The organism is Bartonella sp. AP58NXGY (assembly GCF_042195785.1).
Lineage (GTDB): Bacteria > Pseudomonadota > Alphaproteobacteria > Rhizobiales > Rhizobiaceae > Bartonella.
The window spans coordinates 173,015-230,685 of record NZ_JBHIOY010000003.1 but is presented as its reverse complement, the minus strand read 5'-3'; the positions used below and the strand labels follow the sequence as shown (position 1 = coordinate 230,685).

Genomic DNA, 57,671 nt, shown 5'->3' with positions numbered 1-57,671 from the left:
TCACTTTGCAGCCCAAAATGCTACACGTAAAAACAATCAAATAACAGTTTTTGAAAATGCAACTTATACAGCCTGTGAACCTTGCTCTTACAAACCAGATAGAGACGTCCTGTGGAAAATTAAAGCAAGAAAGATCATATGGAATAATAGCGTCAAAAAAATTCGGTTTGAAAATAGCAGTTTTGAAATTTTGGGCGTACCGATTATAAAATTTCCAAATTTTGAACTTTATGATCCAACGGTCAGACGTGCTAGCGGTCTGCTTACTCCTCATTTTTTTTATACCAATGATCTCGGCATGGGGATAAAGAATTCTTATTTCTGGAATCTCGCTCCTCATTACGATTTCACACTTTCTTCTACGGTTTATACCCAACAAGGGCTTTTAACCGAAGGGGAATGGCGTCAACGTTTTAAAACGGGCCGTTATAACATTCGCTTTGCTTATATATATCAAATGAAACCGCATAAATTTGATAATGATACAATTGATGCACAGTATAAAAATCGTTATATGCTGGCAACAAAAGGGGACTTTCGTATTAATTCACACTGGACTTATGGATGGGACGTTCTTGCACAATCAGATCGGCATTTTAGTCGTGCTTATAAACTTGAAAACTATAACAATCCTACACAACTTTCTCAGATCTATCTGAATGGTCTTGCAGGAAAAAACCATTTTGATATGCGTTTTTATCATTTTAAAGTTCAAGATTCGTTATTGAATGATTATCATTATGAACGTCACTCTCGGCAAGCATGGGTTCTACCACGCATCGATTATACTTTCACACCAGATGAACCCATTTATAATGGAGAACTGACCTTCCATAGTAATATGCAATCAATTTATCGTCGTCATGCTGACTTCAATTCACCCGACCAGAACGGAAATCCTCTCAACATAGTAAGACTTTCTGGTATGGCTGGAAATAGTTTGCGTTTCACAAACGAGCTTCAGTGGAAAAAGCGCTTCAACACACACAATGGACTCATCTTAACCCCTCTTCTCTCTCTACGGGCTGATATCATTACAACCAATGTACGTGAAAATCATGATTCTTCTATAAAAAACACTGTGTTATCCGAAGTTCGTGGTTCAGCAATTCGTGGCATGGCAACAGCAGGGTTAGAACTACGCTATCCTTTCCTCATTACAGCTGATCATTCTAAACATATTATAGAACCAACCGCACAAATTTTTATACGCAATAATGAACAATATATCGGACAAATTCCTAACGAAGATGCTCAAAGCTTTGTATTTGATGCAACCACTCTCTTTCAACGGGATAAATTTTCTGGTTATGATCGTGTAGAAGGTGGCACAAGAGCCAATATAGGTCTAAGATACTCTGGAAGCTTTAATGACAATTGGTCTCTTTATGGTCTCATTGGACAATCCTTTCATCTGGCAGGAAAGAATTCTTTTGCAGAAAAAGACTTTGTTAATGTAGGCACTCATTCTAGCTTAGAGGCAAAACGTTCAGACTATGTTGCAATGTTTGGTGCGACTCATAAAAGTGGTTTTTCCTTAGAAACGCGTGGGCGCTTTGACAAAAAAACAGGAAAAATCCGCCGTAGTGAAATCGAAGCATCACAAAAATGGCAAAATTTTTGGACTTCTATAGAATATGCTTATATCGCAAACCAACCATCTTATGAATATCCAAAAGAGCGCCAAGAAATTTCTTTTCAAACAGGACTTAAATTGGCAGATTATTGGTCCATTAATAGCAACGCCGGTTATGATTTAGTATCTGGTACATTTATAAAGCGAGGAATTAGCTTGAGTTATATGGATGAATGTTTCGGGCTAACATTTGGTTATCAACAGGTAACAGATCCAGGGAGAAAAACACCCTTGCAAAACTTCAATTTTTCTTTTTCACTGCGTACAATTGCAGATATCGGAAAAAAGATAGATTCAAATTTATAAAGAGAATGTATAAGCACTTTAACTTATCATTGTTTTTATGAAAGAAAACGTATATTTTAAGTTGTTGATGAGAATTAATAAACAATGCGAAAGCTTATTTATATGAATAAATTGAAAAAGCGTATTCTTGCTTTATTTTGTACTGCGTCTTTGAGCGCAAGCAGCCTGCTAATAAATGAATTTTTGATTCCAACGGTCTTTGCGCAGACTGCTATTGTTGTTACAGTTAATGGAAACCCCATCACAAATTATGACATACAAAGGCGCCTTGCTTTTCTGAGATTGCAACAAAAGCAAGGCAATTTGGTGGCACAAGCTAAAAAAGAGCTTATCGACGAAAAGCTGAAAGATATTGAAATAAAACGCCGCAATGTTGAAGTAAGCAATGATGAAGTTGATAAAGCTTTTGAAAATTTTGCAACACAAAATAATATGACTATTGATCAGCTCAACCAGATTCTGATCCAAAGTGATATCACTGTGCAACACTTTAAAGATTACATCCGTGGACAAATAGGATGGGGACGTCTTATTAACGCACGCTATCAATCTGAAACTGGTATGATTACTGAACAAGAAGCTGTACGCAGAATATTAAAAAATGGTGGTGTAAAACCTTCAACCAACGAATATACATTACAGAGAATTGTTTTTGTTATTCCTGCACATCGTCGTTCAGAAATCTTTGAAAGACGTCAAAGAGAAGCAAGCAATTTTCGCGCACATTTCCGTGGATGTGCAAATGCTCACAATCAAGCAAAAGGTATTTTAGACGTTACTATCCGTCACTTAGGAAAGTTTCTGGAGCCCCAACTCCCCAGTGCATGGGAACAAGCTATTCTTGCAACACCTGCTGGAAAAATGACAAAATTACAAGAAACATCTGATGGAATCGAAGCAATTGCTGTCTGCAAAATAAAGAGAGTTTCTGATGATTATGTCGCACGGCTGATCTTTGCTCTTCAAGATAGTAAAAAAAGAAGCCCGCAAAAACTTGAGGAATTAAGCGAGAAATATTTAGAAGAATTGCGGCGAGTGGCGCGTATTCAAAATTCATAATGGCTATTCTTGTTGTTAGCGGTGGTGATCCTGCCGGAATTGGTCCTGAAATAGCGCTAAAAGCATGGAATTTGCGTGTTAAGCGCCAAGTTCCGCCTTTTGTGCTTCTCGCTGATCCAGATGTGATTCGTTCGCGCGCTCGTTTTTTACAGATTGATGCTGAAATGGAATCTGTTTTAATCAGTAATCCCGTAAAAAACTTTCAAAACGCTCTTCCTATCATACCGTTAAAAAACAAACAAAGTAATCAATTAGGTATACCTTCATCGAATAATGCTGCTGGAATCATTGAAGCGATTAAACGCAGTGTTCAATTGATTCAAAGTGGCCATGCATGTGCACTGATCACTTGTCCTATTGCAAAAAAAAATCTTTATGATGCCGGTTTTCAATTTCCAGGTCATACAGAATTTTTAGCCGATTTGGCATATAAAGCTTTTCATAAATGTTATCATCCCGTTATGATGTTAGCAGGACCTCGATTAAAAACGGTACCAATTACTGTTCATATTCCATTCAAAGATGTTCCTTCACAGCTTACCCGTGATTTAATTATTCAAACGGTACTTACTACTGAATATGACTTAAAAACACGGTTTAAAATAACGTCACCCCGACTAGCTGTTGCTGGTCTTAATCCTCATGCTGGAGAAGAAGGAGCAATGGGAAAAGAAGATATTGAAGTTATCACTCCTGCTATTGAATATCTTAAAAAGAAAGGTCTCGATATTGCAGGCCCGCTGCCTGCCGACACAATGTTCCATGAATGCGCAAGAAAAGCATATGACGTTGCCATTTGTATGTATCATGATCAAGCCCTTATCCCTGTCAAAACATTAGACTTTGATACCACTGTTAATGTTACATTAGGTTTACCTTTTATTCGTACGTCTCCAGATCATGGGACTGCTTTTGACATTGCCGATAAAGGGATAGCCTCTCCCGAAAGCTTTATTGCTGCTCTTAAACTTGCAAATCAACTTGCAAAAAATAGTTTGAACCCATGCCAATAGATAATCTTCCTCCTCTGCGTGAGGTTATTGATATATATGGATTACAAGCACATAAATCTTTGGGGCAAAATTTCCTTTTTGATCTTAATTTAACCTCTAAAATTGCTCATCAAGCAGGAAATATAGAAGGAAAACCTGTTATTGAAATTGGGCCTGGTCCTGGAGGTCTCACACGTGCCTTGCTGGCAAAGGGTGCCATTGTAATAGCAATAGAACGTGATGAACGTTGTATACCGGCTCTCATAGAAATAGAAAAACACTATCCTCAAAAATTAAAAGTTATTTGTAATGATGCACTGAAGCAAGATTTCTCAAAACTCTTTGAAACAAGCCTAGAAAAACCACGCATTATTGCAAACCTTCCCTATAATATTGGGACACAACTCTTATTAAATTGGCTTTTGTCTGAACCATGGCCTCCTTTTTATGAGTCAATGACATTGATGTTCCAACGTGAAGTTGCCAAACGGATTACGGCTCAACCTCAATCTGCTCACTATGGACGCCTTAGTGTCTTAGCTGGTTGGCGTACCGTTGCTAAAATTGCTTTTGATGTTCCTCCTCAAGCCTTTATACCAGCGCCCAAAGTAACCTCTTCCGTTGTTCATATTATTCCGCGCCCCCGACCTCTTGCCTGCTCTGCACAAAAACTAAGCCTCGTTACAAAAACTGCTTTTGGACAAAGACGAAAAATGCTTCGTCAAAATCTCAAAACACTTGGAGGTGAAGAGCTGTTAGAAAAAGCTGGAATTGATGGAAGACGCCGTGCTGAAACACTCTCTGTTTCTGAATTTGTAACTTTAGCGCATCTAGTGCTCTAAAAAATGCACTTTTTGTTTTGCATTCTTTTTTAAGAAAGGCATTTATCGATCTTTTCAGCAATAAGCCCATCAACAAAAGAGGCAAGATAAGAACAGCGCTCGCGTTTTGTGGTTTCAGCTAAATAAATCGACTTAATAAAAGATAAAGATTGATCTAAATCTTCGTTAATCACAACATAATCATAAGAATGCCAATGCTTCAATTCCGTTCGTGCATTTTCCAATCGTAAATTGATGATATCTTGACTATCTTCGGCTCGACGATGTAAACGCGAAACAAGCTCTTTCATTGATGGTGGAAGAATAAAAACAGATACAGTGTCTCCTAGCATTTTTTTTTGCAGCTGCTTGGTACCCTGATAATCAATATCAAATAGCATATCACGGCCAGTATTCAATGCTTTTTCAACAGTTTCACGTAAAGTGCCATAATAATTCCCGTGAACTTCTGCCCATTCAATCAATTCATCTCTATCACGCTTATATTCAAACTCTTCCTTTGAAATAAAGTGATAATGGAGTCCATCCACTTCACTGGGACGCCTCTTCCTTGTAGTTACACTTACGGAAAGCTCTAATTGTCCATCTTTTAGAAGTAATCGAGAAATTGTTGATTTACCAGCGCCTGAAGGTGAAGAGAGAATAAATAAAAAACCGCGGCGTTGATTTGTTTTTATGGCACTGAATTTACTTTCAAAGGCTGTCATCACACCACTCTACTTTGTTCATAAATTTTTCTTCAAAATTCAAATAATACATTACCTCAATGTTTCTCCCAACCAATGGTATTTGCTTTAGCAGCTAGACCTCAATCTTATCCTGTTCTTCCATTAAAATAATTTATTAGCAGTATATTTACTTCTTTCTTAAATATTTTTATCCATATGCTAACCTCTCTTGTAGCATACAAGAAAATGATTTTTATAATTCTTATAAAAAATTTTACTATACTTTGGATTTTCATTTTACGATGCAAACAGATACATTATCATTATAAATTAATTTCTCGCCTTAAATTCTCGCCACTTACGAACATTCATATTATGTTCCTCTAAGGTTCGAGAAAAAACATGCCCACCTGAACCATCAGCAACAAAATAAAGTGCATCACTGCTTGGTGGATGTGCCACCGCTTTCAAAGAATCTCGACCTGGATTTGCAATAGCTGTTGGAGGCAAACCATTAATTTTATAAGTATTATAGGGTGTTTCCTTCTCAAGATCTGAACGATAAATTGCACGACCGGATGGTTTTCCTTTTCCTCCAAAGAGACCATAAATTACTGTTGGATCAGATTGAAGACGCATATGCTTTGTAAGGCGATTATAAAATACTGCAGCAACCATTGGTCTTTCTGCTGCAATTCCCGTTTCTTTCTCAACAATTGAGGCTAATATAACAAATTCATCAATCGATTTAATGGGTAAATCAGGTGAACGCGTAGCCCATATAGCATGAATTAATTTTGTCTGTCCTTCACGCAATCTGTTTACAATCTCTTTACGCGTTGTCCCCCGAATAAAGCGAACAGTATCCGTCATTAAATAGCCCTCTGGAGGCAAATTTTTTGGAAGGTCTCCAATCAAAATTTCATTCGCAGCTAATCGATCGAAAACTTGCTGAACCGTTAAACCTTCTGGTACGGTAAATGCATACTCAATGGATTTTCCTTTCACAAGAATATCCATAATATCCTGCATCGAAGCATGTGCCGGAATTAAATATTCTCCAGCCTTCAGGTGCGTTGTTTTTTGGTGATAACCGACCCCATAAACAAAAATATCCGATGATCGAATGAAACCACGTTTTTCTAACATTGAAGCAATTTCACGAATTCCTGTGCCCGGATGGATAAGAATGACTTGTTCTTCCTCAATTTTTCCCTTTTCTTCAAAAATACTTTTTCCAATATAAAGAGGAATACTTATGCCAAAAAGTATAACCACAATCAGCATGAGAAAAAAATGGCCGAGAACAACCAATGGATTACGTACGATAGATGATTTCTTTCGCTTTTTATGTGCTAACATGTCACGACTATCTGCTAAATGATTCGAAAAGGAATCACTTATGTCCTTTAGTGATTTTTCATTTTTCACGTCGGACATAAACCCTCAATAGCGATTAAATACAATATTATTACTTCTCATTCACCTTATAATAAAGTAAAAAACTCAGAATAAGAAATTAAATGAAAATACTTATTACCCTCTAAAACGTCGCATTACCAAAGATGCATTTGTTCCACCGAATCCAAAAGAATTGGAAAGAACCGTGTCAATCTTTCGTTCACGCGGTTTGTATGGGACAAGATCAATTTTCGTTTCAATCGATGGATTGTCAAGATTAAGTGTCGCTGGAGCTATATTATCTCGGATGGCTAAAACACAAAAAATAGCTTCAGCAGCACCGGCAGCACCAAGTAAATGCCCGATAGATGACTTCGTTGATGACATAGAAATTTGTGATGCATAATTCCCTAAAACACGTTCAACAGCTGCTAGCTCTATGGAATCTGCCATCGTTGATGTACCATGAGCATTAATATAATCAAGTTCATTCACATTCACTTGTGCACGCTTAAGAGCAGCCATCATACTACGCTGCGCACCTTCACCACTTTCTGAAGGCGCTGTAATGTGGTAAGCATCACCGGATAAACCATAGCCAATAACCTCAGCATAAATACGTGCCCCTCGTTTTTTTGCATGTTCCAGCTCCTCTAAAACAACAACCGCCGCACCTTCCCCCATCACAAAACCATCACGATCTGCATCATAAGGACGTGACGCTCGTTCAGGATCATCATTGCGACAAGTAGAAAGAGCTCTACAAGCAGAAAAACCTGCAAGGGATATCCGATTTATCGGAGATTCTGCTCCCCCTGCGACCATGACATCCGCATCACCGAACATAATCAAACGTGCTGCATCACCAATCGCATGGGCTCCTGTCGAACAAGCTGTTACAACTGAATGATTAGGACCACGTAAACCATATTGAATAGACACATAACCAGAAGCAAGATTAATCAAACGACCCGGAATAAAAAAAGGAGAAAGACGACGGGGACCTTTATCACGAAGCGTATAACCAGCTTCAACAATGCCCTCAATTCCCCCTATCCCCGAACCAATTAATACACCTGTACAAATCTGATCTTCATCACTCTTAGGAAACCATTCGGCATCCGTAAGCGCTTGGTTAGCAGCAGCCATTGCATAAACAATAAATGCATCAACCTTACGTTGCTCTTTAGGTTCCATATACAAATCAGCATTATAGGACCCCTCTTTTCCATCCCCTAAGGGGATACGCGCCGCAATCTGGCATGGCAAATCTGACACATCAAATTCAGTGATACGTCGAACACCACTTCTTCCTTCAAGAAGCCGTTTCCAACTATATTCAACATTACCGGCTAATGGAGATACCAATCCTAAACCAGTAACAACAACACGTCTCATAACTTCTAACCTTGCACTAAACTTCACCTCTTAAAGCTCTTTTTTCAAAAGAGCTTCGAAGAATACAGGCAAAAGCAATTTACGCCTTTGCCCTTTAGTCATCATGCAGAAGCTTTATCAATGAACTTGACTGCATCACCAACAGTGAAAATCGTTTCCGCAACTTCATCTGGGATTTCTACACCAAACTCTTCTTCAAAAGCCATAACGAGTTCAACCGTATCAAGGCTATCAGCCCCTAAATCATCGATAAAGCTTGCATTTTCTACGACTTTATCAGCATTAACCCCAAGATGTTCCACAATAATTTTCTTAACGCGCTCTACTGTATCACTCATGTTGAAATCCTCGAATTTATATTTTCCTATAATTTGGTTAACTATATCGGCTCATCTAATCAAGCAATAGATGCATTACTTTAAAAGATTTTAGCAATAATTTAAAACATCCTGTGGATATCCCCTACAAAATGAACCAATCTGACATTCCGACATCAATTGATCAACGACCATTTTAAAGAAATCGATATATCTTTCCATTTCAATCGCTACTATCTAAAATAATATAGCTTATAAATCAATGTGGAATACAAGAAAATACTTAAATCATTGCCATTCCACCATTGATATGGAGTGTTTGACCTGTCATATAGGCCGCTTCATCGCTCGCTAAATAAATAGCTGCAGCGGCTATTTCTTGTCCACTCCCCATACGCTTCATTGGAATCGCAGCCATGATATGTTCTTTTTGCTTTTCGTTAAGCTTATCTGTCATTGCAGATTTAATAAATCCTGGAGCAATACAATTGACAGTGATGTTTCGTGAAGCAATTTCTTGTGCTAATGCTTTAGTAAAACCTATCAAGCCTGCTTTTGCAGCACAATAATTTGTTTGTCCAGGATTTCCCACAACACCAACAATAGATGTGATGTTAATAATCCTGCCATAACGGCGACGCATCATAGAATGTGTTAATTCACGCGTCAAAAGAGAAGCAGCTGTTAGGTTAACTTCTAAAACATTATCCCAGTCTTTATCTTGCATACGCACAAAAAGACCATCTCTGGTGATTCCCGCATTGTTAACCAAAATATCGACACCATTCATTTCTCTTTCTGCAACTTCAGCCAACTGTTTAATCGATTGGCGTTCAGAAAGATTAGCGGGAAAGACAAAAACATTCTGTCCTAATTCTGCCGCCACTTCTCTAAGCTTCTCTTCACGTGTTCCATGAAGTCCAACAATGGCTCCTTGTGCATGGAAGCAACGTGCTATGGCCTCACCAATTCCTCCTGATGCCCCCGTTACAAGAGCCTTACGTCCTGTTAATTTAAACATTTTTAACTCCTACAGATTAAACGCCAAGCATTCCTAGCGCTGATTCTATTTCATCAACTGTTCCAATTGTTACCCCCTTTATATTTCTGTTAATACGACGCGTTAAACCTGTTAATACTTTTCCAGAACCAACTTCAAAAAGCGTATCAATCCCATTAGCAGCAATCCATTCTATTGTTTCACGCCATCGCACCCTCCCAGTCACTTGTTCAACAAGAAGAGTAGCAATACGTTCTGGATCACTTTCTGGGGCAACAGAAACATTGGCAATCAAGGGAACAATAGGGGGCATTTTGTTAACAGTCAAAAGCGCTTTCTTCATGGCATCAGCCGCAGGCTGCATTAAAGACGAATGAAAAGGTGCAGAAACCGGAAGAAGAAGTGCACGTTTTGCACCTTTTGTTGATGCAATCTTTACCGCTGTCTCAATTGCTTTTGCTTGACCTGAAATAACAATTTGCCCACCACCATTATCATTGGCAATCTGGCATAGCCCTTCTCCAGAAACATTCTGGCAAATTTCTTCCACAACTTGCTCTTCCAAACCGATAAGTGCTGCCATAGAACCTTCACCAACCGCAACAGCAGCCTGCATGGCATTGCCACGAATACGCAAAAGCCTTGCCGTATCTGTGAGACTAAACGTACCAACAGCACAAAGCGCTGAATATTCGCCTAAAGAATGACCGGCAACAAACTTTACTTTTTTTTCTATATGAAGCCCTAATTGTTCCATTACACGAATGACAGCTATGGATACAGCCATTAATGCTGGTTGTGCATTTGCTGTTAAGGTTAAAACATCTGCTGGTCCTTCAAAAATGATCTCTGATAATTTCTCACCCAGCGCATCATCAACTTCCTCGAAAACCATCCGCGCCGCAACAAATTGCTCTGTAAGCGCTTTCCCCATACCAACGATTTGGCTCCCCTGCCCTGGAAAAATAAAAGCTGCACCCATTAATCAACTCCTAAATTGTGCAATTAAATTATTTTCTTTTGACCTTATTCATCTGCACAAATCAAGACAAAGTCCTTTATTTAGAACGAATATCTCTCTTAAAATTATATTTTAAGGGCGGAATTTGATATAAAAACTTAGGAAAATAGGGTGCTATAAACTGAATAACACTCAAACTTATAAGACTTCCTAAAACTATACCTGCTAAAATATCAAAAGGATAATGTACACCCACAAAGATGCGCGCCCAACAGATTAAGAATAAAAACACCACAGCAAATCTAAAAGCCACTTTGTATCGGTAAAAATAAAAGTTAGCTGTATAAGATGCAATGGTCAAGGCATGATTACTAGGAAAAGAAGCTGTTGCACGATGTTGAATCAAGGGTGTTGTCAGCCCTACAACGAATGGGCGTGGATGAAAGTAAAAAAGAGAAATAAGATAGCCTATGAAAAGAGAAGTACAAATGCTCATGCAAATGCTTAGCACGACACATCGTTCCCTTTCTCTACCACAAAACCACAACGCAAAAAGATGAATAGGAATGATGTAAATTAAAAACTTTGCACAAAAAATACTAAACAAAACTAAAATCGACCAAGATTGATGATTGCCAACAAACATTTCAAAGAGTGAAACATCAATCTGGTTTAAAAAGTCCATTTTTCTCTCCTTATTTTTATAGTGTTACAGAACTATCTCTTTGTAGAAGAGGGAAATATATTGAAAATATATCAAGATTTAATAAATCAATTTTTTTATGTGCGTAAACTTGCTATTTTTAAAGATAACCTGTAGATATGGAGTGTTCGTTGCCGGACCTTTAGCTGGAGGTTGAACGGAGGGCTGTGAAATCAGTAGGAAATACAATGTTTCCGACCTCCCGTGTCTCTGCTCTGAGATGTCTCGAATTGTAAACGCGTCCTTTCTTCTTTGGATTTCCAAAAAAGACAAGTCGCAGAGGCTTTGCGCTAAAACCGGTGAAATTTAATTGAAGAAAGGCAAAACAATGGCTCTTTATGAACATATGTTCCTTGCCCGACAAGACATTGCACCGCAACAAGTTGATGAACTTTTGAGTCTCTACAAAGGTGTCATTGAAGCGCAGGGTGGAAAAGTTGGGCGTGTAGAAAATTGGGGACTTCGTCCTCTTGCTTACCGTATTCGAAAAAACCGTAAGGCTTATTATGTATTGGTTAATATTGATGCACCAGCTACAGCAATTGCTGAAATGGAGCGTCAGATGCGCATCAATGAGGATGTTTTGCGTTACATGACCATTCGTGTAGAAAAACATGAAAAAGAAAAATCTGCTATGCTCTCACATCTTGATCGCAATAGCCACATTGGTCATGATGAGGAGCGTTCTCGTTCCCCGCGTCGTCAACGTGAAAATGCTATAGAAGGGGTAGAATGATGACTGATACTAATCAAAACTCTGCACGTCGCCCCTTTCATCGCCGTCGCAAAACATGTCCTTTTTCAGGAATTAATGCACCAAAAATTGATTATAAAGATATCAAATTGTTACAACGTTATATCTCTGAACGTGGAAAAATTGTTCCTTCACGGATTACAGCTGTTAGTCAAAAAAGACAGCGTGAATTAGCTAACGCTATCAAACGCGCTCGTTTTTTGGGCTTGCTTCCATATGTTATAAAGTAAACTATCAATACATTCTAGCAACTGGAGAATCTCTCCGGTTGCTCTTCTTGTATGATTTAGAAAAATGGCTTATTGTGTATTAGATTGAGCTGTAAAATATCAAAGTTGGGGTATTGATATACCTCTAACTGCAGAAAGCAGGACAGCAATAAATGAAAAAAAATCGTACTTATAAGATATTAACCGGCGTTTTGGCGGGATTATTTGCTGTTGTTGTAGGAATGTCCATCATCAGCGTTGCAAATATCGCGCCCTCTTTTTCTCTTTTTCTTGGCTGCTTTCTCTCATTGCCAATTTTTATTGTTGCGTTCGGTCAAGGAACATTTGCCAGCTTTGTTGCCTTAATAAGTGCTACTGTTGTTCTTGTCGTAACCGCTGATATCTATATTGCTCTTGGTCTTATGTTGTTATCTTTTCTTCCTGCTGTTTATGCCTCTTGGCTTCTTGGACTTGCACGACCAGCGCAAAAAGAAAACACACTGATATGGTACCCATTATCATCCGTTATTTTTCATTTAACCAACTTTATTGCTCTGATAGTAACCTTCATTGGACTCTATGTAAAATCCCGTCCAGACACCCCTCTCATTGCAAAAACAATCACTGAAAATATCGTACAAACCCTACAACAATCGCAGTCATTAAAAGAAGTTAATATCCTTACTGTTAGTGATTTTTTAATGGCGCATGCTGCAACCTTAGCAGCTATCGCTCTGACAGTTTATAGTTTGATTTTTCTCATTGGTAATCTTTATTTTTCAATGATAATAGCCCAATATATGAAGTGGCTGAAAAGACCTCGCGATGATTGGAGCAAAATGCTTCGCCTTCCAATTTCTGGAATTGTCATTTTCATTGTTGTTTCCATCGCGTCAATGGTTGAATTAAGCACTTCTCTTAATTTGGGTACACGTGTCTTTAGCTCTGCTTATACTGTCATTATATCAATTAGCGGTCTAGCATATCTTCACAATATTACAAAAGGGGTAAACGGTCGTATTATTATACTTTCTCTTGTTTATATTGCTATTTTAACTGTTGTTTTTTCTCCACCTATTTCTTTCATGATGCTTTTGATGGGTATTTGGGCTGCTATTCAATACAACATTCAATCACGTAAAAAACTTCATTAAATTTATTTGTTCGAAAGGAAAAACTATGGATATTATTCTACTTGAGCGCATTCCTCGTCTTGGTCAGATGGGTGATATTGTCTCAGTGAAAGATGGTTATGCACGTAATTTTCTCTTGCCTCAAGGGAAAGCTTTACGCGCAAATGAAGCCAATAAAAAACATTTTGAGATACAACGTGCACAACTTGAAGCACGTAATCTTGAACGCAAAAGCGAAGCGCAAAAAATTGCTGAAAAACTTGATGGACAATCATTCATTGTTGTTCGTTCTGCTGGTGAAACAGGACAACTTTATGGTTCTGTGTCAACACGTGATATTGCTGAAATCATAACAGATGAAGGCTTTTCTATTGGAAGAAATCAAATAGAACTTAATCATCCAATAAAAATGATCGGTCTTCACACTATCACTCTTAGCTTACATCCAGAGGTTCAAATTTCTGTGATTATTAACGTTGCGCGTTCCACCAGTGAAGCACAACGCCAAGCAGAAGGTGAAACTCTCACTTCGGCTAAAGAAATATATAATATTCAAGAAGAATTATTAGAAGAAAGTCAGGAAGAATTATTGGCAGAGGAAATTAATGACAACGATATAAATAATCCTCATCAAGAAGCTTAATTACTATTTTTGCTCTCTGTTTTGTGTTTTTATTCCATTTAATATTGATCATAAAATACTCACTTCTTAAAACTGAGTATTTTATGACTGTTATACATAAAGAATCTAATTTTTATGAAAAAATTATAGGCATGTTATATAAAGACATTGCATGCTAGAAATGATTATATCAATCAGAGTAAATGCTCCTTATTTTCCAATATAGAAGCAAAAATGATTTAAAGTTCTACCCTTAAGGATAAAATTTACATGAGTGGTAAGTTGATTATATCCTTACATTATCTGAAATAATTTCAATTATAGAAAAGTCATTCTACTTACACCTATATTGGAGTTTTAAGATTACGTAGCTTAAAAATACTTAAATTGAGAATATCAAAACGACCACTTAAAGAATCACATATTAAAAATTAAAACATAAGAAATAGATATTACTCATGCACTCATGATAAATGAGCCATTCAAAGGGAGTTTCAAAAATTATATGCTTTTAACTTAAAATGAAGATTTGTAGCTCTATTCTTTTACTATACGGCTTTCAATTTATCGCCTAAAGTAGCTAAACTTGGAATTTTAGTGGAAAAATATTATGGAAGAAACTAGTGTTGTTAATGTCAGCTCTTCAAAAAAAGAAGATTCCCCTTCTTTTCGACAACTTCCGCATAATATTGAAGCTGAACAAGCATTGCTTGGTGCCATCTTTATCAACAATGATTCTCTTGACCGCGTTTCAGATTTTCTAAAACCAGAACATTTTTTTGAACCATTGCATCAAAAAATTTATCATGTTTTATCTCACCTTATTAAAACAGGAAAACTTGTAGATCCAGTTACAATCAAGCCCTATATTCAAATGGAAGAAAAAATTGGAGATATTACCGTATACCAATATGTTGTTCGCTTAGCCACTGAGGCAGTCACTATTATTAACGCTGAAGATTATGGACGCGTCATTTACGATCTTTTTATCCGCCGGTCTTTGATTAACCTTGGAACTCAAGTTGTCAATACAGCCTTTGATGCTCCTGTAGAACTTACGCCTACCCAACAAATTGAAACTGTTGAAAATCAGTTATTTGAGCTAGCAGAAAAAGGGAAATATGGAGGTGGATTTGAAAATTTTAATGAGGCTATTAAAAAAGCACTCGATATGGCAAGTGCTGCAAAAAAGCGCTCTTCACAATTATCAGGGATAGCCACCCATATTAAAACACTTGATGAAAAAATGGGAGGATTACAACCATCCGACTTAATTATCCTTGCGGGCCGACCTGGTATGGGTAAAACCTCACTGGCTACCAATATTGCCTTTAATATTGCCAATGCTTATAATCATAATGGCAATATCCAAGAAAATGAAGGCGGCATTGTAGGATTCTTCTCACTTGAAATGTCCTCTGAACAGCTTGCAACACGTATTATTTCTGAACAAACAGAAGTCTCTTCTTCTGATATTCGACGTGGTAATATTTCAGATGAACAATTTTCAAAAATTATTCGTGCGGTGAACCAGCTCCAAAAGGCACCGCTTTATATCGATCAAACTGGGGGAATATCAATTACGCAATTAGCTGCCCGTGCACGGCGTCTCAAGCGGCAACATGGTTTGGATATTTTAATTATCGATTATATCCAACTCATGACAAGTAAATCAAAACGTTCATCTGAAAACCGTGTTCAAGAGATTACAGAAATTACGACAGGACTCAAAGCCTTAGCTAAAGAATTGAATATTCCTATTATTGCTCTGTCACAACTTTCACGCCAAGTCGAAAATAGAACAGATAAACGTCCACAACTTTCAGATTTACGTGAATCTGGTTCTATTGAGCAAGATGCCGATATCGTTCTGTTTGTCTATCGTGAAGAATATTATTTCAAAAATGAAGAGCCCAAATTAGGCACTTTGGAACATCAAAAATGGCAAGATGAAATGGATAAAATTATGGGAAAAGCTGATGTTATTGTTGCAAAACAACGTCATGGACCAACAGGAATCGTGTCTCTTGCCTTTCAATCTGACTTCACACGCTTTAGTGATTTGGCTGATAGCAATTATCTTCCAGAGCAAATTGGCTAAACCACCATGGCACGCAACCGTATTCAATTTATCTGTCAAATTGCGGAACCATCCATTCTCGTTGGGCAGGAAAATGGATGATTTTGGCCGTCATTATTTGCTATCTAAAAAGCTCTTGAAAAATATTAATCTTAATAATATGAGAAGATCATACATCTTTTAGCGTTGCAAGTAGGATACATATATCCAAAATCTATAGCTAATCTAAATCTTTCTATATTGTTCCTTCTTTTAAAAAACTCCTTCTCACAAGACACTCATTTTCTTGTTTTTAAATTCAAAAATAATTGCTGATGTTGCGCAAGACTGGCTATTATGTAAAATATCAGAAAATTTCCTCTTTATAGGACAATCTCTAACCTTTTAACAAAAATATTTTCTAATCTATCTGAAAAATTACCCTAATTACCGCAATATAAAAAAACAAGCAGTGTTTTAAATACTACAGCACAGAGAAAATTCTATAACATGCAAAATATTCTTGATATAAAACTGCATAAAAACTGATATATAACAAAAGGAAAATGTATAATTATGCTAGAAAAAAAAGAAGACTGCGATAGTGGATTTGACAGTCTTGATGAAGCTATTAAAAGAGTTATTGATATAGCAGATGCTGCAAAAAAGCGCTCTTCGCAAATATCAGGGATAGCGACTCATATTCAAACACTTGATGAAAAAATGGGAGGATTACAACCATCCGATTTAATTATCCTTGCGGGGCGCCCTGGTATGGGTAAAACTTCACTTGCTACCAATATTGCCTTTAATATTGCCAATGCTTATAATCATAATGGTAATATCCAAGAAAATGAAGGCGGCGTTGTAGGGTTCTTCTCACTTGAAATGTCCTCAGAGCAGCTTGCAACACGTATTATTTCTGAACAAACGGAAGTCTCTTCTTCTGATATTCGACGTGGTAATATTTCAGATGAACAATTTTCAAAAATTATTCGTACGGTAAATCAGCTCCAAAAGGCACCCCTTTATATTGATCAAACTGGAGGAATATCAGTTTCACAACTGGCTGCCCGTGCTCGGCGTTTCAAGCAAAAACATGGTTTGGATGTCTTAATTATTGATTATATCCAACTCATGACAAGTGATTTAAAATACACATCTGAATACCGTATTCAAGAGATCACTGCAAAATTAAAAGCATTAGCTAAAGAATTAAATATCCCTATTATTGCTCTTTCACAACTTTCACATCAAGTTGAAAACAGAATAGATAAACGCCCAAAACTTTTAGATTTAGGTGGATTTGGTTCTATTGAGCAAGATGCCGACATCGTTTTATTTGTCTATCGTGAAGAATATTATCTCAAAAATGAAGAACCCCAATTAGGCACTTTGGAACATCAAAAATGGCAAGATGAAATGGAGAAAATTATGGGAAAAGCTGATGTTATTTTTGCAAAACAACGTCATGGACCGACAGGAATCGTATCTCTTGCCTTTCAGTCTTCTTTCACACGATTCAGTGACCTAGAAGATATTGATTATCTTCCAGAGAAAATTGGCTAAACCATCATGGCACGCAACCGTATTCAATTTATCTGTCAAAATTGCGGAACCATCCATTCTCGTTGGGCAGGGAAATGTAGCGCCTGTGGGGAATGGAATTCTCTTGTTGAAGAAAATATAAATGGCGGCATAGGAAGTGGTCCTAAGCAGAATACGCGTAAAGGACGCATCGTTTCCCTTACATCTCTTTCTGGAGATATCCAAGATGCTCCACGTATTCATTCTGGTATTGCAGAACTTGATCGTGTTACCGGTGGGGGCTTTGTCCGTGGATCAGCACTCCTTGTTGGTGGTGATCCAGGTATTGGAAAATCAACATTACTAACACAAACAGCTGCTGCTTTATCCCGCAAAGGACATCATGTCATCTATGTCTCAGGTGAAGAGGCTATTGCGCAAATTTGTCTGCGTGCACAGAGGCTTGGAGCGAACAATACAGAAGTAAAACTTGCTGCTGAAACCAACGTAGAAGATATTCTGGCAACCTTAAGCGAACATAAAAACCTTGATATGGTGATTATCGATTCGATTCAAACTCTATGGTCAGATACAGCAGATTCAGCACCTGGCACTGTCACACAAGTGCGTATTGGCGCTCAAGCAATGATCCGCTTTGCCAAGAAAACAGGAGCTGCTGTTGTTCTTGTTGGTCATGTTACAAAAGATGGGCAAATTGCTGGTCCTCGAGTCGTTGAACATATGGTTGATGGCGTTCTCTATTTTGAGGGTGAAGGTGGACATCATTATCGCATTCTTAGAACTGTAAAAAATCGCTTCGGGCCAACAGATGAAATTGGTGTCTTTGAAATGTCTGATAAAGGATTACGCGAAGTGATAAATCCATCCGAATTGTTCTTAGGAGAACGTAATGAAAAAGCACCAGGCGCTGCTGTTTTCGCCGGCATGGAAGGAACACGCCCGATACTCGTAGAAATTCAAGCGCTTGTTGCTCCTTCTTCCCTTGGGACACCAAGACGTGCAGTTGTCGGATGGGATGGAAATCGTCTTTCTATGATTCTTGCTGTTTTAGAAGCCCATTGTGGCATTCGTTTTGGACAGCATGATGTCTATCTGAACGTGGCAGGTGGATATCGCATATCAGAACCCGCTGCTGATTTAGCTGTAGCCGCCGCTTTGGTATCCTCTCTTGCCAATATTCCTTTGCCAACAAATTATGTATATTTTGGTGAAGTCAGTCTTTCAGGAGCTACCCGCGCTGTTGCACATTCAGCACAACGCATCAATGAAGCAAAAAAACTTGGCTTTCAGGGAGCATTTCATCCCACAACAACAACCGAAATGATGAAGTCGCTCAATTTTCAACAAAAAACTTTCTCCGACCTGCCCGAACTTGTTGCCGCCCTTACCGCAAGTAAAAACGGCCTGCACCACAGGCAAAGTAATATAGAAAAAAATATATAAAATACAAAATATCCTTGCTATAAGAACAAAAAATGGCATAACAAAAAATATATTTGCATACTGACTTAAAAGAACACAACTTTATTTATAAGGAACAAACAAATGATCATAACAATCCTTGATGGAATTGTCGTAATAATCATCCTGTTGTCCGCTTTTCTTGCTATGCTTCGAGGATTTTCACGTGAAGTGTTATCATTGATTTCTTGGGCAGTTGCAGCTGTTACGACACTTTTTTTATACAAGCCTGTCTTACCTTTCTTTGAACAATATCTCTCTAATAAAATGATTGCATTGGTCACAACATTGATCACAATTTTTATTATTGTTCTTATTATTACGTCAATTATTACAATGAAAATCTCCGATTTTATTATTGATAGTCGAATTGGTATCCTTGACCGTGCTATTGGTTTTATTTTTGGAGCACTTCGTGGTTTACTTATCATGGTTATCGGTATGTTGCTGGTTAATGCACTGATTAAACCCGAGCACCAAGCGAACTGGTTAAAAAATGCGAAAACAAGACCTATTTTAGATTCACTAGGACAAAAAGTTTGGGAAATACTCCCAAAAGATATTGGATCTATTCTCGAAAAGGCAGAAAATTTATTTGAAGACAGGGATAAATATACGCATGAGAAACAATCTCATGAAAAGATGATTTTAAAAAATAAAGAATAGCTTTTCATGAAGAAAGAAAACTAAATGATATAAAATGTGATATTAATGATTCCTCTATATCACAGCTGAAAGAATATGATGATAAAAAGCGATATTTCCTGTCAGAAATTTTCATTAGACGATGATACTCTTCATGAAGAATGTGGGGTTTTTGGTATTCTTGGGCATGAAGATGCAGCAACATTAACGGCTCTTGGACTCCATGCACTGCAGCACCGCGGGCAGGAAGCAGCCGGTATTGTTTCCTACCATAATAAAATGTTTCACCAAGAAAAGCATTTAGGTCTTATTGGTGATCACTATACAAACCCTGCAACACTTGCACGTTTACCAGGAAATCGTGCTATTGGACATACCCGTTATTCAACAACTGGAGAAGTAGCATTACGCAATGTTCAACCGCTTTTTGCTGAATTAAAAGCGGGAGGTATTGCTATTGCTCATAATGGTAACCTTACCAATGGTCTTACATTGCGCCGTGAACTCATCGCTTCTGGTGCCATCTGTCAATCAACATCAGATTCAGAAGTTTTTCTCCATCTTATTGCCCGCTCACGTTATGAATCATCCTCTGATCGTTTTGTTGATGCGATTCGGCAAGTAGAAGGTGGCTATGCTATGTTAGCGCTCACACGTACAAAGCTTATCGCTGCACGCGATCCAACAGGAATTAGACCCCTCGTGATGGGGGAACTTGATGGTAAGCCTATCTTTTGTTCTGAAACTTGTGCACTGGATATTATTGGAGCAAAATATGTCCGTGATGTTAAAAATGGTGAAATTATCATATGTGAAATACAAAAAAATGGCGAAATTACTAAAAAAATTATAAAACCAGAAAATGAAAAACCAGAAAAACTTTGCTTGTTTGAATATGTTTATTTTGCCCGTCCTGACTCAATCGTTGGAGGGCGTAGTGTTTACACAACACGCAAAAATATGGGGATTCGTTTAGCACAGGAAGCTCCTTGTAAGGGTGATGTTGTGGTCCCTGTTCCTGATGGAGGAACACCCGCTGCAATCGGCTATGCACAAGAAATTGGAATTCCCTTTGAGCTTGGTATTATTCGTAATCATTATGTTGGCCGTACTTTTATCGAACCAACACAACAAATTCGCGCTTTTGGCGTCAAGTTAAAGCATTCTGCAAACCGTCCTGTTATTGAGGGAAAACGCGTTATTTTGGTTGATGACTCTATTGTCCGTGGAACAACGTCCCTCAAAATTGTGCGAATGCTCCGCGATGCCGGAGCAAAAGAAGTGCATATGCGCATTTCTAGTCCTATGATTTTCTATCCGGATTTTTATGGCATTGATACACCTAAAGTTGAAAGTCTTTTAGCAAATCAATATCCAGATTTAAAATCTATGTGTGATTTTATTGGAGCAGATTCATTAGAATTTCTTTCAACGGATGGATTGTATCTTGCTGTAGCAGGGGAAAAACGAAATAACACTGATCCACAATTTACTGATCATTATTTTACTGGATATTACCCTACTCATCTGGTTGATCAAGAAAACCTCTCCAAAATTCATCAATCATCTGTTCTTAAAACAAAAGATTAATGATAGCAAAATATGACTTTAGTCTCCATGGGCGTGTTGCACTTGTTACGGGTGCCTCAAGAGGGATTGGCTATTATTTGGCACTTGAGCTTGCTGCACGCGGCGCTCATATTATTGCTCTTGCACGAACAGTCAGTGGACTTACTGAATTGGATAATCAAATCCGAGAAAAAGGTGCCCATGCAACCCTTGTTCCACTTGACTTGCATCATATGGAAAACATCGATGCTCTTGCTATCTCAATTGCCAAACGCTGGAAAAAACTCGATATTATCGTTGCTAATGCAGGAATCCTTGGAACACTTTCACCAATAGCGCATATAGAAAATACGGTATTTGAAGATGTTTTTCAAATAAACCTTATCAGCCAATGGCGCTTAATGAAAGCCGTTGAGCCTTTATTACGTGAATCTGATGCTGGACGAGCCATCCTATTATCCTCAAGCGTTGCACACGTTGCACGCCCTTTCTGGGGAGCTTATGCCGCTTCTAAAGCTGCTTTAGAGATGATTGCCCGCTGTTGGGCAGAAGAACTTAAACAAACTCCTATTAAGATTAATTGTGTCAACCCTGGTGCCACACGAACTGCCATGCGCGCTGAAGCTATGCCTGGTGAAGATCCACAAACCCTTCCTTCACCACAAGAGGTTGCAAAAAAAATAATCCATTTGCTGTCGCCTGATTTAAAGGAAACTGGAAAACTCTTTAATGTCCGTAAAAATCGGTTTGTAGATTATCATATACCTGATTGATCACATCTGAGAGGTAAATAGTTTGGATCTCTCTTTTCTTTGCTACTCAAAAAAAATGTAACATTTTATGATTCTTGGATAGCTTTAGCGTCAGCCTCTTTCTCTTCTAAAGCCGCGCGTTTATTATAAGCAACAAAACTACAGGGGAGAAAGATCATATAGCTAATAGCCGTAATCAATAAAGTTTTCCACGTGTAAGTTGCAAGAAAACCGACATAAATAACAATGACCAACATGCACGGTATAACGATATCACGCCTTAAATTTTGATCAATTGTTTTTGCATTCCATACCGGTAAACGACTAATCAAAAGAAAAGCAATAATTACAGTATAAAGACTAAAAAATAATGCCCACCCCCAATTAGGTACCAAACCAAGAGCACCTAAATACGTAGGCAATAAAAGTAATAACGCTCCTGCTGGTGCTGGAACACCAACAAAATAACTTTTCTGCCACTTAGGTATATTGGGATTATCTAACATCACATTAAAACGTGCTAATCGCAAACAACAAGCAACACAATAAACAAGGGCTGCAACCCAACCAATGTGATACGCTTGATTTAAGATAAAGGAATAAACAATAAGGGCAGGAGTAACACCAAAATTTATAACATCAGCAAGGGAATCCATCTGTGCCCCAAAAGATGAACTACCATCTATTAAACGCGCAATGCGACCATCAGCACCATCTAAAATTGCAGCCAAAAGCACCATTAAAATAGCAGCCTCATAGCGATGCTCAAAAGCCAAACGAATACTGTTCATCCCTGCGCAAATTGCTAAAATAGTAATAATATTGGGAATAACATACCGCATTGGGATAGGTGAACGCCGACGATTTGCAACATCATCATGTTGCCCCTCAGGATTGAATGAAGAAAACGGCGAAAAATTTTTCATTGTGTGTCCTAATCATATCTGAAATCCGTTGTGGCATTCTTATCATCAAAAGAACCCAAAACCGTCTCTCCAGCAATTGCTGTCTGTCCAACTGCAACACGCAATTTCATTTCAGTTGGTATATAAATATCAAGGCGAGAACCAAAACGAATTAATCCAAATCGCTCACCCGTGATAACGGAAGCGTTTTCTTTTGACCAACAAACAATCCGACGAGCAACCATCCCCGCTATTTGTACGATACCAATTTTACCATGTTTACTATCAATTACCACCCCATTACGCTCATTAAACTGACTAGCCTTATCAAACTCAGCATTGGTAAAGCGACCTGGATGATAAACGATAGACTCTACTGTACCACTTATAGGAATACGGTTGATATGACATGAAAAAACATCCATAAAAATGGAAATACGGGTCATTTCATCTTTCCCTAATCCTAATTCTTCAGGTGGAACACATGATTCCACACATGAAATACGCCCATCAGCAGGCGACATCACCCAATTTGAATTCAAAGGGATCACACGATCTGGATCACGGAAAAAGTATATACACCACACCGTGAGAATAAGACCACACCAAAAAAACGGACTCCATATCCAACCAAGAATGAGCGAAATAATAAAAAACGCTACAATAAAAGGATAACCTTCTTTATGAATCGGTACAAAGCTATTATGGACAGATTGTAGAATACTCATATAATTTCCTATTCATTGTAAACTTAAACAAGCAATAAATCTTTTTGTTCCTCTTGTGTCTTTTTATCTATTTAATCAATCACCCCATATAAAGATATAGATTACATTTTTCCCACCTTATTTTTTACGATTAACAATACTCATCTCATCTTCTTCACGCATCTTACGTAATTTTTCTTCAGCTTGCGATGCTTCAAGCTGCTTATTCCACATTGAAGCATAGAGACCTTTCTTGCGTAAAAGCTCTGTATGTGTCCCATTTTCAATAATACGACCACTTTTAAGAACCAAAATTTCATCCGCATTGATAACCGTAGAAAGACGGTGAGCAATAATCAATGTCGTACGTCCACGGCTTACAATATCCAATGCTTGTTGAATTTCCTGTTCTGTCGCCGTATCAAGAGCCGCTGTTGCTTCATCTAGAATAAGAAGTGGGGGGGCTTTTAAGAGTGTCCGTGCAATAGCCACACGTTGTTTTTCACCACCTGATAATTTGAGACCACGCTCTCCTACCATAGATTGAAAACCTTCTGGTAATATCTCAATAAATTTTGATATCTGTGCCATTTCAGCAGCTTTGCGCATCTCTTCATCTGTAGCACTTGGACGCCCATAGCAAATATTATAGGCAATTGTATCATTAAATAATACCGTATCTTGTGGTACCATGCCTATTGCTTCGCGCAAACTTTTTTGTGTTACATCACGAATATCCTGCCCGTCAATTGTGATAGAGCCCGAATCAACATCATAAAACCGAAAAAGCAACCGAGAAATAGTTGATTTCCCTGCACCCGATGGACCGACAATGGCGACTGTTTTTCCTCCAGAGACTTCAAAATCAATATCTCGAAGAATCTGACGCGTTGAATCATAGGAAAACTTTACCTGATGAAAACGAATGGTCCCATCGCTTATCTCTAACGGTTTGGCGTCCGATTTATCAACAATCTCCTGCTGAACATCTAAAAGATCAAACATCGCTTCAATATCCGTTAAACCTTGTCGAACATCACGATAAATTGAACCAATAAAATTCAGTGGAATGGAAAGTTGCATTAAAAGTGCATTAATAAAAACAAAGTCTCCTAAAGTTTGTGTCTTATAATAAACTTCATAAGCTGACATCAGCATTATGATCGTCATTCCAATACCAAAGATAAGAGCCTGACCAAAATTAAGCCAGCTTAATGATGTCCAAATCTTTGTTGCAGCTTTTTCATAACATACCATAGAAGCATTGAAACGATCAGCTTCTAGAGTTTCATTGCTAAAATATTTGACCGTTTCAAAATTCAAGAGAGAATCAACAGCGCGCGTATTCGCCTCAGTATCCGCTGTATTCATTTGTTGCCGAATACGAATGCGCCAATCACTCGCCTTAATGGTAAACAAGGTATATAACCCAACCGTTACAACAACGATGAGAAGATAATACCACCCATAACTTATGTAAAATACAAGTGCTGTTAATATAAATTCTAAAACTGTCGGTATTGTATTGAGAATTGAAAATCTTACGATAGCTTCAATTCCTTTTGTACCACGCTCAATCACGCGAGAAAGCCCACCAGTTCGGCGTTCCAAATGAAATCGCAAAGATAATTCATGAATATGTACAAAGGTTTTATAAGCTAATTGACGAACAGCATATTGACCAACAGTGGCAAAAAGAGAATCGCGTAATTGATTTAATCCAGCCTGCATAATACGTGCAACATTGTACGCCAAAACGAGCATGATGGGAATAATCCAATTGGATGGAAACCATTCAGGTAACTGAAAGCTGGCATCAAGCACATTCGTAGAATATTTAAAGAAATACGGTACAGATATGAGAACGAACTTGGCTAAAACAAGATAAAATATTGCCCATAGCACACGCATTTTTAGATCACGCCGATCTACTGGCCACATATAAGGCCATAAATTGTAAAGTGTACGCAGAGTTTTCCCCGTATCCGATGATACAGTTTTTGTTATTTCATTACGTTTCATAAAGCCCTTACTTCTCTATCATCCACACGAAAAAGGCAAAACACCCCCCCTGTGGTTGTTTATAGGTTCATCTCTTCATTATGCTTCCAATAAGCTATACCTACTCGTTGTTTGAAGTTAGACTGTTTTTGAAAGAGGAACAAGAAATAATCCACTATATAATTTATTATTTGGGTCTGTATTCTCATACCACTCTGCTGCAAATAAATTTTCAACTTTTACATGCTTTTTTTTCAGTTCTGCATGAAGCCACTTTTTTGTTTTACCAATCTCTTTCAGCCCCTTATCAAGAATTTCGCCATTTTGTATTAAAATGATAGACTTCTTTCCTTCTTCCTTTTTAATAACGGAACAATCGCCATTGGTTTCTAAACGAACGAAAGCAGCTTCGTGTAAACTACAGCCTTTAATACGCAACATTGTAATCAGATCATTCACACTGATACCTAAGTTTTTAATCTTATCCACTTGAAATACTCCGTCTAAAACCAATGCAATATGTCGTCCTGCAATGAGACGACGAAAAAAAACTGAATAGCGCATCAGAAAATTAAGAGTGGTGACCAAAGTCTGCCAAATAAATAAGACGATCAACAATTGAATACTGCTAACATCCGGACTATAAATAACGCCTCCAATGATACTTCCCATCACAAAATTACTTACCAAATCAACTGGCGTCATTTGACTAAGACTACCACGACCTGTGGTTCTTAAAATCAAGAGGAAAGCGATAAGGCCTACAACTAATTTTAGTGCGACATACCCATAATGATATAAAAATTCCATCATATTCTCCTTTTTTATGAGAGCTGCTGGAATAGAGACATTAGTGTCGCTTTATTTCCCACACGGTTATGCGCTTACCACTTTGCGGATCCTTACTATCTTTTAAAAGAACCCCCTCAGCTGCAAGCTCATCACGAATTGTATCCGCAGCTTCCCACTCTTTATTATGGATAAGTCTTAGTCTTTCGGCAATGCGCTGATCAATAAATTTTGAATCAAGAAAAGTTTTTCTTGTAAATAATGGGCAGTCTATTTCTTTAATCCATTCTTTTCGTAACAGTCCTAATAAATTCATCCCATTAACAAGAGCCAAAGCATCTCCTTCTTTATAAAATTTTCGCAAAAGAGTCAGTGCTTTTGGAGTATTAAGATCATCACTAAGTGCATCTATCAAAGTATCATCAACTACTTCATTGTTTTTCATCTCACTCTTTTTGCTGCGAAGCAATTCATACCAACGATATAGTTCGCTGCTCGATTGTGTTAAACGCTGCGCTGTCCAATTTAATGGTTCACGATAATGCGTTTGCAACATCGAAAAACGCGCAGACAAACCAGCCCAATTTTGCTTCATTTCATCGGATAAAATACCATTAAACTCCAAAAAATTATTCTCTAAAACAGAACGAATAGTTATGAAATTGCCAAAGCTTTTCGACATCTTTTTACCTTCAACTTGTAAAAAGCCGTTATGCATCCAAAAATTAGCCATTCGTTCCGTCCCAAAAGCTGAACAACTTTGTGCAATCTCATTTTCATGATGAGGAAAAATTAAATCAAGTCCACCACCATGGATATCAAAAATATTGGCGGTGGGATCATCACAAGTTAAACCACCACCATAGGGCGCTAATAACTTTGCCATTGACATTGCAGAACATTCAATATGCCAACCTGGACGACCTAAAACAGGAATTCCGCCCGGTGATTCCCAACCTGGTTCTCCTTCCACAGAAGGCTTCCATAAAACAAAATCCATCTCTTCCCTTTTATAAGCAGCAACATCGATACGCGCCCCCGCCCTCATTTCATCTAAAGAACGATTTGAAAATGCCCCATAATGGGGAGGATTTTTTATACTACTTACAGAAAATAATATATGATTTTCCGCTTCATAAGCGTGCCCCTTTTCAAGCAACCTTTCAATTAAAGAGCGCATCTCCTCTAAATGCTCGGTTGCGCGCGGCTGACTGGTTGGCAATAGACAACCAAGTGCTATGGTATCTTGTTGAAACTGGAAATATGTACGTTCTGTTAATTGACGAATAGCATCATTCAATGACAAGTTTGGATATTCGCAAGCTGCTCGTGCATTAATTTTATCATCAACATCTGTAATATTACGTGCATATAGAACATGCTCATTACCATAAACATGACGCAATAAACGAAATAAAATATCAAAAACAATGACAGGGCGTGCATTTCCTATATGTGCATAATCATAAACTGTCGGTCCACAAACATAAAGACGTACTCTTGTCGCATCTATTGGCGTAAAATTTTCTTTTTTACGTGTCAGCGTATTATAAAATCGCAACTCTTTCATTATTGACTCCATGGACGATATTATGCACCGCTCCTTTTAGATGTATCTTATCTCAAATTATCGTATTATGCGGTTTAGGCTAAAAACTTTTATCTTATAGTAAATTCTTCTTACCATTTTCCCATTGTATTCACGGCTGTATCCATCATTTATCATAAAAACAATCTATTTTATTTGATGGATAAAAGCATTCTGTAGATAGAGATTTTTCCCTCCTTGAAGAAAACGAGCTTTTAAAAAAATTTTATAGGCGTTACACTATAAATTTATGTGAAAAATAGATTGCAGGAAGCAAGTCTTAAATTTTTAATCATAAAAAAACTCCGTTAGTATTTTCAATATTCCATTATGGTTTCCTTACTGCCTCTTACGCCCTATATTTTATAAGCAATAATTGAGAATAATGTAATAATTATCCCTATTTTTTGACATCGTCTTCATGACACAATTATTTTATTTGTACAGAGTTTTATTCAAGGAAAACAATAACAATAATGCGTAATAGATTGATAAACATCCTTATTTTAATATTCATTGTAAGTTCAATGCCAACCTTTGCGCAACAATCTCCACCTTATGAGAAAAAATTACTCCGACTAGCGGAAGTTTTAGGATCACTGCATTTTCTTCAAAATCTTTGCGAGACTCCAACAAACCAATGGTATGACTACATGAACGCATTGATTGAAGCAGAAAAACCTATCCCACAAAGACGCGCTTATTTTTATGAAGCGTTTAATGAAGCATACCGTGCTTTCTCAGAAAATTATCATCATTGTACACAAGCAGCAATTGAAGCCAATCAAAGATACGTTGAGGAAGGAAGAACTTTATCCGAAAAACTCCTCATGCATTATAAATAATTAATCTATACAAAAAGTATCTTCTTCAATCTCAGCAATATCAACCATGTTCTCTCGCAAATGAGGGAAGCTGTAAACCTACTCTGAAAATAGAGAAATTTTTGAAAAATAATTCCTCGACACGTTTTTATTCTTGTGAGCGTCTTTCCTCTGAACAAAATCGTTCTTTGGCTTCCTGCCCACCCTCAGAGCTTGTTTATCAATAGGCTGGGTTCTTGTTGAACAGATTCTTCTTGGCTTCTCACCCATGTTATTACTTAAACTAAAAGTACTAAAGGCTTGACAAACAAGTCTAAAAATATTCACCGCGCATTAAAAAAAATACTTATGTGCCAAGGGAGCTAGCATGCCTTATATCACCGCTCTAAAAGATGGTATTTTACGGCATGCTTATAATTTTAATTTGTTTACACTAAAGTTTCTATAAATTTAACAGGCTCTCCTTGTGAAGAAGTAACAATTTCACCTTCCCACATCACACGCATACCACGGATAATGGTCCCAACAGGCCAACCTTTAACCTTTTTACCATCATAAGGTGTCCAACCGGCGCGCGAACCAATTAAGCCATTCGTAATAATTTCTTCTCGCTTAAGATCTACAATGGTTAAATCAGCATCGTATCCGACAGCAAGGCGTCCTTTACAGCTTATACCAAAAATACGACTAGGGCCATGTGACGTGAGATCAACAAAACGCTCAAGAGATATCTTTCCTGCATTCACATGTGTCAACATAATTGCTGCTGTTGTTTGCACACCTGTCATTCCTGAAGGTGAAGAAGGATAAGGTTGAAGCTTTTCTTCCCAAGTATGAGGCGCATGATCTGAGCCTAAAACATCAATAATCCCCTGTTGAACACCGTACCAAAGAGCTTCACGGTGGCGCGACTCACGAATAGGCGGATTCATCTGAATTAATGTACCAAACTTCTTATAATCATCAGCCGTGAGCGTCAAATGGTGTTGTGTCACTTCAATTGTTGCAACATCCTTATGTTTTTTTAGAAAATCAATTTCTTCTTCTGTCGAAAGATGTAACACATGAATCCGAGCCTTCGTCTCATGCGCAATTTTTACCAAACGCTGCGTACATTTTAATGCCGCAACTTCATCACGCCAAATCGGATGTGATGATGCATCCCCTTCAATACGCAATACTTTACGCTCTTTGAGCCTCGCTTCATCTTCAGAATGAAAAGCCGCACGACGGCGTGTATTTTTCAAAATAAGGCGTACACTTTCATCATCATCAACCAAAAGATCACCGGTAGAGGATCCCATAAAGACTTTAATTCCAGCCGCACCAGGAAGTCTTTCTAATTCAGATAGTTCATGAGCATTTTCACGCGTTCCTCCAACCCAAAATGCAAAATCACAATGCATTCGATGAAATGCGCGTTGAACCTTATCGCTTAATGTTTCTTCTGATGTTGTCAATGGATTGGTATTAGGCATTTCAAAAACTGCCGTAACCCCCCCTAACACAGCAGAATACGAGCCACTTTCCAAATCCTCCTTATATTCATTTCCTGGCTCACGAAAATGCACTTGGCTATCAATAATTCCTGGTAAAATATGAAGCCCCGTACAATCAATCACCTCACCTGCCGATGCACATGTAAGGTCGCCAATTTCAGCAATACGGCCATTTGTAACACCAATATCACGCTTGCTTCTTCCATCATGATTTACAAGTGTTGCACCTTTAAAAATTGTATCAAATGTTTTAAACATAGCCACGCTCCTTACATATTCCTCTCTTATCGATTATGTAACTTTGAGCAGAAAGGCAAGAACCATGATTGAAAAACAAAATGCCATTTGCTTAAAAAATCGCGCAATTATTCAAATTACAGGCGAAGAAGCAACAGATTTTCTGCAATCCCTGATCACGACAGATGTAAAAAAAATCAGCCCGCAAGAAATTTTCCCTGGAGCTCTCTTATCCCCTCAAGGAAAGGTTCTTGCTGATTTTCTTATTGGCAAAAAAGAAGATGGTTATCTGATTGATATTATCATGCCTTTAGCTGATATATTCCACAAGCGTCTGTTGCTTTATAAACTGCGTAAAAAAATAGAAATTACACAACCATTCCAAGAACTTGTTACAGTTTCTTGGAAAAATGAATCAGATACTTTAAATTTTGATTCAGGTTTTGTTGATAAACGATTCCCAGAAAAAGAAAAAATAATACGAATCTATGGCAAAACATCTTTTTTGGCTTCAGAATATCATAACCTGTGGAATCAATTGCGTATCCGTTATGCAATTGCGGAAAGTGGTCAAGATTATGAAGTTGGTAAAGTCTTTCCTCATGATATTAATTACGATCAAATCAATGGACTTGCATTCAACAAAGGGTGTTATATTGGACAAGAAGTTGTTTCACGAATGCACCACCGCCGAGCAGCACGTCGCCGTATTTTTATTGTAAAAGGCCAGTGTAAATTAACCCCTCAATCTAGTATTGAAGCAGGAACAAAAGTGCTTGGCTACTTGGGAACATGTGTAGAAAATGAGGCTCTTGCTTTAATGCGTATTGACCACGTCAAAGATGCTGTGGATCATAACATCCCCTTTACTGTAAAAAACATTCCTGTCACTATAAGCATTGCTGAAAATATGAATTTTACCTTTCCTGAAAATACTATAGAAAACACTCATGGCTAAAGCTGAATTATTAAAAAATGGAGAAGCACGTGCTTGGCAAAGAATGCTCTCTGGAAGGCGACTTGATCTTCTCAACCCTTCTCCTTTTGATGTTGAAATTGAAGATATTGCCCATGGACTTGCTCGCGTAGCACGTTGGAACGGTCAAACACGAGGAGAACATGCTTATTCTGTTGCACAACATTCAATTTTGGTTGAACAAATATTTCAAAAACTTTTCCCACAATCGCAGAGCAACGAATGTCTTTATGCTCTTCTTCATGATGCACCGGAATATGTCATCGGTGATATGATTTCCCCTTTTAAAGCTGTCATAGGAAAACAATATGAACGCGTTGAAAAGCGCATCCAAGATGCTATCCACATGCGTTTTTCTCTTCCCGTTGATCTTTCTCAAAAACTTTTAAAAAAAATTAAACAAGCCGATCGTATCGCTGCATATTATGAAGCGATTACGCTTGCCGGATTTAATACAGAAGAAGCCCTTCGCTATTTTGGCTCTCCCAATAATATTTTACCCGATGATCTTAATTTATCCCCCTATTCTACCCAACACATTGAAAACGCATTTTTAACGCGCTTTAATGACTTGGATGTCCAAAGATTATAGCCCCTTCGCATTGTTGATTCCTTGTCATTACAGACTCATCACACTGACTTATAATAATAATTCATTGTTTTTTCATTTTGAATGAGAACTCCTAATATCGTAAGCTTCACTCATTTCAAATCTGTTTATAAAGAAAAAATTAAAATGCCTCTTATGAACCATCTCAAGTGCTAAGCGCTGTCGCAACATTGAAAATTGGCAAAGTGTGTGATGATACCGGCTTGCTCTCTTATGAAGCGTAAAGACGGGAGTCTCTATAAATTTTATACACTTCATAGGGGACTTACCGTTATAGCATTCACGAACGCCGTCGCAAAATGGGATTGGGTGCCTTAAGAAAGCTTTCTTTAAAAAAGCACGTGAATTAGCGACCCAATGGCGTTCTATTTTGCACGAGAGGCGTGACTCCATTAAAGAAATGGAAAAAATCACAGCTCAAATTGCATATAAAATACGTGAAATAATGCACATTCATTATCAAAACAACAAATGTTCTCTTTTCAAACTGCTGATCTTAAACTGAAATTTATTTTAGTTTATAAACCTCATTATCCGCTGGAAAAGCACGGGAGGTAACATCCTCTGCATAATTCTTGATTGCAATTTCCATGGCTTGTTCAAGATTTCCATAACGACGAACAAATTTTGGCACATGGGCACCATAACCTAACATATCTTCCATAACTAATACTTGCCCATCACATTGATTGGACGCCCCTATACCGATCGTAGGGATAGAAAGCTTATCTGTCAGTTTCACCGCTAAAGGTTCAACCATTGCTTCTAAAACAACAGCAAAAGCACCTGCCTCTTCAATCGCTGCTCCATCTGCTTCAATACTTTGCCAATCATTCTCCTTGCGTCCTTGTGTTTTAAAACCACCAAAACGATTCATTGCTTGGGGTGTAAGACCGATATGCCCCATCACTGGAATGCCACGTTTACACAAAAAATCTATTGTTTCGGCTATATAAACGCCACCTTCAAGCTTAACTGCACCACACCCCGTTTGTGCAAGAATGCGCGATGCATTTAAAAAAGCTTGCTCTGGACTTTCCTCATAAGATCCAAAAGGCATATCAATAACAACAAGAGCTTTTTGAGACCCACGCACCACGGCTTTCCCGTGTGCAATCATCATATCTAAATTAACAGGAAGCGTTGTCTCAAACCCATATACAACCATGCCAACACTATCACCAACCAAAAGGATATCGCAATATGGATCAGCAATCCGTGCAGTATAAGCTTGATAAGCTGTTAAAGAAACAATCGGCTGTTGTCCCTTTCTTGAGCGTATTTCGGAAGACGTTATACGCTTGACAGTTTTATGTACACTCATTTTTCACCCTTCTCTTGCAATATATATTGATCAATAAGTCTTACCTCACCAAAGCGGACAGTAAGGAGTAAAACCGCCGGTTTATTCAATGTTCCTTTGATCACACGTAAAGTTTCCATATCCCGTAAATCTATTGCTTCAATGATTGCACGCGTTTCTTGTTGTAAAATATCACGAACGGTTTTGCATAACTTATCAACTGACCGTTCACCTTCATGGTAAAGCTTTTCAGCTGCTTTCCCACTTTCAGGAATAATTTTGGCAGCTTTACGATCTTCTAATGTTAAAAACTGATTGCGTGAAGAGTGCGCAACACCATCTGCTTCACGTAAAATAGGAACTCCAACAATCTCAACAGGAAAAGCCAAATCTTCAACCATACGCCGAATAATTAAAATTTGTTGGAAATCCTTTTCTCCAAAAAAAGCCTTATCGGGCTGAACAATATTAAAAAGCTTAGCAACAACACTCGTTACACCACAAAAGTGCCCTGGACGTAATTTTCCTATCAAAATACGTGATAATTTTTCCACCTTCACAATTGTCTCATTTCCCAGTGGCCACATTTCTTCTACAGAAGGAGCAAAAACACATTCAACACCTACCGTTTTTAATAAAGCACAATCGCTCCTCAAGTCTCTTGGATATTGCACAAAATCTTCATGCGGTCCAAATTGCTTTGGATTAACAAAAATAGACACCAATACGCAGTCACACTTTGCCCTTGCACACTGTACTAATGCAAGATGCCCCTCATGGAGTGCCCCCATTGTTGGAACAAAACCAATCGAAAGACCTAAACGCCGCTTCTCTGAAGTATATCGGCGAACCTCAGCAATTGTCTTTAAAATTTTCATTTTCCCATTCTATTCAATTATTATCAGATCAACAAATTAACGCTTACATACCAAATCGGCGCTTAAACAATTGTATCAAATTCATGCGTACTGATGGCTGCTTTATATCTCGTGGCTCCCAAACATGACGCATAAGAAAAAATCCAGTTAGTATAAAACCATTGATTATGTCACTAAAATCAGCAGGACGGGTTGCTCTTTGCACAAGAAACTGTGGGAGAATGAGGAGCTTTTTTTTCCAAGGTTCCCCTGCTTCTTCACAAACAGCCCGTCCAGACTTTGGCGATACATAATAAAGCCTTTCCTGACGACCTGTTGCAGCACAACAAGATAAATCAAGACCAAAACCAAGTTCTTCAAGAAGCCGCATTTCAAAACGTACCAGCAATTCCGCATTGATAAATGGTTCATCAAAGTTCTGCATAAAAATGTGTAAAATATCATATAAAATGGGATGGGGATCACGCTCGGGAAGAAGCCGTAAATGAAAAGCTATCAATTGCAAAGCATAAAGCGCTTCTGGTAAACAAATTAATCGAGCTGCATGCAAATCAAGAGCTTCAAGCCGAAAAATCCCCAAATGTTCTTCTAAACGCGCCCACCATTCAGCCTCAACAAAATTTCCAGGTTGAAGAAGAGCGGCCATACGACGCGAACGTCCCCCTTTTACCACTCCCATATAACGACCACGTTCACGTGTCATAATTTCAAGAATAACACTTGTCTCACCATATTGGCGTGTACCAAGAATAACGCCTTGCTCTTTCCACTTCATTTTAATTAAATTATTTTTAAAAATCTTATTTTAAAAAATCCAATCCCATTTCGTGATAACGCTCTGGATCGGCGTCCCAATTATCACGCACTTTCACAAAAAGAAAAAGATGAACTTTTTGATCCATAATTTCCATGAGTTCCTTACGAGCGGCTTGACCAATCGCTTTAATTGTATCGCCTTTTGCTCCTAAAACAATTTTTTTCTGACTCTCACGCTCGATATAAATAACTTGATTAATTTTAACAGAACCATCTGAACGCTCTTCCCAGCTTTCTGTTTCAACAGTTGAAGAATAAGGAAGTTCATCATGAAGACGAAGAAAAAGTTTTTCACGCGTAATTTCAGCAGCAAGATGACGCATGGGCATATCTGAAACCTGATCTTCCGGATAATACCATGGCCCCTCCTGCATCATGTTACTCAACGCATGAAGTAAATCCTTGCAGCCAGAACCGTTTAGAGCAGAAATCATAAATGTTTGTGCAAACTTCACACGTTCATTTATTTTAGCGGTTAACGCTAAAAGAGACGATTTAACAACTGTATCAATCTTATTAAGAACAAGAATTTTTTCCTGTTTCATATTTTTTACAATATCTAACATCATATAAACTTCATCCGAAATGCCACTTTGAGCATCAATTAAAACGAGCAGGACATCGGCGCTTTTAGCGCCTCCCCAAGCAGCAGATACCATAGCCCGCTCTAACCGCTTATTGGGACGAAAAACGCCTGGTGTATCGACCAATACAATTTGCACATCGTCATGAAGGATAATACCGCGGATCAAAGTGCGTGTTGTTTGGACCTTATGCGTTACAATTGAAACCTTTGTTCCAACCAATTGATTAACCAATGTCGATTTACCGGCATTAGGCATCCCAATAAGTACAACAAATCCAGAACGCATTTTCATAACGTCACTCATGATCATTTTTTCCTACTGTTTTCCAGACACCCTCTCGTCGCAAAATTTTTTCAGCTGCCATTCTTTCGGCATATCTTTTGGAACTTCCCTGCCCAATCTCTGAAGCAAACCCAGAAATACTTACCTCTACCATAAAAACAGGATCGTGATCTGGACCTGAACGTTTTATAACCTGATAATGTGGTTGTGCATTACCTTGGATATGCGCCCATTCCTGTAATTCTGTCTTGGCATCACGTCGACCAGCATCCATTTTTTTTGCCCGACTTTGCCAATATCTTTGAATAAAAGGACGAACGCTTTCTAATCCTCCATCGAGATATATCACAGCAATTAAAGCTTCCACGACATCTGCATGCATATTGATGAGACGACGCCCTTCGAAATTTCTCATCTCAAAACCAACGTGGATCATATCAGGAAGCTTCATTTCGCGCGCAATATCAGCACATGTCTGTGCATTGACCAAATGATTCAAACGGACTGATAATTCACCTTCACTTGCCTGAGGAAAAAGTTGATACAGCATTTCTGCAATCAAAAGCCCTAAAACCCGATCCCCTAGGAATTCTAGCCGTTCATAATTCCCCTGTTCCGAATCTTGTACACTCGAGTGTGTTAATGCCCTTTTTAATCTCTCTTCATCTTTAAAACGATGTCCCGTCAGCTTGACAAGCTGATCAATCATTAGACGTTTCATCGTTGTTTCCTTGCTTGATAAGCGGCAAATCATGAACCGTATTTATGAAAGAAAACAAACGCTTCCAACGCACATCAAATGGCCAACGCCAAATCTGCCAACCACTTGAACCATTACTGATAGAAAAGAAAATCACGCTCGCGCGACCAATAAGATTTTCTTCTGGAACATAGCCTACATCCAAACGACTATCATCTGAATTGTCGCGGTTATCTCCCATCATAAAATAATGTCCTTGAGGAACTTCAAAGACTTCTGTATCGTCAACTTTGGGGATGAAAGCTAAATCAAGTGTATCATAGCTAACACCGTTAGGCATTGTCTCGCGATAAACCTTAACAGGATAGTTCACTTCTGTTATATCAGAATTATCAATCTCTCCCATAAAGTGACGCGAAACAGCCTCATCATTAATATAAAGAACACTTTGACGAACTTGTATACGATCACCTGGTAGTCCAACAACGCGCTTTATATAATCAATCTTCGGATTACTTGGTAAGCGAAAAACGACGACATCTCCACGTTGAGGTTGAGATGCCCAAATACGTCCGGAAAAAATAGGAGGAGAAAAGGGGAGGGAAAAACGAGAATACCCATATGCATACTTAGAAACAAACAGATAATCCCCCACAAGCAAAGTAGGACGCATTGAACCGGAAGGAATACTAAAAGGCTGAAAAAAAATTGCTCTAATAAACGCGGCTAAAAGCAAAGCCTGTATTAAAACAGAGATAAATTCAAGAATTCCACCTTTTTTTTCTTTTTTATGCACTTTATCTTTTTGGATCATCACCAACTGCCTTCTCATCTCAGATATAACTTTTTTTATCATAATATTCAAATAACAAAAGCACAATCTCTCACGCTATCTATCCACGTGGAAGTGCTTCGATAATAACAAATGCCTGCGCCCAAGGAAAATCATCTGTTATGCTGAGATGAATAACTGCATCATGATGAGGAGGTAATAACTTTTGAAGTTGCACTTGCGCACAACTTGTTAATTGCATTGTTGGTTTTCCAGACGGCAAATTAACTACCCCCATGTCTTTCCAATTGATACCATAAGCGATTCCCGTTCCTAAGGCTTTAGCACATGCTTCTTTCGCAGCAAATCTTTTTGCATAAGAAGAAGACCTTTTTTTAAGATTTTCGGATCTAGTCCTTTCAATATCCGTAAAAATACGTTGGATAAAACGCTCACCATAACGAACCAACATCCTCTCAATACGTCGTATATCAACAAGATCATTTCCAAGACCAATAATCATAAGATATTACCCGATCTGTCCTACGATGAACGCTTCTTTAAACGCCTTTTTTTTTTATAATCTTCTGATATCGTTTTTGTTTAAAACGAACCGTTGCTCTGTAAACACCTATATAAGATAAACCACCAAAAACAATACCTAAAAGAGTTCCCCCTAAAATCATAGGACTCATAATTGTGTCCCATGCGCCTTTAAAAAGGAGAGAGAGATTTGATAATGTCAAACCATTAAACAGAGCACGTATTTGAGAAAGAGAAATCTCATTTACATCGCTAAAAAACGATAAACAAAAATAGCCTACTTTATAATCAGCCATGACAATTAATAAAAATGTAAGTGGATTAGAAAAAATCGTCCCAATGATTGCGGCAGCAAAGTTTGCACGCAAAATCCAAGAAAAAAATATTGCCAAAATAATATGCAGCCCAAAGAAAGGGGAACACGCTAAAAAAATGCCAACAGCAACCCCTAATGCAACTTCATGCGGTGTTGCTGATATACGCAAAATACGTTTATGTATGTAGCATAACGAGCGAGAAAATGAACGACGCGGCCATAACCAAAGTCGAATACGCGTTACAAAATCTATTGGTTCTCGACGACGAAAAAGCATATGACTCTCAATATACATCTTTTGATGATAAAATAATTTATATCATCCAAATTAATCTTTTTAATCTTTTGCACAAAAAAAAATAGCAAGACAATTAAATATTTCGACTGCCTGGTTTAATTGCTGGAAGAACAGAAAGGGCTGCAGGAAGTTCATCACTAGCATAAGAGGCTATCTCGTATTTAGCAAGCGCAATCAATGGAACTCCAACATTGACCTTCCCGACAGAACGATCAAGAATACATGCACTTGCCAGTACCTCTGCTCCTGCTGTAACGAGCGCTTCAACAGTCTCACGAATGGAAAGACCCGTTGTCACAATATCTTCGACAATAACAACCCGTGCGCCCTTCTTGATTTCAAAACGACGCAATTCAAAGACGCCATTTACACGCTCTACCCAAAGAGAAGGAACCCCAAGGTGACGTGAAGTCTCATACGAAGGAATAAGGCCGCCAATTGCAGGACCAACCACATAATCAATTTTTCCCTCGATAGAATTTTTGATTTTTTCAGCCAATCCACGACATAACTTTTCCGTCAAATTAGCATGCATAAATACTTTCGCCTTTTGCATATAAGTCGCACTATGGCGCCCCGATGTTAAAATAAAATGCCCCTCTAGAATAGCATCTGCTTGTTTAAAAATATCAATGACATCTTGTGTATTCATTGTAAAATCTTTCTTTTTATCCATGAACCCGCCGTACTGTACTTACTGAACCTGCCTTTTTTAACTGAGAAAAAATACGATTCAAATGTTTTAAATCCCAAACTTCCAAATCAATCATAATTTCCGTAAAATCTGGTGCTGTACGGATACAAGATAAATTCTGGATATTGGCATCGTTAGCAGAAATTATTTGCGTAATTTCAGCCAAAGAACCAGGACTATTTACAACCAAAATATTCATCCGTGCAGGAAAACGTTCATTCATTTGGGCATCAATATCCCAGCGGACATCAATCCACCGTTCTGGCTGATCATCATATGCCATCAAAGCCGAAGACTGTATCGGATAAATAATGATCCCAGCCCCTGGCTGCATAATACCAACAATCCGATCTCCAGGCACTGCTCCTTCAGGTGAAAAGCGTACGGGTATATCTCCACGGGTTCCTCGAATAGGTAATGCTTTAGATTGATGATTCTCAATCATTTCATCCTTTTCATTTTCTGGGACTTTAAAAATCATCCCTTGAGCATTTTCAATATTAAACCACCCCTCTTCCCCAGGCTTAAAAGAGGGCTTTTGTACTACACGGTGATCTTGATAATCAGGATAAACCGCTTTAATCACATCAGCAGAAAACAGCTCTCCACGCCCAACAGCAGCCAATACATCCTCGACATCTTTACGTGCTAAACGTGGCAAAACTTTCTTCAAAAGGTCTTTTGAAAATTGCTTTCCCATATATTCAAATGAACGCTCAAGAATACGATATCCTAGACCCGAATATTGCTTACGTACCGCTGCACGACTTGCTCGTCGAATAGCTGAACGTGCTTTACCTGTAACAACAAGGAATTCCCATGCAGCTGGTGGAATTTGAGCATGTGAACGGATAATATCAACCTCATCACCATTTTTTAATTTGGTCATTAAAGGCATAATACGACCATTGATTTTCACGCCCACACAAGAATCACCAATATCTGTATGGACAGCATAAGCAAAATCTATAGGCGTAGCTCCCTTAGGAAAAGCAATTAATCGACCTTTTGGCGTAAAACAAAAAACTTGATCTTGAAAAAGCTCCAGTTTTGTATGTTCTAAAAACTCTTCCGGATTATCTCCATCAGACAAAGATTGTATCGTTTGACGCAACCATGCATAGGCATTCGTTTCGCTTGATAACTTTGAAGTCGAATAATTAGAACCATGCTCTTTATATATGGAATGAGCAGCAACCCCATATTCAGCAACTTCATCCATAGCAGCCGTTCTAATTTGCAATTCAACGCGTTGTCTCGAAGGTCCTACAATTGTTGTATGAATAGAACGATAATCATTTTGTTTTGGTATAGAGATATAATCTTTAAAACGACCAGGAACCATCGGCCATGTCGTGTGAATGACACCAAGAGCACGATAACAATCATTGACTGTTTCAACAATTACACGAAATCCAAAAATATCTGATAACTGTTCAAAAGAGAGTGCTTTACTTTCCATTTTGCGAAAAACTGAATAAGATTTTTTCTGACGGCTTTTAACATCTGCTTTAATGCCATTTTCCAAAAAAAGTTTTGTCAATTCATTTTCAATTGTGGAAAGCAAATCACGATTGTGTTTCAATAACTCAGAAAGTCGATGGGTAATCGTACGATGACCTTCTGGATTTAAATAAAAGAAAGAAAGATCCTCTAATTCCTCGCGCATATCTTGCATACCCATACGACCCGCAAGTGGCGCATAAATATCCATCGTCTCTTCAGCAATTCGTCGACGCTTATCATCACGCATAACACCAAGGGTACGCATATTATGAAGACGGTCAGCAAGTTTGACTAAAAGAACACGAACATCATCAGAAATAGCAATAAGAAGTTTACGAAGATTTTCTGCCTGTACAGCTTTCTTTGATACAAGATCAAGCTTATTAAGCTTCGTAAGCCCTTCAACCAACTTTCCAATTTCAGAACCAAAAAGCTGATCAATTTCTGCTCGTGTAGCGCTTGTATCTTCAATTGTATCGTGCAAAAGAGCAACAGCAATCGTTGCCTCATCCAACCGCATATCCGTTAAAATAGCAGCAACTTCCAAAGGATGAGAAAAATAAAGATCACCCGAAGCACGCTTTTGATGTGCATGCTTTCTCATTGCATAATCATAGGCTCTGTTTAAAAGAGCTTCATCTACGTCAGACTTGTAACGTTTAACACGCCCAACAAGCTCACACTGACGCATCATACGAGCATATCCTTTATCTTTTCATACCCCAAATCCTTATTGAACATGAATATCTTATCAATAAAGACAAGAAAAATAACTACTCTTAAATGATAAGGTCTATTTACTCCTGTAATATAAATTACCGCAATTAATAATCGTCACTTTTTTCTGGAACAACCAAACCTTCAATACCCGCTAAAAGCTCTTCTTCTGACATATGATCAAATGAAGTGCCTTCTTCTTGCGATGATATATTAAAAACACTTTCGGCTTCACTTGAATGGGTAATAAATTCATTTGCCATTTCTGGTTCATCTACTTCCACATGCTTTTGCAGAGAATGAATAAGATCTTCCTTTAAATCAGCAGGCGACAACGTTTCTTCTGCTATTTCACGCAAAGCAACAACAGGATTTTTATCATTATCACGATCAACCGTAATCTGCGCCCCTTGTGAAATCTGACGCGCCCGATGACCTGCTAAAAGTACCAATTCAAAGCGGTTATCAACTTTATCAATACAATCTTCTACCGTTACGCGGGCCATTTATGCCTCTTTCTTAAAGATTAAAAAACTTCATAGTGGGTATAGAGTATATACAATAATCAAAATAAAACACAAGGAAAACAACACAGACTTTCATATTTTTTGCTTAAAGAACTTACTTTAAGTAAATTCTTGGAAATTTTATACAAAATATACAGCGTATTCATACCCGTTACCAAAGCTGCTCTAAAAAGTATTCCAATAGATTAAAACCAAACAAAAGAAGGGGTTTCTTGACAAAATACCTCTCTGGAATCCTTACCCTTTTAAAAAGAATACCAACTCTTAAAAATCCTTTGCAATAACAACAGTTTTATGCACACTTTTTATGATAATAGATTTATTAAAGACAAAATTTTTTCTTTGAACATCATATGGGTTATACTCTTGTTCATTGAATAAATTACTGAAAATATTGCCTCTTTTTACATAATAATTAGCAATAAATTTATATTAGACGTTATTATAAAACAGTTTATTTATATTCATTATAGCTTGTTTATCAAAACATGACCCGTCATATACGCTATAAAAGACTCAAAAGAATAGAAAAATGATTTATGCCTAACACCATGAATAGCCAATTAACATCGCTTTGCCCAGAACCACCAAAAAATTGTAATTTATGTCCTAGGCTCCATCAGTTTATCGCTGACTGGCGTGTGAAAGAACCAAGCTGGTATAACGCACCAGTACGCCCCTTCTTTCCCTATAAAGGAGCAGACACAACACGCCTTCTTATTGTTGGTCTTGCTCCTGGATTACGCGGCGCAAATCGAACTGGACGTCCATTTACGGGTGATTATGCTGGGCACTTACTTTATTCCACTTTAAAAAAATTTGGTTTTGCCCAAGGAGCCTTTGAAGAAAGAGCAGATGATACTCTTGAACTGATTGATGCAGCAATCGTTAACTCTGTTCGTTGTGTTCCACCAGAAAACAAACCCACTGGTGCAGAAATTAATACATGCCGTTATTTCTTTTCACCTCTTTTAACAAATCTTCCCAAACTTAAAGCCGTTATTACGTTGGGTACCATTGCTCACCATTCAACGATACGCGCCCTTAATGCAAAAGTTTTAGCTCACCCTTTTGGACATGGCGAAATCAATAATATCGGTAGATTACGCATCTTTTCAAGCTATCACTGTTCTCGTTATAATACGAATACTGGCCGCTTAACAGACGCTATGTTTCACCAAATTTTTCAAGCAGCAAAAACATACTTAGATCAATGCTAAAACTGTTTTAGAAACATTCTCAATACAGGATATCCAAATCCTACCTCATCATCCATATCTTTTTAAAAGTCTTGCTTTTTCACGTCCCCAATCACGTTTTTTCTCCGTTTCGCGCTTATCATGAAGCTTTTTCCCACGTGCTAGAGCAATCTCCAACTTAACGCGCCCTCTTTCATTAAAATAAAGTTTGAGAGGAACAAGGGTCATTCCCTCACGAGACGTCGCATTAAAAAAACGTGCCATCTCACGTTTTGAAATTAATAACTTACGCAAACGTCGCGGTTCATGATTAAAGCGATTAGCCTGCGTATATTCAGGAATATAGCTATTTACTAACCATAATTCCCCATTTTCAAAACTCGCATAACTTTCGGCAATATTAGCATGATTGGAACGTAAAGACTTCACTTCCGCTCCCTGAAGGACAAGACCTGTCTCAAGATTATCAAGAATTTCAAAATTAAAACGTGCTTTACGATTGTCAGCAATTATTTTCCGTATGGGCGCGTTCTTTTTTTTATTCATGGCTTTGTCAATATCATTTTATGCTTTTAAAAGACCAGCATGACTGAGGGCTGCATCAATAATCTTCTTTGTTCTTTCTGTTAATGGAACAATAGGAGAACGTACAGTATCACCACAAAATCCTAATTTTGCAGCAGCATATTTAATACCTGCTGGACTAGGTTCAATAAACACAGCACGATTAAGAGGCATCAAGCGATCATTTAATTCTCGTGCTGTTTTATAATCACCACGAAAACAAGCGGCTTGAAGCTCTGCACAAAGCTTTGGAGCAACATTAGAGGAAACTGAAATACACCCCATACCTCCATGTGCATTAAAACCTAAAGCTGTACAATCATCACCGGAAAGCTGTACAAAATCCTCGCCACACTTTTCACGTTGTTCACTAACGCGCTCAATTCTGCTCGTCGCATCCTTAACACCAACGATATTTTTAAAATCTTGATAAAGATCCCTCATAGTTTCCACAGCCATATCGATAACAGAACGACCAGGAATATTATAAATTATAATCGGAATAGAAACAGCCTTGGCAATGGAAGAAAAATGCTTGTATAAACCAGATTGATTTGGTCTATTATAATAAGGAGTGACAACCAAAACTGCATCTGCGCCAGCCTTTTCTGCATATTGCGCAAGCTCTACAGCCTCACTTGTGCTATTTGATCCCGCTCCAGCAACAACAGGAACACGCTTTGCAACCTGCTTAACACACAATTCTATAATTCGCTTATGTTCTTCATGACTTAAAGTTGCTGATTCACCTGTTGTCCCAACAGGGCTTACACCATTAATCCCTTGTGTAATCTGCCATTCAACAAAATCACAAAATGCCTTCTCATCAATTGCGCCCTTGTTATCAAACGGGGTGATAAGCGCAGTTACAGCTCCCTTGAGCATAATAAACTCCCTATAATATTCGCTTTTATTTTTTTAATAATCGCCTTTACAAATTTTAAACAGAGCATAATCTTGCTCTATCATTGAAGCAAGATGAATTTCACAAAAGCCCCCATAATATGGCATGTCCCTCCTTAAATTTTGAACATTTCTTTAAAACAAGCAGTCCGTGTTAACGCGTTTTTCATGCTTGTGTTCTATAAATCCTTGAGTTTTTACAAAAAGCAAGGTCTCAAGGTCTTTTCTCTATGTATGTATTTTCCACCTCTCTTTTCGTATCAACCCTTACCGCACTTATACTGGCAATAAAAATTTTATTTTCAAGTGCATATGCACAAACACCCCATGTGCATGGGAAAACGCCAATCCCTTTGGTTCGCCCTACTCCCTTTACCTCAAAAGAAGCTCAAGAATCTCTTCAACAGATACACACGACACCGCACAATACTGATACACTCAAGCAACTGAAAGCTGGGCTAGATGCACTAGCAAACAACAATATTGCAAAAACAATAAATCTTCGTAATTCAATGGAAAAACATAGCCTTGATCATCATATTTTGACATGGGCGCTGGGGATATCAAACAAAGCTAATATACCAAGCTCTGAAATATTTAATGCAATCAACATGCTAAAAGGATGGCCAGGTATAGAAACGATGCAACGCAATGCTGAACGTGCTTTTCTTAACGAAACCAACGTCACACGCACAATCATCCAAAAGTTTTCTCATCACCCACCCCGAACAGCACAAGGCATGGCTCTTTTCGCTAAAGCACTTATCGCAACAAGACAAACCACTCGTGCTCAACACGTTATTGCGCCGTGGTGGCATAAAACACAACTTAATGAAAAAGAAGAAATGTTTGTCCTTAAAAATGCAAGCGCTGCATTAAAACCTATTGATCATTTGAAACGCATGCAATTTATGCTATATGCACATCGTTTTGATTCAGCAGCGCGCGTTGCAAAATTAGCCCATGCTCAATCTCTTTTTAATGCTTTTGTGGCCGTTGAAAAAAATGATCCTAGAGCCACTCAAAAATTACAAGCTGTAGAAAGATCATGGCAAAAAGATCCTCTTTTTCAATTTGCTCGAGTGCGCCATCTTCGGCGAACAGAGCAATATGATGCAGCTGCAGCACTCATGATGAAGATATCACAAGATACATTCCGTCTTATGAACCCTCATTCATTGTGGAAAGAACAACGGGCCCTTTCTCGCGAAATGCTCGATTTAAACAAACCAAAAATCGCTTATCAGCTCGTTACAATGCACACTGGGCACACTGGTATGCCATCTGCATTAGCAGTCGATGCTGAGTTTCATGCAGGATGGTATGCACTAAGATTTCTTCATAATCCTAAATTAGCAATGGACCATTTTTCACGTATTCCTCAACTCTCTTCTTTACCTTTTGCTGCATCACGTGGATATTACTGGATGGGACGAACAGCAGAAACACTAGGAGAACATAAAAATGCCCAGCAGTACTTTCATCGCGCATCTTATTTTGGTGCAACGTATTATGGTCAATTAGCCGCTGCACGCCTTAACCAAAAAAAGCTTAAAATTTCTTTTCCCAAACCAACAACTGCTGAACGACAACATTTTAGTGCACGCAAAGCTATCAAAGCAATTCAACGTCTTGAAGCAGCCGGCTATGCTGATTTTGCTAAAGTTTTTTATAGAGAACTCGGAAAAAAAATAGAAAGCCCCGGTGAATTAGCTCTTCTGGCTGTTATGGCAGAAAAAAATGGTGACTATTATACCAGCCTCAAAATCGGAAAAATGGCCGCTTTTCAGGGAAAAAATGTCGGTGCACTTTCTCATCCTCTGGGAGCTATACCAGCTTCTGCTCATATTTCTGTAGAAGAAAAATCGCTTATTTATGCCATTGCACGCCAAGAAAGCGAATTTAATCCAACAGCTATATCAAAAGCAGGCGCACAAGGTATACTCCAATTACTTCCTACAACAGCAAAAGAACTGGCAAAAAAACACTCAATCGCATGGTCTCCTAAAAAATTTAGCAGTGATGCTCATTATAATGTGACATTAGGTGCCCATTTTCTCAATGAACAATTGGAACGTTTTAATGGATCCTATATACTAACTCTTATTGGCTATAATGCAGGCCCCCGTCGTGTCAATGAATGGATAAAACGTTATGGCGATCCTCGAGGACAACCTCTCGATAAAGTCATTGATTGGATTGAACGCATCCCTTATACAGAAACACGTAATTACGTGATGCGTGTCATGGAAAATTACGGTGTCTATAAAGCAAGGCTTACTGGTAAAATAGATATAACAACCGACCTGCTTTCTGGTCGATAAAAATAATTTGCCTTAACTGCCCAAATAGTATTTGAAAGCCTTTTTAAGAGCCATTTTTATGCCTTTTTAAATAGTCCCATACGCCACCCCACCTGTAACGTACAAGCAAATAATTTGAATTCATTCAGTATCAATAGAGTTGAAATGGGAAAATCCTAAGCTATTCGAAGCTCTCATTCCAAATAAAAAATAATGAATTATCATTATAAATCATAATGTTGCATAAATAATTTAATTCTTCTCAACACATAAACGATAATATTATAGAGCTTATCAATGTAAAAAGAGTGAAACGAATAACGCATCCTTTTATTGTTGCTTATTTAATCAACATTCAAATATTTTAAAAGGGCATGTTTTGAGGGTGTTTTTTCTGCTTACAATATTTCTATACCCAATAGGGGCGCATTATTGTGTATATCTTCTGGAGCAGAAAAACAGCCTCATTGAGTTAGAAAACCTTAAAGATAAAAATAGCTTCTTGCCCCTTCTCCTTACATTCGGCTTTACGCCTTTCGAACATGTCGATAACAAGATCTTTTAAAAAATGAAGATTTAAGTATTGCCTTGCGTTTTTCTCATTTTTACATATGAGCTTACATCCTTCACATAAAACAGAACATCCTAAATAGCCAAAATAGTATGTGTTTCTTATTTATGTTTTTGTTGCAATTTAAAGGTTTCTAAATCTATTTCATAACGGTGTAGCTGAAGAATCCTGTAATGGGGTCACACCCTTCACGTAAAACAGAAAGCCATTGTGTTACAGTTTCACGAGCTTGTTTTAAAGAAACATCTCTCAAGACACCCAAGCCCTTTTCACACTAGCGCCCGTAAATGATATAATGGTGAATCCATTGAGCACCACTATCTTTATGCTTATGGAGAAGCAAGCCGGCACCATTACACACTTTGCCAGCTCGTGGATGTTGCGAAACCTTTAGCACTTAAGACAATTCATAAGAGCCATTTTTAATCTTTTCTTATACAAATTTTATACCCACACTCATCCCGCTTATGATGTGCAAGCGTGATATTGATTGATCAACATACACAGATTTGAAATGAGAGAATCTGACGGTACTCAAAGTTCTAATTAAATATGCATAACACTAAATTATCTTTATAAATCAATGCATTGAACTTCAAAAGATCCTCTTACAAATGATATAAAAATCTAGTAGATAGACACATTACCTGTACTTAATAAAAGCTATAGCCCTATCATCCCCTAACTCCCAATGTTGTAACAGCTCTTTCATTTAGAGTATGCATAAGAGGTATGTTCACTGTTTTTTTAAGTTTTTTACCCCCATGCCCCTACTTGTGTCATAAGTTAAGCAAATGGTTTTAATTGCTTAAATGTCAAAAAGATTTGAAAAGAACTATTTTTGAACTTTCATTCAAGTTATAAAATGATAAACAATCATTATAAATTAATATATTATCCGAATAGCCACCCCATAAAAAATCAGCTAAATATCAAAGATACTCTGATAGTTTTATTCACTTTCGATGGTGGAGGGGGAGGAAAAGAACCAACGCGTTGAAGTGCCGCCATAGCTAATCGATCAAGTTCTGGATCTCCGGCAGAAGCGACAACACGGCTAGAAAAAATATTTCCCTGCTTATGCACCTTAAATTCTAACTTCACCGTTCCTTTTACCCAGCTGGTACGCTGTCCTACAACATAATTTTTTTGCCTTTCTAATTGTGACTGTACCTTTGCTAACCACTCCATTAACAATATATCTTCAAGTGCAGCTGTACTGCTGCTCTGTCTAGCGGTAGATGAACGCACGGACTTTGCAGGCGGCAGTTTCACGACTGCTTTTGGCATTGGTATCGTTTTCTTTTCAAATATTTTATCTTCTACTTTTTGAGGAAGAGATTCTTCCAGAGATTTTACTGCAAAATCATCTTTTTCTACAGTATGCTGGAGCTCTTCCGGTTGAACTTCCTCCACTGTTTCCAATATCTCTGGCTCTTGCTCTGCAAGATCTGGCTGCAATCGTTCTGGTTCTGTGCTGACACTTGATAAATCTATATCACGATCTGGATTCGACGAATCTATATCAACATCAAGATATAGAGCCTCTTGGGCAAGAGTTAGCATAACCGTCGACGGGAGCATACCATTATTCACACCAGTATTTCGAAAATAAAACTGTGCTCCCAATGCTATATGCAAAGAAAGAGCGCCAACAAATGCACCAAACCAAAGAATTGATAACTGCCTCGTATTTGTAAAGCTCATAGTTTCTTCCGCCGCACTTTCTCTGAAGTGCAATTATTGAGTATTTCATCTCATTAAAACAGGCTATTTTGAAATTGCAACTTTTTTCTTGACTGATTTTATCATGTTTAATATGGTCTCTACTATGATTTTATCTTTTTAAATCATTCCTGCTTGGTTTGCTAAGTTATGATAGGGTTAAATCAAGCATTTTTATAGGTAAAACTTTAAACTGAGAGAGGGGATGTTTAAAAAAAGGTTATAATGTGTTATGCGAATAAGACGAGAAAATATCCATAAAAGCTGCATGATTTTAGGTGCGCTGTCAGTCTGTATACCTTCATTTGTTTTTGCACAAAATAGCGAGAAGAATGTTGTAACTGAACTTAAACCAATCCTTATTAAAGGAAAAAAGATAGAGGATACTTCAAATTCAATAACCATTCTAACTGATCGTAAAACCGATAAGAATATTGATGAAAAACAAATAAGTGATGTTTATGACGTTAATCGTCTTAATCCTTCCGTATCCTATAATTCAGAAAATAACAGTTTTGTTGTTCGTGGCTTAGATGCAAACCGTGTTCTTACGACAATGGATGGTATTTCTCTTCCATGGTTTAATGATATATTCCGTGGTGGAGGTGGAAACACAACTTTTGATTTCAATGCTCTTTCTACGTTTGATACTATTCAAGGATCAGATTCTAGTCTTTATGGTTCTGGCGCCTTAGGGGGAATCATTGCATTGCGTACCCTTAATCCTGAAGACCTTATTGTGGAAGGAAAGAATTGGGGAAGCCTTATAAAAGGTGGTTATCACTCTGTTGATAACAGCTGGCGCATCGATCAAGCTTTTGCTGTACGTAATTACCAAACATTTTTGCTTTTCCAAGGATCATATGTAAATGGTCATGAGCGCAAAAATATGGGAACAGTGGGAGGATATGAAGAACGTACACGTAAAAACCCTTCAAACTTTGATAAAAATAACTTGCTTTTTAAAATTCATCAATATTTGAGTGATAATCACCGGCTTGGTTTTACTGCAGAGCGTTTTGGTCATAAGAGTAGTACACATGAATTAAATTCGTCTAAAAGATATGCTCCAGGTTCCGTTTATGAGCGGGATAATAAGCTTCGTGAGCGGTTTTCTCTTTCTTATAATTATAATGGTAATGGTGATGCAGCTCTTGATGCGTTTAATGGGGTACTTTATTGGCAAAGGCAATCAAGTCGTTACGTTATGACTGGCGTTCGTGTTTCAGCCCCCAAAGGGGATTATTTAAGAGATAATTTCTTGCGTAATATCAATTATGGTTTCAATGCTGATGCACTTAAAAAAATGGATTTTGGCACTATAAACCACACGTTAAAGTTTGCGACTAATGTTTCTTCATCTAAATTTCATCACTATTTGTTAGGTAAAGACAATTGTCATGTAAAAGAATACGCTCGAGGATGCCTTTTTGTTCCTGCTAATCGGTCGGATTCACCAGACACCAATGGTTACAATTTAGGTTTTGTTTTTGAAGATGAAATTGGTTTGGTTGATAATCGTTTTCGTGTAACACCAGGACTTCGGTATGATTGGTACAAATATGTTCCTCAAAAAACATCTGCTTATGAAGAAGCGCTGATTTCTGATAGATTCCCTCCAGAAAGGACTGGATCGCGCTTTTCTCCTAAATTACGCATGGAATGGGATATTCGAAATCAAATAACGCTCTATGCTCAGTGGGCACAAGCTTTTCGTGCACCACGTGTTTCGGAACTTTACGTCTCTTATATCAAACCTTCTGCTTATTATGTGAAGGGAAATCCTGATCTTCAACCAGAGACAAGCAATGGGTATGATGTTGGTCTTCGGTATGGAAATGTAAATTTCGGTGGTTCTTTCAATGCCTTTATCAATCAATATAAGAATTTCATAGATACCGAGGATAGAGGGCCATCAGAAGAATTTAGGTTTGCGCGTCGGCATTACATGAATCGTTCGCGCGTGCAAATTTTTGGTTTTGAAACAAAAGCGCATTTAGTTCTTAAAAATGGTTTTCATAGTAATGTTGCTTTTGCTTACTCCCAAGGAAAAGATCTTGATAAAAATGAATATCTTAACTCAATTCCCCCTTTGAAAGCAGTTATCGGATTAGGATATGCAAAAGAGATTTGGGGAAGCGATATTATCTTTACTTTGGCAGCCAAACGTGACAAAGTCGCTGAAGGGTCTGACTACCAAAAAATTCCAGGGTATCATGTCGTTGATATGACAGGGTGGTGGAAGCCATTCGGTGAAACGGGACCTGTTCTAAGAGCTGGTGTTTATAATCTTTTCAATACAAAATATTGGAATGCGTCGAGTCTTCCTTCTGGTAAAAGTTCAACACCGAAGGATTATTATAGTCAGCCTGGTCGTAACTTTAAGGTGTCGTTCGTACAAAAGTTCTAATCGCTTCTATTAACTATTAGGTAAATAGAAAATCATATCGATAAAAGGATAAATTATTTGTGTTTCTATTTTCAATATCTTTAAAACTATAAAGGTTTGATAGAGCGATTTTAATTCTTTCTATTTTATCATTTTTTGACTGTTTTGCTATTGGTGATAGAGGCATATTTTGTGATAGATTGAACTCTTTAAGAGTTCAATCTATTGCCTAGGAATTATAAAATTTAAAAGTTAGTTCTTGGGTCTGTAACATAAGGTAAAATCCATGGCACATACAGCTGAAATGATTATTCGTTTACGTGAAGAAAAAAAAGAGATGCGAAACCGTGATTTTGCGGTTTCTATTGGTATATCTGAAGCGGAACTTCTTGCAGCCTATTGTACAATTGGAAAAGCAAAAAGGCTACAAATTGATGTTGCTACTCTCTTAGAAAATGCTCCTCGGCTTGGAACAGTCATGGCATTAACGCGCAATGAACATGCCGTTCACGAAATAACAGGGTGTTTTGAAAAAATTGTTCAAAACCAACATGTTCCTATAACACTTGGTGAAATTGATTTACGTATTTTTGCAAAACAATGGAAGTTCGGTTTTGAGTATGATGTTATTGTTCTTGGAAAGCCTACAAAAAGTCTACAATTCTTTGATCATCATGGCGTTGCTATTCTAAAAATCTATTCTAAAGATATGACAAATATGGAAGAGTGGAATAAACTTGTTGAAAAGCTCCTTCTTGAAGATCAGTCTCCTGTTCTTAACATTCTTCCCGTTTCTCTCCCAGCCCAGTGTGACATAACAGAATTGGACATTGAGAGATTTCGGGATCGTTGGCGGAAAATGACAGATGTACACCAACTTCATAAAATTATTTCCGAATTTAAGATTAATCGACATCATGCTGTAAAATATGTTGGCAGTGAATTTGCGGATGAATTACAAGTAGAAGCTGTTGAAATGATGCTTAACCAAGTCGCACGACAAGAACTACCAATTATGTGTTTTGTTGGTAATAAGGGATGTATTCAAATTTTTAGTGGGACTGTAAAAAATATTAAGCAAATGGGGCCTTGGCTTAATGTTCTTGATCCAAAGTTTGATCTCCATTTACTCACATCTGGGATTGCTAGTGTATGGCATGTTCGCAAGCCTATCAGTGATGGTTATGTCAGTTCACTTGAAGTTTTCGATAAAAATGATGAAATAATTGTTCAGTTCTTTGGCATGCGCAAAGAGGGTCAAAAAGAGCGTGAGGATTGGCGTTCTTTATTGAAGTCTCTTCCTCCATATCAAGAATCAGTTGTCGCTTAGAAAGATAAAATATGCTAACTCTTCTTTTGTGCAGACAACTAAGGTTTTTTCTTCTTTTTATACTGCTTTCTTTTAGCTTCTTTTCTCAACGCGCCATCGCTGAACCTACCACATATTTTTCTGAAAATGCGCGAATTGTCTCTATTGGCGGCTCTCTTACGGAAATTGTTTATGCATTAGGAGCACAAGATCAACTTGTTGCCCGTGATAGTACAAGCGTTTATCCAAAAGAAGCCCTCAAACTTCCTGTGCTTGGTTATATGCGTGCCCTTTCACCTGAAGGTGTTTTATCTCTTGCTCCAGAAGGTATCTTACTCGTTGAAGGAAGCGGTCCTGCTTCAACAATTGAAATTCTCAAAAAAACATCAATTCCTATCGTGATCATACCAGAAAATTATTCTCGAGAAAGTGTGATAGAAAAAATTCGTCTTGTTGGAAAAGCCATCCATCGTGAAGCACAAGCTGCTGTATTAATTCAAAAAGTGAGCCGTGATTTTGTAGATAATGATGCTCTTTTGGCAAAAGTAACGAAACCAAAGCGTGTCCTTTTTATTTTGTCGGTACAAAATGGGCGCGTTATGGCATCTGGAACAGATACAGCAGCAGATGGTATCATAAAACTTTCAGGTGGGATCAATGCTATTACTGATTATAAAGGCTATAAACTTCTCAATAACGAAGCGTTATTGAAAGCGAATCCTGATGTTATTTTACTTATAAAACACGGTGAGAAATCCATTAATCTTGAAAAGGTTTTAGCTATACCAGCAATCCAAGCAACAACTGCAGCCAAAAATCATGCTATTAAACAAATGGATGCTATGTACCTTTTAGGATTTGGTCCACGTACTGCAGACGCATCAAGAGAACTTATTCATATGCTTTATGGTGCAAACTAAAACGGATAAAATTGGTAGAGAATCCATCTATGGTTTATGCATCTGAAACAAAAAAAAATAAAAAAATGAATCGTAAAAATTTGAGAACAATACTCTTATTAGGTCTAATAATGTTCCTCATCTTGAGTATTTTGGGCGGACTTTTAAATGGTGCTTCAAATACTTCTTTCTTTGATTTTCTTAATATCATGTTTACGCAAGAATTTTCTGTAAGTAGTAAAACACGTGATTATCTTATATTTATCGATATAAGGCTTCCTCGCGTTATCCTAGGATTATTGATCGGGGCAGCTTTGGCTGTCTCTGGTGTTATGATGCAAGGACTTTTCCGTAATCCTCTTGCAGATCCTGGAATTGTAGGTGTATCAGCAGGTGCTGGTCTTGGTGCCGTTTTAGCAATTGTTTTAGGTTTTGCTTTTCCTGTTTCATTTGCACCTTTTCTAGAGCCTTACAAAGTTATCATGGGTGCTTTTTTTGGTGGACTTTTATCAACGATTGTTCTCTACATAATAGCGACGCATCATAACTTTACCTCTATTGCAACTATGCTACTTGCCGGTATTGCTCTTGGTGCATTAAGCGGTGCAGTTGTTGGAACATTGATTTTTATTGCAAATGACCAACAATTACGCGATATCACTTTTTGGAGTCTTGGCTCTCTTGCAGGCGCGACATGGTGGAAAGTATGGCTCGTTCTTCCTTTCATTTTTATTGGTCTTCTTTTCTCTCCCTTTTTATCACGAGCACTTAATGCTCTTGCGCTTGGAGAAGCCGTTGCTGGCCATATCGGTTTCCATATTCAACGCGTTAAGAATATTGCAATTCCTCTCGTTGCTCTTATGTGTGGTAGTGCAGTTGCTGTCAGTGGTGGTATTGGTTTTATTGGTATTATTGTTCCTCATATTTTACGTCAGATCATTGGTCCTGATCACCGCTATCTTATTCCTTACTCTGCTCTCTTGGGAGCATCTTTACTTATTTTTGCTGATACGTTTGCACGTTTAATTGTTGCCCCCGCGGAATTACCAATTGGAATCGTAACAGCGCTTTTTGGTGCCCCCTTCTTCCTGTGGATCCTTATATGCAAACGAGGAACAGCCTTTTCATGATTGAAGCAACAAATATTTGCGTTCAGCGCGGAAAAAAACAGATTCTCAATCGCATTAATCTTCAAGCTAAAAGTGGTTCTTTTACCATCATTATTGGTCCCAATGGATCGGGAAAAAGTACTTTTGTCAAAGCACTGAGTGGGGAAATTCCTTACAGTGGAAAAATAACCTTAAATGGTTATGATGTGCGCCAAACAAAAACTTATGAAATGGCAAAAATGCGCGCTGTGCTCCCACAATCAACAACACTTGTCTTTCCATTCTTAGTTCATGAAGTTGTAAGACTTGGCCTTTCTGTAAACCAATTCACCATTGCCAAAACCGAGTTACAAAATCTTATCCAGAAAGCTTTAGATCGCGTTGATCTTTCTGATTATGGTAACCTATATTATCACCAGTTATCAGGTGGAGAACAAGCGCGTGTACAACTTGCTCGTGTTCTTTGCCAAATCTGGAAACCCATTTATAATGGAATTCCTCGTTGGATGATATTAGATGAACCTATTGCTAGCCTTGATATTCAACATCAAATTATCGTTATGGATATCGCTAAACAATTTTCCCATTCTGGTGGCGGCGTTCTCGCTGTTCTTCATGATCTCAATCTCGCAGCACATTATGCAGATAGCATGATCTTGCTAAAAGAAGGAGAGATTTATTGCGAAGGAAATGCGACTAATGTTTTGACAACACAAAATCTACGCGATGTTTATCATTGTTCCTTAAACGTTTCTGAATTACCTAAAGAAGATATCCCATTTATACTCCCTCAAACAGCATCCTCTTATGAGTTTAGATCCTAAAGCAGTCAGCTTCAATCTAAAAATTAATGTACCTAGCACAATAAAGTACGCAAATATTCAAGATTCTATTTTATTTTTGATGAGCTCCTTTCTATCATCTAACGTTTTCCGCTCACATCAAAGATATTTTTGGAAAAAACTATCTGTTTAAAATCTTTCAAGATTTTACGTACTAAAAATATTTGAGATTTTATTTTGCTATCATACTTTTATATAATGAAAGTTTATACGACATAAATATGTATTTTCCTCGCTCTTTCTATCACTCTTGTCTTTAATAAAAATGATCCAGAAATACGTACAAATACCTTTGTCATAATAATTATATGGATTATTTATATTTTCTAGGGACTAGATAAAAATTAAGTACCTCTTGACAATTTGTAAAAGATTTATTTGTTGCTTTAACGACGTTATTTTTTCTCATAACATATATGCTTTTGCTTTATCTTTTTTATATTGATTTATAATGATTCTTTATCTATCTTTGTAGTCAATAAAAACATTAAATATAATCATATTTTTATTTTTCTTCCTCTATTAGAAAAATTGTTTATTGATACATCAATTGAATAAAATATTTAAAATAAATTCAATAACGCTTCTTATCGTCCCCTTAACGTAAAAACAATGCGTAATATAGGGATGAGGAGAGAGTATAGAAATAGCGTTTCTCTGCTGCTTCACAAGCATAACGATGATTCCACTCAAAGGAGTACTATCATTTACAGATAAAACCTCCACCATGGCAATGCAAAGAAATGAAATCGACAACAAGGTGAGAAATATCTTTATAAGATGAATTAACTCATACAGGGATATGCTGTTTTTGTACAAAAAAACGCTAAAAATATTGTACTTTTTTATGCCTCAGATTGAATAATTGTATCACCTTACCCCCTATCAAAACACCTTATAAAAAATATATCTCCAGATCTCTTCACGCCACAGTTTAAATGATTTTTACACATTTTCCCTATGTTATCATCAATTATAAAAAATTATATCATTAACTCTTTCCCCCAATCATTTAAAATTATTTTTTAACTCTCTCAAGTATTGTATAAAGAGTATAGATTTCCTCTTCACATACATAAAAAATAACGCGGAATTGCTCCGCGTTAACAAAATTACCAAGGTGTATAGATTATTTATGACCCGACCATACTCATGATTTTATAGCATAGACAACAGTTGCATTAACAGGGCGCGTTTCTGCCTCACCCGTATGAGAAAGAGTTATCTTGTGTGTATGTGCACCAGCAGAAGCTGTTCTCCCTTTCAGAGTCGCATTATAAGTATAATGATTCGGTAGTCTTCCAATATCACCAGTTGGCCATCCTACCCCTTGATACTCAAAATTGTGTGCATGCTCGCCTGATTCTTCAATGGTTCCAATATGCGTATGCGATTTTATGCTATCTTGTTGTTTATCTGCAAATTTTCTACCACCATCTAAACCACGGCCATCATCAAAGCCGCGTAAAAACATGCCTCTAAAATCAGGGACTTTAAAAGTTCCATAGCTGTTTTTTCCCCATTTATCACCTATTGCTTTGAATAACTGCGGATAATCCTCACACTTATAAGACTTACCATCACATAAAAGCCAACCATTTGGCACACTTTGCATAGCAAATGTTGCAATAAATCCAGCAGGAAAATTTTCTATTTTTGGTGGTGTAGGATTTAATAAATACCACCCTTCATGCTCTTTTATTAAAACACCATTATTATATACCATTTCATAAATGCCACCTCTTTGC

51 protein-coding genes and 3 pseudogenes (2 of these 54 running past the window's edge) are annotated in these 57,671 nt (G+C 37.7%); 25 read left to right on the top strand and 29 right to left on the bottom strand.

Annotated features, from left to right (window positions below; genetic code table 11):
• The 4 genes from ACFINC_RS03615 to rsmA all read left to right on the top strand — a co-directional run.
• Positions 1-1,942, top strand: the 3' portion of a protein-coding gene (locus ACFINC_RS03615) for an LPS-assembly protein LptD (protein WP_375616139.1). It extends 428 nt beyond the left edge of the window; 1,942 of the gene's 2,370 nt are visible here — the last part of the coding sequence; the start codon falls outside the window, past its left edge; it ends in the stop codon at positions 1,940-1,942.
• 102 nt (positions 1,943-2,044) lie between these two features.
• Entirely contained in the window at positions 2,045-3,001 is a 957-nt protein-coding gene (locus tag ACFINC_RS03610) for a SurA N-terminal domain-containing protein (RefSeq protein ID WP_375616138.1), read from the top strand.
• Positions 3,001-4,014: a 4-hydroxythreonine-4-phosphate dehydrogenase PdxA gene (gene pdxA, locus ACFINC_RS03605; RefSeq protein WP_375616137.1), complete on the top strand. Its 1,014-nt coding sequence runs from the start codon at positions 3,001-3,003 to the stop codon at positions 4,012-4,014. The genes ACFINC_RS03610 and pdxA overlap by 1 nt, the downstream gene beginning before the upstream one ends.
• Positions 4,005-4,835 carry a 16S rRNA (adenine(1518)-N(6)/adenine(1519)-N(6))-dimethyltransferase RsmA gene (rsmA, locus tag ACFINC_RS03600; RefSeq protein ID WP_375616136.1) on the top strand — a complete coding sequence of 277 codons (831 nt, stop codon included), beginning with the start codon at positions 4,005-4,007 and terminating at the stop codon, positions 4,833-4,835. Before pdxA ends, rsmA begins: the two co-directional genes overlap by 10 nt.
• Positions 4,836-4,864: 29 nt before the next feature.
• Here the strand turns inward: rsmA and gmk are convergent, their stop codons facing one another.
• The 7 genes from gmk to ACFINC_RS03565 all read right to left on the bottom strand — a co-directional run bounded on the left by gmk (position 4,865) and on the right by ACFINC_RS03565 (position 11,265).
• On the bottom strand, positions 4,865-5,542 hold the full coding sequence (gene gmk / locus ACFINC_RS03595; protein ID WP_375616135.1) for a guanylate kinase: 678 nt from the start codon (positions 5,540-5,542) through the stop codon (positions 4,865-4,867).
• A 291-nt stretch (positions 5,543-5,833) separates the two neighbouring features.
• On the bottom strand, positions 5,834-6,943 hold the full coding sequence (mltG, locus tag ACFINC_RS03590) for an endolytic transglycosylase MltG (RefSeq protein ID WP_375616134.1): 1,110 nt from the start codon (positions 6,941-6,943) through the stop codon (positions 5,834-5,836).
• A gap of 96 nt (positions 6,944-7,039) precedes the next feature.
• Positions 7,040-8,302: a beta-ketoacyl-ACP synthase II gene (gene fabF, locus ACFINC_RS03585; RefSeq protein WP_375616133.1), complete on the bottom strand. Its 1,263-nt coding sequence runs from the start codon at positions 8,300-8,302 to the stop codon at positions 7,040-7,042.
• A 101-nt stretch (positions 8,303-8,403) separates the two neighbouring features.
• Positions 8,404-8,640, bottom strand: coding sequence for an acyl carrier protein (locus ACFINC_RS03580; protein ID WP_183193698.1), 237 nt, complete (start codon positions 8,638-8,640; stop codon positions 8,404-8,406).
• Positions 8,641-8,902: 262 nt separating this feature from the next.
• The gene (gene fabG / locus ACFINC_RS03575; RefSeq protein WP_375616132.1) at positions 8,903-9,640 is read right to left on the bottom strand and encodes a 3-oxoacyl-[acyl-carrier-protein] reductase; all 738 of its coding nucleotides are present in this window, start codon (positions 9,638-9,640) and stop codon (positions 8,903-8,905) included.
• A 16-nt stretch (positions 9,641-9,656) separates the two neighbouring features.
• Positions 9,657-10,601 carry an ACP S-malonyltransferase gene (gene fabD, locus ACFINC_RS03570; protein WP_375616131.1) on the bottom strand — a complete coding sequence of 315 codons (945 nt, stop codon included), beginning with the start codon at positions 10,599-10,601 and terminating at the stop codon, positions 9,657-9,659.
• 76 nt (positions 10,602-10,677) lie between these two features.
• Complete coding sequence (locus ACFINC_RS03565; RefSeq protein ID WP_375616130.1) at positions 10,678-11,265, bottom strand: undecaprenyl-diphosphatase; 588 nt, start codon at positions 11,263-11,265, stop codon at positions 10,678-10,680.
• 346 nt (positions 11,266-11,611) lie between these two features.
• Here ACFINC_RS03565 and rpsF point away from each other — a divergent pair, with 346 nt between their 5' ends.
• From rpsF to ACFINC_RS03515, 10 genes and pseudogenes are all read left to right on the top strand, one after another.
• A complete protein-coding gene (gene rpsF, locus ACFINC_RS03560) occupies positions 11,612-12,019 on the top strand; it encodes a 30S ribosomal protein S6 (protein WP_375606290.1) in 408 nt (135 codons plus the stop codon).
• Complete coding sequence (rpsR, locus tag ACFINC_RS03555; protein WP_375607832.1) at positions 12,019-12,267, top strand: 30S ribosomal protein S18; 249 nt, start codon at positions 12,019-12,021, stop codon at positions 12,265-12,267. The genes rpsF and rpsR overlap by 1 nt, the downstream gene beginning before the upstream one ends.
• A 152-nt stretch (positions 12,268-12,419) precedes the next feature.
• Entirely contained in the window at positions 12,420-13,400 is a 981-nt protein-coding gene (locus ACFINC_RS03550) for a hypothetical protein (protein ID WP_375616129.1), read from the top strand.
• Positions 13,401-13,425: 25 nt separating this feature from the next.
• On the top strand, positions 13,426-14,022 hold the full coding sequence (gene rplI, locus ACFINC_RS03545) for a 50S ribosomal protein L9 (protein WP_375616128.1): 597 nt from the start codon (positions 13,426-13,428) through the stop codon (positions 14,020-14,022).
• 589 nt (positions 14,023-14,611) lie between these two features.
• Positions 14,612-16,102, top strand: a complete 1,491-nt coding sequence (locus tag ACFINC_RS03540) for a replicative DNA helicase (RefSeq protein ID WP_375616127.1) — start codon at positions 14,612-14,614, stop codon at positions 16,100-16,102.
• A gap of 537 nt (positions 16,103-16,639) precedes the next feature.
• Positions 16,640-17,629: pseudogene (locus ACFINC_RS03535) on the top strand (DnaB-like helicase C-terminal domain-containing protein); the annotation flags it as partial.
• Positions 17,630-17,635: 6 nt separating this feature from the next.
• Complete coding sequence (radA, locus tag ACFINC_RS03530) at positions 17,636-19,051, top strand: DNA repair protein RadA (RefSeq protein ID WP_375616126.1); 1,416 nt, start codon at positions 17,636-17,638, stop codon at positions 19,049-19,051.
• Between the two features lie 102 nt (positions 19,052-19,153).
• The gene (locus ACFINC_RS03525) at positions 19,154-19,735 is read left to right on the top strand and encodes a CvpA family protein (RefSeq protein WP_375616125.1); all 582 of its coding nucleotides are present in this window, start codon (positions 19,154-19,156) and stop codon (positions 19,733-19,735) included.
• A gap of 78 nt (positions 19,736-19,813) precedes the next feature.
• Positions 19,814-21,304 carry an amidophosphoribosyltransferase gene (purF, locus tag ACFINC_RS03520; RefSeq protein WP_375616169.1) on the top strand — a complete coding sequence of 497 codons (1,491 nt, stop codon included), beginning with the start codon at positions 19,814-19,816 and terminating at the stop codon, positions 21,302-21,304.
• A gap of 2 nt (positions 21,305-21,306) precedes the next feature.
• Entirely contained in the window at positions 21,307-22,056 is a 750-nt protein-coding gene (locus ACFINC_RS03515; RefSeq protein WP_375616168.1) for an SDR family NAD(P)-dependent oxidoreductase, read from the top strand.
• A gap of 65 nt (positions 22,057-22,121) precedes the next feature.
• Here the strand turns inward: ACFINC_RS03515 and pssA are convergent, their stop codons facing one another.
• The 5 genes from pssA to cysS form a co-directional block, all read right to left on the bottom strand.
• Complete coding sequence (pssA, locus tag ACFINC_RS03510; RefSeq protein ID WP_375616124.1) at positions 22,122-22,961, bottom strand: CDP-diacylglycerol--serine O-phosphatidyltransferase; 840 nt, start codon at positions 22,959-22,961, stop codon at positions 22,122-22,124.
• Between the two features lie 8 nt (positions 22,962-22,969).
• Positions 22,970-23,668 carry a phosphatidylserine decarboxylase gene (locus ACFINC_RS03505; protein ID WP_375616123.1) on the bottom strand — a complete coding sequence of 233 codons (699 nt, stop codon included), beginning with the start codon at positions 23,666-23,668 and terminating at the stop codon, positions 22,970-22,972.
• Positions 23,669-23,785: 117 nt separating this feature from the next.
• Positions 23,786-25,669, bottom strand: a complete 1,884-nt coding sequence (locus ACFINC_RS03500) for an ABCB family ABC transporter ATP-binding protein/permease (protein ID WP_375616122.1) — start codon at positions 25,667-25,669, stop codon at positions 23,786-23,788.
• A gap of 117 nt (positions 25,670-25,786) precedes the next feature.
• Positions 25,787-26,458: a DUF421 domain-containing protein gene (locus ACFINC_RS03495; RefSeq protein WP_375606471.1), complete on the bottom strand. Its 672-nt coding sequence runs from the start codon at positions 26,456-26,458 to the stop codon at positions 25,787-25,789.
• Positions 26,459-26,498: 40 nt separating this feature from the next.
• On the bottom strand, positions 26,499-28,007 hold the full coding sequence (gene cysS / locus ACFINC_RS03490) for a cysteine--tRNA ligase (RefSeq protein ID WP_375616121.1): 1,509 nt from the start codon (positions 28,005-28,007) through the stop codon (positions 26,499-26,501).
• A gap of 494 nt (positions 28,008-28,501) precedes the next feature.
• On the opposite strand from cysS, the gene ACFINC_RS03485 reads away from it, so the two are divergent.
• On the top strand, positions 28,502-28,870 hold the full coding sequence (locus tag ACFINC_RS03485; RefSeq protein ID WP_375616120.1) for a TIGR02301 family protein: 369 nt from the start codon (positions 28,502-28,504) through the stop codon (positions 28,868-28,870).
• 407 nt (positions 28,871-29,277) lie between these two features.
• Here ACFINC_RS03485 and ACFINC_RS03480 read toward each other — a convergent pair whose 3' ends face one another.
• A complete protein-coding gene (locus ACFINC_RS03480; RefSeq protein WP_375616119.1) occupies positions 29,278-30,606 on the bottom strand; it encodes a dihydroorotase in 1,329 nt (442 codons plus the stop codon).
• Between the two features lie 64 nt (positions 30,607-30,670).
• On the opposite strand from ACFINC_RS03480, the gene ACFINC_RS03475 reads away from it, so the two are divergent.
• From ACFINC_RS03475 to ACFINC_RS03465, 3 genes and pseudogenes are all read left to right on the top strand, one after another.
• Positions 30,671-31,543 carry a YgfZ/GcvT domain-containing protein gene (locus tag ACFINC_RS03475; protein ID WP_375616118.1) on the top strand — a complete coding sequence of 291 codons (873 nt, stop codon included), beginning with the start codon at positions 30,671-30,673 and terminating at the stop codon, positions 31,541-31,543.
• Positions 31,536-32,153 carry a YfbR-like 5'-deoxynucleotidase gene (locus ACFINC_RS03470; protein WP_375616117.1) on the top strand — a complete coding sequence of 206 codons (618 nt, stop codon included), beginning with the start codon at positions 31,536-31,538 and terminating at the stop codon, positions 32,151-32,153. The genes ACFINC_RS03475 and ACFINC_RS03470 overlap by 8 nt, the downstream gene beginning before the upstream one ends.
• A 144-nt stretch (positions 32,154-32,297) precedes the next feature.
• Positions 32,298-32,631 (top strand): annotated as a pseudogene (locus ACFINC_RS03465) (Arm DNA-binding domain-containing protein); the annotation flags it as partial.
• A gap of 48 nt (positions 32,632-32,679) precedes the next feature.
• Here ACFINC_RS03465 and panB read toward each other — a convergent pair.
• The 11 genes from panB to rpoZ form a co-directional block, all read right to left on the bottom strand.
• A complete protein-coding gene (gene panB / locus ACFINC_RS03460; protein ID WP_375616116.1) occupies positions 32,680-33,495 on the bottom strand; it encodes a 3-methyl-2-oxobutanoate hydroxymethyltransferase in 816 nt (271 codons plus the stop codon).
• Positions 33,492-34,352, bottom strand: a complete 861-nt coding sequence (panC, locus tag ACFINC_RS03455) for a pantoate--beta-alanine ligase (RefSeq protein ID WP_375616115.1) — start codon at positions 34,350-34,352, stop codon at positions 33,492-33,494. Before panC ends, panB begins: the two co-directional genes overlap by 4 nt.
• Positions 34,353-34,395: 43 nt before the next feature.
• Positions 34,396-35,127, bottom strand: a complete 732-nt coding sequence (recO, locus tag ACFINC_RS03450) for a DNA repair protein RecO (RefSeq protein WP_375616114.1) — start codon at positions 35,125-35,127, stop codon at positions 34,396-34,398.
• Positions 35,128-35,152: 25 nt separating this feature from the next.
• The gene (gene era / locus ACFINC_RS03445; protein WP_375616113.1) at positions 35,153-36,058 is read right to left on the bottom strand and encodes a GTPase Era; all 906 of its coding nucleotides are present in this window, start codon (positions 36,056-36,058) and stop codon (positions 35,153-35,155) included.
• Positions 36,051-36,758 carry a ribonuclease III gene (rnc, locus tag ACFINC_RS03440; RefSeq protein ID WP_375616112.1) on the bottom strand — a complete coding sequence of 236 codons (708 nt, stop codon included), beginning with the start codon at positions 36,756-36,758 and terminating at the stop codon, positions 36,051-36,053. Before rnc ends, era begins: the two co-directional genes overlap by 8 nt.
• Entirely contained in the window at positions 36,739-37,551 is an 813-nt protein-coding gene (gene lepB / locus ACFINC_RS03435) for a signal peptidase I (RefSeq protein ID WP_375616111.1), read from the bottom strand. Before lepB ends, rnc begins: the two co-directional genes overlap by 20 nt.
• A gap of 79 nt (positions 37,552-37,630) precedes the next feature.
• Positions 37,631-38,032, bottom strand: a complete 402-nt coding sequence (gene acpS, locus ACFINC_RS03430) for a holo-ACP synthase (RefSeq protein ID WP_375616110.1) — start codon at positions 38,030-38,032, stop codon at positions 37,631-37,633.
• A 37-nt stretch (positions 38,033-38,069) separates the two neighbouring features.
• Positions 38,070-38,645 (bottom strand): DUF2062 domain-containing protein, encoded by a 576-nt coding sequence (locus tag ACFINC_RS03425; RefSeq protein WP_375616109.1) that lies wholly within the window; start codon positions 38,643-38,645, stop codon positions 38,070-38,072.
• A 94-nt stretch (positions 38,646-38,739) separates the two neighbouring features.
• Positions 38,740-39,318: an orotate phosphoribosyltransferase gene (gene pyrE, locus ACFINC_RS03420; RefSeq protein ID WP_375616167.1), complete on the bottom strand. Its 579-nt coding sequence runs from the start codon at positions 39,316-39,318 to the stop codon at positions 38,740-38,742.
• 16 nt (positions 39,319-39,334) lie between these two features.
• Positions 39,335-41,560: a RelA/SpoT family protein gene (locus tag ACFINC_RS03415; protein WP_375616108.1), complete on the bottom strand. Its 2,226-nt coding sequence runs from the start codon at positions 41,558-41,560 to the stop codon at positions 39,335-39,337.
• A 130-nt stretch (positions 41,561-41,690) separates the two neighbouring features.
• Entirely contained in the window at positions 41,691-42,089 is a 399-nt protein-coding gene (gene rpoZ, locus ACFINC_RS03410; RefSeq protein WP_375607725.1) for a DNA-directed RNA polymerase subunit omega, read from the bottom strand.
• A gap of 572 nt (positions 42,090-42,661) precedes the next feature.
• Here rpoZ and ACFINC_RS03405 point away from each other — a divergent pair.
• A complete protein-coding gene (locus ACFINC_RS03405) occupies positions 42,662-43,330 on the top strand; it encodes a uracil-DNA glycosylase (protein ID WP_375616166.1) in 669 nt (222 codons plus the stop codon).
• Between the two features lie 48 nt (positions 43,331-43,378).
• On the opposite strand, the gene smpB is transcribed toward ACFINC_RS03405, so the two are convergent.
• Positions 43,379-43,855: an SsrA-binding protein SmpB gene (gene smpB / locus ACFINC_RS03400; protein ID WP_375616107.1), complete on the bottom strand. Its 477-nt coding sequence runs from the start codon at positions 43,853-43,855 to the stop codon at positions 43,379-43,381.
• A gap of 18 nt (positions 43,856-43,873) precedes the next feature.
• The gene (gene dapA, locus ACFINC_RS03395; protein ID WP_375616106.1) at positions 43,874-44,758 is read right to left on the bottom strand and encodes a 4-hydroxy-tetrahydrodipicolinate synthase; all 885 of its coding nucleotides are present in this window, start codon (positions 44,756-44,758) and stop codon (positions 43,874-43,876) included.
• A 248-nt stretch (positions 44,759-45,006) separates the two neighbouring features.
• Between dapA and ACFINC_RS03390 the strand changes: the two genes are divergently transcribed.
• Positions 45,007-47,100 carry a lytic transglycosylase domain-containing protein gene (locus ACFINC_RS03390; RefSeq protein WP_375616105.1) on the top strand — a complete coding sequence of 698 codons (2,094 nt, stop codon included), beginning with the start codon at positions 45,007-45,009 and terminating at the stop codon, positions 47,098-47,100.
• A 722-nt stretch (positions 47,101-47,822) separates the two neighbouring features.
• Here ACFINC_RS03390 and ACFINC_RS03385 read toward each other — a convergent pair.
• Both ACFINC_RS03385 and ACFINC_RS03380 read right to left on the bottom strand, forming a co-directional pair.
• A pseudogene (locus tag ACFINC_RS03385) lies at positions 47,823-48,047 on the bottom strand (Arm DNA-binding domain-containing protein); the annotation flags it as partial.
• A gap of 524 nt (positions 48,048-48,571) precedes the next feature.
• On the bottom strand, positions 48,572-49,357 hold the full coding sequence (locus tag ACFINC_RS03380; RefSeq protein ID WP_375616104.1) for an energy transducer TonB: 786 nt from the start codon (positions 49,355-49,357) through the stop codon (positions 48,572-48,574).
• Positions 49,358-49,607: 250 nt separating this feature from the next.
• On the opposite strand from ACFINC_RS03380, the gene ACFINC_RS03375 reads away from it, so the two are divergent.
• The 5 genes from ACFINC_RS03375 (at position 49,608) to ACFINC_RS03355 (ending at position 55,905) form a co-directional block, all read left to right on the top strand.
• Positions 49,608-51,785, top strand: a complete 2,178-nt coding sequence (locus ACFINC_RS03375; protein WP_375616103.1) for a TonB-dependent hemoglobin/transferrin/lactoferrin family receptor — start codon at positions 49,608-49,610, stop codon at positions 51,783-51,785.
• Positions 51,786-52,050: 265 nt separating this feature from the next.
• A complete protein-coding gene (locus tag ACFINC_RS03370) occupies positions 52,051-53,094 on the top strand; it encodes a hemin-degrading factor (protein WP_375616102.1) in 1,044 nt (347 codons plus the stop codon).
• 11 nt (positions 53,095-53,105) lie between these two features.
• Positions 53,106-53,993, top strand: a complete 888-nt coding sequence (locus tag ACFINC_RS03365; protein WP_375607731.1) for a hemin ABC transporter substrate-binding protein — start codon at positions 53,106-53,108, stop codon at positions 53,991-53,993.
• A gap of 29 nt (positions 53,994-54,022) precedes the next feature.
• Positions 54,023-55,102 (top strand): FecCD family ABC transporter permease, encoded by a 1,080-nt coding sequence (locus ACFINC_RS03360; protein ID WP_375616101.1) that lies wholly within the window; start codon positions 54,023-54,025, stop codon positions 55,100-55,102.
• The gene (locus ACFINC_RS03355) at positions 55,099-55,905 is read left to right on the top strand and encodes a heme ABC transporter ATP-binding protein (protein WP_375616100.1); all 807 of its coding nucleotides are present in this window, start codon (positions 55,099-55,101) and stop codon (positions 55,903-55,905) included. Before ACFINC_RS03360 ends, ACFINC_RS03355 begins: the two co-directional genes overlap by 4 nt.
• A 1,168-nt stretch (positions 55,906-57,073) precedes the next feature.
• On the opposite strand, the gene ACFINC_RS03350 is transcribed toward ACFINC_RS03355, so the two are convergent.
• On the bottom strand, positions 57,074-57,671 hold the 3' portion of the coding sequence (locus ACFINC_RS03350) for a phage tail protein (RefSeq protein WP_375616099.1). It continues 377 nt past the right edge of the window; 598 of the gene's 975 nt are visible here — the last part of the coding sequence; the start codon falls outside the window, past its right edge; it ends in the stop codon at positions 57,074-57,076.

Bases quoted from the DNA above. Each gene is read 5' to 3' on its own strand.
- ACFINC_RS03610 (WP_375616138.1), top strand. From the start codon at position 2,045: ATGAATAAATTGAAAAAGCGTATTCTTGCTTTATTTTGTACTGCGTCT.
- pdxA (WP_375616137.1), top strand. From the start codon at position 3,001: ATGGCTATTCTTGTTGTTAGCGGTGGTGATCCTGCCGGAATTGGTCCT.
- rsmA (WP_375616136.1), top strand. From the start codon at position 4,005: ATGCCAATAGATAATCTTCCTCCTCTGCGTGAGGTTATTGATATATAT.
- gmk (WP_375616135.1), bottom strand. From the start codon at position 5,542: ATGACAGCCTTTGAAAGTAAATTCAGTGCCATAAAAACAAATCAACGC.
- mltG (WP_375616134.1), bottom strand. From the start codon at position 6,943: ATGTCCGACGTGAAAAATGAAAAATCACTAAAGGACATAAGTGATTCC.
- fabF (WP_375616133.1), bottom strand. From the start codon at position 8,302: ATGAGACGTGTTGTTGTTACTGGTTTAGGATTGGTATCTCCATTAGCC.
- ACFINC_RS03580 (WP_183193698.1), bottom strand. From the start codon at position 8,640: ATGAGTGATACAGTAGAGCGCGTTAAGAAAATTATTGTGGAACATCTT.
- fabG (WP_375616132.1), bottom strand. From the start codon at position 9,640: ATGTTTAAATTAACAGGACGTAAGGCTCTTGTAACGGGGGCATCAGGA.
- fabD (WP_375616131.1), bottom strand. From the start codon at position 10,601: ATGGGTGCAGCTTTTATTTTTCCAGGGCAGGGGAGCCAAATCGTTGGT.
- ACFINC_RS03565 (WP_375616130.1), bottom strand. From the start codon at position 11,265: ATGGACTTTTTAAACCAGATTGATGTTTCACTCTTTGAAATGTTTGTT.
- rpsF (WP_375606290.1), top strand. From the start codon at position 11,612: ATGGCTCTTTATGAACATATGTTCCTTGCCCGACAAGACATTGCACCG.
- rpsR (WP_375607832.1), top strand. From the start codon at position 12,019: ATGACTGATACTAATCAAAACTCTGCACGTCGCCCCTTTCATCGCCGT.
- ACFINC_RS03550 (WP_375616129.1), top strand. From the start codon at position 12,420: ATGAAAAAAAATCGTACTTATAAGATATTAACCGGCGTTTTGGCGGGA.
- rplI (WP_375616128.1), top strand. From the start codon at position 13,426: ATGGATATTATTCTACTTGAGCGCATTCCTCGTCTTGGTCAGATGGGT.
- ACFINC_RS03540 (WP_375616127.1), top strand. From the start codon at position 14,612: ATGGAAGAAACTAGTGTTGTTAATGTCAGCTCTTCAAAAAAAGAAGAT.
- radA (WP_375616126.1), top strand. From the start codon at position 17,636: ATGGCACGCAACCGTATTCAATTTATCTGTCAAAATTGCGGAACCATC.
- ACFINC_RS03525 (WP_375616125.1), top strand. From the start codon at position 19,154: ATGATCATAACAATCCTTGATGGAATTGTCGTAATAATCATCCTGTTG.
- purF (WP_375616169.1), top strand. From the start codon at position 19,814: ATGATAAAAAGCGATATTTCCTGTCAGAAATTTTCATTAGACGATGAT.
- pssA (WP_375616124.1), bottom strand. From the start codon at position 22,961: ATGAAAAATTTTTCGCCGTTTTCTTCATTCAATCCTGAGGGGCAACAT.
- ACFINC_RS03505 (WP_375616123.1), bottom strand. From the start codon at position 23,668: ATGAGTATTCTACAATCTGTCCATAATAGCTTTGTACCGATTCATAAA.
- ACFINC_RS03500 (WP_375616122.1), bottom strand. From the start codon at position 25,669: ATGAAACGTAATGAAATAACAAAAACTGTATCATCGGATACGGGGAAA.
- ACFINC_RS03495 (WP_375606471.1), bottom strand. From the start codon at position 26,458: ATGGAATTTTTATATCATTATGGGTATGTCGCACTAAAATTAGTTGTA.
- cysS (WP_375616121.1), bottom strand. From the start codon at position 28,007: ATGAAAGAGTTGCGATTTTATAATACGCTGACACGTAAAAAAGAAAAT.
- ACFINC_RS03485 (WP_375616120.1), top strand. From the start codon at position 28,502: ATGCGTAATAGATTGATAAACATCCTTATTTTAATATTCATTGTAAGT.
- ACFINC_RS03480 (WP_375616119.1), bottom strand. From the start codon at position 30,606: ATGTTTAAAACATTTGATACAATTTTTAAAGGTGCAACACTTGTAAAT.
- ACFINC_RS03475 (WP_375616118.1), top strand. From the start codon at position 30,671: ATGATTGAAAAACAAAATGCCATTTGCTTAAAAAATCGCGCAATTATT.
- ACFINC_RS03470 (WP_375616117.1), top strand. From the start codon at position 31,536: ATGGCTAAAGCTGAATTATTAAAAAATGGAGAAGCACGTGCTTGGCAA.
- panB (WP_375616116.1), bottom strand. From the start codon at position 33,495: ATGAGTGTACATAAAACTGTCAAGCGTATAACGTCTTCCGAAATACGC.
- panC (WP_375616115.1), bottom strand. From the start codon at position 34,352: ATGAAAATTTTAAAGACAATTGCTGAGGTTCGCCGATATACTTCAGAG.
- recO (WP_375616114.1), bottom strand. From the start codon at position 35,127: ATGAAGTGGAAAGAGCAAGGCGTTATTCTTGGTACACGCCAATATGGT.
- era (WP_375616113.1), bottom strand. From the start codon at position 36,058: ATGAGTGACGTTATGAAAATGCGTTCTGGATTTGTTGTACTTATTGGG.
- rnc (WP_375616112.1), bottom strand. From the start codon at position 36,758: ATGAAACGTCTAATGATTGATCAGCTTGTCAAGCTGACGGGACATCGT.
- lepB (WP_375616111.1), bottom strand. From the start codon at position 37,551: ATGATCCAAAAAGATAAAGTGCATAAAAAAGAAAAAAAAGGTGGAATT.
- acpS (WP_375616110.1), bottom strand. From the start codon at position 38,032: ATGATTATTGGTCTTGGAAATGATCTTGTTGATATACGACGTATTGAG.
- ACFINC_RS03425 (WP_375616109.1), bottom strand. From the start codon at position 38,645: ATGCTTTTTCGTCGTCGAGAACCAATAGATTTTGTAACGCGTATTCGA.
- pyrE (WP_375616167.1), bottom strand. From the start codon at position 39,318: ATGAATACACAAGATGTCATTGATATTTTTAAACAAGCAGATGCTATT.
- ACFINC_RS03415 (WP_375616108.1), bottom strand. From the start codon at position 41,560: ATGATGCGTCAGTGTGAGCTTGTTGGGCGTGTTAAACGTTACAAGTCT.
- rpoZ (WP_375607725.1), bottom strand. From the start codon at position 42,089: ATGGCCCGCGTAACGGTAGAAGATTGTATTGATAAAGTTGATAACCGC.
- ACFINC_RS03405 (WP_375616166.1), top strand. From the start codon at position 42,662: ATGAATAGCCAATTAACATCGCTTTGCCCAGAACCACCAAAAAATTGT.
- smpB (WP_375616107.1), bottom strand. From the start codon at position 43,855: ATGAATAAAAAAAAGAACGCGCCCATACGGAAAATAATTGCTGACAAT.
- dapA (WP_375616106.1), bottom strand. From the start codon at position 44,758: ATGCTCAAGGGAGCTGTAACTGCGCTTATCACCCCGTTTGATAACAAG.
- ACFINC_RS03390 (WP_375616105.1), top strand. From the start codon at position 45,007: ATGTATGTATTTTCCACCTCTCTTTTCGTATCAACCCTTACCGCACTT.
- ACFINC_RS03380 (WP_375616104.1), bottom strand. From the start codon at position 49,357: ATGAGCTTTACAAATACGAGGCAGTTATCAATTCTTTGGTTTGGTGCA.
- ACFINC_RS03375 (WP_375616103.1), top strand. From the start codon at position 49,608: ATGCGAATAAGACGAGAAAATATCCATAAAAGCTGCATGATTTTAGGT.
- ACFINC_RS03370 (WP_375616102.1), top strand. From the start codon at position 52,051: ATGGCACATACAGCTGAAATGATTATTCGTTTACGTGAAGAAAAAAAA.
- ACFINC_RS03365 (WP_375607731.1), top strand. From the start codon at position 53,106: ATGCTAACTCTTCTTTTGTGCAGACAACTAAGGTTTTTTCTTCTTTTT.
- ACFINC_RS03360 (WP_375616101.1), top strand. From the start codon at position 54,023: ATGGTTTATGCATCTGAAACAAAAAAAAATAAAAAAATGAATCGTAAA.
- ACFINC_RS03355 (WP_375616100.1), top strand. From the start codon at position 55,099: ATGATTGAAGCAACAAATATTTGCGTTCAGCGCGGAAAAAAACAGATT.